Origin of the sequence: Corallococcus sp. CA054B (assembly GCF_003611625.1) — a bacterium.
Taxonomy (GTDB): Bacteria; Myxococcota; Myxococcia; order Myxococcales; family Myxococcaceae; genus Corallococcus; species Corallococcus coralloides.
Genome location: NZ_RAVY01000072.1, coordinates 1 through 40,634 on the forward strand (window position 1 = coordinate 1; position 40,634 = coordinate 40,634).

Here is a 40,634-nt window from a genome sequence, read left to right on the forward strand (position 1 = left end):
GGCCTAACCTACCCGCGCGCCTTCCGCGGAGACCGTCGACGCGGAGCTGGAAGGGCAGAGGCGCGAAGCCGCCCTGGCTCCGTCCACCGAACCGGCCGCCCCCGCCACGACGCCCACGGCGGACCCCGCCACGGAGCCGCCCGCCGCGGACTCGGCGAAGGCCATGGGCACGCTCCACGTGAAGGCCACTCCCTACGCCACCGTCTACCTGGGCGCGAAGCGGCTCGGGGACGTGCAGGGCCGCGCGACCTACAAGGTGCCGGCCGGCACGTACACCGTGACCTTCCAGCACCCGACCAGCAAGAAGGCGTTCACCGTCGTCGTCCCCGCCGACGGCAGCGTGCTGCAGGAGTTCCGCGCGTCCCGCGGCCGCTGAGTTGAGCTGAAGCAGCTCCCTTCCGTTCCCTCCATCCCCTGAAGCCCCCGGCAGCCGGCGCGCAGCGTCGGCCGGACGACGTCCGTCCGCCCGCCTGCTCGTCCTCCTTGACGAATGACGCGCGAATCTGGCACCTATGGCGTCCATTCAGTAGCCTCTATTCAATGGAATCGATGGACCTGCTCGCGCCCGATGAACTCGAGCGCATCGAGCGCGAAAACGCGGGCGGTCTTCCCGCGAACGCGATCCTGGAAATCTTCCGGCCCCGGGGCGTGAGGCTCTCGGAGGCGACGTTCCGGAAGTACGTCCAGGCCGGTTTGCTCCCCCGCAGCCGCCGTGTGGGCCGCAAGGGGAAGCACCAGGGCAGCCTGGGCCTCTACCCGGTGGAAGCGGTGCGGCGCATCAACGTCATCAAGAGGATGATGGCCGAAGGACACACCCTGGAGGACATCCGTCGCTCCTTCGTGTTCCACCGCAACCACATCGACCAGCTCCAGAGGGACCTGTCCGAAGTGCTGGACGGGTTCCAGGAGGAGCTGGGAGGACGGCCCCTGGGAGGAGAACGCAGGAGGTCACTCGAAGCCCAGTTGGCAACGCTCAGGCAACGGGCGCAGGATCTGGTCCGCGATGTCGCCCGGTTGGGCAGCGCCGTCACGGCGCGTGAAGACGAAACGCTCCGGCCACAATAGGATGCCCCCCAGGGTCCTGTTGAACCGGGTAGACTCCACGCATCTGGAGGACGACACATGTCGGAAGTGAAGCAGCTGCAGGAGGGCGAGGGGGGGAACGAGGAGGAGCAGCCCGCGGAACGCCGGCGCTCCAAGACGATGTCGCGCAAGGAGATGGCGCGCGACCTGCGCCGGCGCAGGCTCGCCGGTCAGCTGGACCCGGAAGAGGCGGAGACCCTCAAGCTCGTGGACGAGCAGCGGCCGCGCACCCGCGCGGACTGCATCAACGGCCCGCGCCCGTGCCTCTTCGTGTCCTGCAAGCACAACCTCTACCTGGACGTGAACCCGGAGACGGGCTCCATCAAGCTCAACTTCCCGGACAAGGAAATCACGGAGCTGGAGCACACCTGCGCCCTGGACGTGGCGGAGAAGGGCGGCATCACGCTGGAAGAGGTGGGGGAAATCATGAACCTCACCCGCGAGCGCATCCGCCAGGTGGAGACGCGCGGCCTGATGAAGCTGCGCGAGGCCACGGAGGCCGAGCCTCCCGTGTCCGCTCGCAAGCCTTGAGGGCAGGGCACTGTTTCGCGCCGGGCCTGGGGTGACGTGTTGCGTTGACACCCCAGGGGGTGGTTGCTAGGACCCGCGCCACCCCCACCCATTGCGAGGCGCACACGTGCTGGCTCTCCTGAGCGTTTCCGACAAGCGCGGTCTGGTTCCCTTTGCCCAGGGCCTGGTGCGGCTGGGTTACCGGCTGCTCTCCACGGGCGGCACCCTGGAGGCCCTGAAGGCCGCTGGCATTCCCGCCACCCAGGTGTCCGAGCACACGCAGAGTCCCGAAATCCTCGGCGGCCGCGTGAAGACGCTCCACCCCCGCATCCACGGCGGCATCCTCGGCCGGCCCGACCTGGACAGCGACAAGGCGGAGATGGCGGCCAACCACATCGAGCCCATCTCGCTGGTGGTGGTGAACCTCTACCCGTTCCGCCAGACCGTGGCGTCCGGCGCGGGCGAGGACGACGTCATCGAGAACATCGACATTGGCGGGCCGGCGATGGTCCGCGCGTCCGCGAAGAACTTCAAGCACGTGGCCATCGTGGTGGACCCGGACGACTACGCTCCGGTGCTCGCGGAGATTGAAGGTCAGAAGGCCGTGGGCCTGGAGACGCGGCGCCGGCTGATGCGCAAGGCGTTCGCGCACACGGCGGCCTACGACGCGTCCATCTCCGGGTGGCTGTCCGGCGAGGCCCAGGAGCCCTTCCCCGAGGAGCTGTCGCTCGCGTTCCGCAAGGTGCAGGGCCTGCGCTACGGGGAGAACCCGCACCAGCGCGGCGCCTTCTACAAGGAGTACGCCGCGCCGAAGGAGCCGTCCGTCGCCTTCGCGAAGGTGCTCCAGGGCAAGGAGCTTTCGTACAACAACATCCTGGACCTGGACGCGGCCCTGGGGCTTGTCCTGGAGTTCCCGGAGAAGCCCTGCGCGGTGGTCATCAAGCACAACACCCCGTGCGGCGTGGCGGTGGATGACGTGCTGGAGAAGGCCTACCGCACCGCCCGCGCGGTGGACGAGGTGAGCGCCTTCGGCGGCATCGTCGCCTTCAACCGCGAAGTGGACGAGGCCACGGCGAAGGCCATGGCGGAGACGTTCCTGGAGGCGGTCATCGCGCCGTCGTACTCGGCGGTGGCGCTCCAGGTGCTGGCCGGGAAGAAGAACCTGCGCCTCCTGGAGGCGGGCCCCGCGCTGGCGTCCCCCACGGCGGCGCCCCGGCCCCAGGTGGACGCACGCAGCGTGTCCGGCGGCATGCTCCTGATGGACCGGGACGCGGTGGAGCCGCCCCTGGAGTGGAAGGTGGTGTCCAAGCGCGCCCCCACGCCGGAGGAGGAGCGGGCCCTGCGCTTCGCCTGGAAGGTGTGCAAGCACGTGAAGAGCAACGCCATCGTCTTCGCGGCGCCGGCGCAGCTCCTGGCCCAGGGCGGCGGGCAGACGAACCGGGTGGACTCCGTGCGCATCGCGATGACGCGGGGTGGCGAGGCCCTCAAGGGGAGCGCCGTGGCCTCGGACGCCTTCTTCCCCTTCCGGGACGGGCTGGACGAGGCGGCCCGGGCGGGGGCGACGGCGGTCATCCAACCGGGTGGGTCCGTCCGGGACGCGGAGGTGATTGCCGCCGCGGACGAACATGGGATGGCCATGGTGGTGACGGGAGTGCGACACTTCCGTCACTAACTTCATGCGCATCGTCTGCCAGAAATGCGCGGCGGCCTACGCGATCGACGATCGGTTGATCACGCCCAAGGGCGTCCGCGCTCAGTGTCCCCGCTGCCGTCACCTCCAGCTCGTGAAGCGGGAGGCCTCGGCCGCGTCCGTGACGGCTCCCGCTGAAGGGGCCGTGCCTCCCGCCGCCGAGCCGAAGCCGCCCTCGGCCGCACCGGCGCCTCCGGTCGCGCGCGAACCCCGGAGCAATCCGGCCGCCGCGCCCGTCGCGGCGAAACCTCCGGCGCCGCTGGCCGCACCGAAGGCGGCGCCGAAGTCGGACCTCTTCGGGGACTTCGGCGAGATGCCAGAACTGGGACCGCCAGGCAGCGTGGACCCGTTCGCGGACCTGGGGCCGCCCGCGTCGCAGGTCCCCGGGGGCCTTCCCTCGGACCCGTTCGCCAGCCTGGGCCCGTCGGTTCCGCCGTCCGCTTCGAAGGCGGCGCCGGCCGCGAAGCCCGGTCCTCCCGTGCCCGCCGCGCCCGCGGTGGCGGCTCCCGCGAAGTCAGCGGCTCCGGTCGTTCCGGAAGATCCGCTGCTCGACTTCCTTGGCCCGGCGCCCGGAGGCCTGGAGCCGGAAGCCTCTCCGGCGCCCGGACGGGCCTCCTCGCCTCCCGGGGCGGTTTCGCTGGGCCGCATGTCCGCCCGCGCGCCCGCGCCGGTCGTCCCGAAGCCGGAGACACACACGAACTGCCGCTCGTGCGGCAAGGACCTGACGGACCCCTTCGACCAGGCCCTGGGCACCTGCGAGGCCTGCAAGCAGCGGGAGTCCGCGTTCCCCCGGGAGTCCACCGTGGTGGTGGCGCCCGAGGTGGCGCCGCCTCCGGCCGACGGCGGCGCCCTGGTGGAGCTGCCCATGATGAGCGGCCTGGACGGCGCCGCGTCCGGGGACGAACCCCGGTCCGAGGGCGCCACCGCGCTGGCGCCGGACTCGCGCGTGAGCTCGGTGAAGCCCGCTCGCACGTCGCACATCACGGCCGCGCCGGTCCGCAGCGCGCAGCGTGGCGGCAGCGGCGGCAGCCGTGCGGGAGTCTTCAGCCTGCTGGCGCTGGCGGTCCTCGGGGCCGGTGGCGCGGGCTACTACTTCCTCGTGCACAAGCCCCAGCAGGAGCAGCGGGTCCGGGACGCGCAGCCCGCCGCCCCGGCCGCGGTGCCCCCGGAGGTGCTGGCCACGATGGGCCGGTGGAAGCTCCAGTTCCTGGAGCTGGAGGGCACCAGCGAGCAGCACCTGGCCGCCGGCCAGAAGCAGCTCGCCCTGGACCAGCGCAGCGCCTACGCGGAAGCCGAGGAGTCCTTCCAGCAGGCGCTGCTGCTCGACCCCCGCAGCACGGACGCCATCGCCGGGTACGTGCAGGCGCTGGCGCTCGGGCGCGGTCGGGGCATGGATGACAACTCCTTCCAGGAGGCGCGCGAGCTCATCCAGGCCGCGACGCGCATGGCCGGAGAGACGCCCGCGCTGCTCGTCGCGCACGCGAACCTGCTGCTGGCGCGCTCGCGTCAGGCCGGCAACCTGGAGGAGGCGGCGCGGCTGGCGACGGAGGTGCTGTCCCAGTCGAACGCCGCTGACGCCTACAAGGCGGAGGCGCACCTGGTGCTGGGCCGCTCGCACGTGGCCACGTCGCGAGAGCTGGCGAACCAGGAGTTCGAGGCCGCGCGGAAGCTGGCGCCGAACCTCCAGCGCGTGGACTACTACAGCGCGCTCGCGCACGAGCAGGCCGGCCAGTACGGCATGGCGCTCAAGCAGCTGCGCCAGCGGATGGAGCTGGATCCGCAGGACTGGAACAGCGTGGAGGCCGCCGCCCGCATCTACGTGGAGGTGGGGGAGACCGCTCGCGCGCGCAAGCTGTACGAGGACCGGCTGAAGGCGAAGGCGGGCGACGTGCGCGCCTCCCTCGCGCTGGCGGTGCTGCGCTACCAGGCGGAGGGCAACGCGCGCGAAGCCGTGCGCGTCCTGAAGGAGCTGTCGAAGAACGCGTCCCGCCATGGCCCGCGCGACGCGTCCGAAATCTTCAGCCACCTGGCTGCGGCGGAGCGCACGGCGGGCAATGACGCCGCCGCAGCGACCGCTGCCGCGGCCGCCCTGAAGGCGGTGCCGGCGATGCCGGAGGCCCACCTGCAGTGGTTCATGGTGGCGCTGACGCAGAAGGACGCGGCCCTGGCCCGCGAGCACCTGAAGGGCTTCCAGGGTCGGCTGGAGGACGCGGCGCTGGAGAAGGTGCTGGAAGGGCGCGTGCACCTGCTGGAAGGCGACGTGGCCGGAGCCCAGGCGCGCTTCCAGCAGGCGGTGCGGCTGGACGACCGCCGCATGGACGCGAAGCTGCTGGAGGGCGTGGCGGCGGCGAGCGCGAAGAAGCGCGACGAGGCCTTCCGCCTGTTCTACCCGGTGCTGGAGGCGCGCGTGTGGGATCCGCTGCGGCTGGCGCCCCGGCCCGCGCTGTCGCGCTTCTGGCTGCGGCCGGGCGACACGCTGGTGGGCGTGGAGAACGTGGTGAAGTCCCTGGGCGACCGCGCGGAGGACGTGCAGCCCCTGCTCTACGAGGCCCTGGTGCGCTTCCATCAGGGGGACCGGCAGACCGCGGAGCGGCTCTTGCAATCCGTGGTGGACGTGAACGCGAACAGCGGCGGTGCGCTGGCGTACCGGGCGCTCATCGCGCTGGACACGAAGGGGCCGCAGGCCCGGAGCCTGGCGGACCGCGCGGTGGGCGTCGAGCGCGGGCTGCCGGTGGCGCGTCTGTCGCTGGGGCTCGCGCAGGCGGCGGCCGGGGACGTGGCGGGCGCGATGCGCGCGTTGCGGTCCACGTTGGATGTCGCACCGAAGATGTTGTCCGCGCAGACGAAGCTGGCGGAGCTGCTGGTGACGTCGAAGCCGCAGGAGGCGCGCGCGGTGCTGGAGAAGGTGGTGGGGTTGGATCCGTCCTACTTCCCGGCGAAGAAGCTGCTCTTCAAACTGGACGAGCGAGGTTGACGTGAAGGTCCTGTTGCTGGGGTCGGGCGGCCGCGAGCACGCGCTCGCGTGGAAGCTGGCCCAGAGTCCTCGTCTCTCGCGGCTCCTTGTCGGCCCGGGCAACCCGGGCACGGCGCGGTGGGGCACCAACGTGCCCCTGCAGGCGGACTCGCCGGAGGCGGTGGTGTCGCTGGCGCGCCGCGAGCGCGTGGACCTGGTGGTGGTGGGCCCGGAGGCGCCGCTCGTCGCGGGCGTCGCGGACGCGCTGGCGCAGGTGGACATCCCGTGCTTCGGCCCCGTCGCGGCCGCCGCGCGCATCGAGGGCTCCAAGGCCTTCGCCAAGGAAATCATGGCGGAGGCGGGCGTGCCCACCGCGGCCTTCCGCGTCTTCACGGACGCGGCGGAGGCGGAGGCGTACGCCGTGGCGCAGGGCCGCATCGTGGTGAAGGCGGACGGCCTGGCCGCGGGCAAGGGCGTCATCGTCGCGCCGGACGCGAAGGCCGCGCGCGAGGCCGTGCGCGCCGTGGCGGAGATGGGGCAGGCGGGCCAGCGGATGGTGCTGGAGGAGCTGCTGGAGGGCGAGGAGGTGTCGCTCATGGCCCTGTGCGACGGCGAGCGCTACGTGCTGCTGCCGCTGTCGCAGGACCACAAGCGCGTGGGCGAGGGCGACACGGGCCCCAACACCGGCGGCATGGGCGCGTACTGCCCGGCGCCGTTCCTCACGCCGGCGCAGCTGGCCCAGGTGGGCGAGCAGGTCATCGCGCCCACGCTGGCGGTGCTCAAGAAGCGCGGCACGCCGCTTCGCGGGGTGCTGTACGCGGGGCTGATGCTCACGGCGTCTGGCCCGAAGGTGCTGGAGTTCAACGCGCGCTTCGGCGACCCGGAGACGCAGGTCCTGATGATGCAGGTGGACGAGGACCTGCTGCCGCTGATGGAGGCGTGCGCGAAGGGCACGCTGGAGCCCCGGCCGCTGAAGCAGTTCCCGGGCGCGTCGGTGGGCGTGGTGCTGGCGGCGGAGGGCTACCCGGAGGCGCCGAAGAAGGGTGCGCGGATTGAAGGCCTGGACGCGGTGGCGTCGAACGCGCCCGTGTTCCTGGCGGGCGTGGCGAAGCAGGACGGCGCGCTGGTGACGGCGGGTGGCCGGGTGCTGACGGTGTGCGCTCGGGGTGACAGCCTGGCGACGGCGCGCGCGCGGGCCCTGGAGTCGGCGGACGCCGTGCGCTTCGAAGGCAAGCACTTCCGCCGGGACATTGGCGCGCGGGGGCTGCGGGCGCGGCCGTGAAGCTGCTGGCGCGATATCTGCTCAAGGAGCTGCTCGTCCCCCTGGGTGTGTGGGTGGCGTTCATGTTCCTGCTGCTGTTCGTGATGCAGTTCCTGCGCGGCACGGACGTGCTGCTGGGCTCCGCGGTGACGCTGGTCGACCTGGGCCGGCTCATCGCGTACCTGGCGCCGCACTTCCTGGTGATGGCGCTGCCCATCGCGTTCCTGCTGGCCATCCTGCTGGGCCTGGGGCGGCTGGGCGAGGACCGGGAGCTCACGTCGCTGCAGGCCCTGGGCATCAGCCCGCTCCAGCTGCTGGCGGCGCCGCTGGGCGTGGGTATCGCGCTGAGCGCGTTCATGGTGCTGCTGACGTCCACGGTGGAGCCGTGGGGCCTCACGGGCGTGAAGGACCTGGTGGGCGAGGTCATCCAGAAGAACGTCGCGGGCGACGTGAAGTCCGGCGTCTTCTACGAGGACCTGAGCGACCTGACGCTGTACGCGCAGAAGGTGGCGCCCAAGGGCGGCGGGTGGACGAACGTGCTCTTGCACGACGACCGCGACCCCAGCTCGCCGCTGCTGGTGCTGGCGCACAAGGGCAGCGTGGGCACGTCCGAGCGGGGCGAGGCGCTGCGGATTGAATTGAAGGAAGGCGAGGTGCACCGCGCCAACCGCTCCTCGGTGGACGCGAGCGTCGTCGCCTTCGAGAAGGCGGAGATCAACGTGGGGCTGGGCGGGTCGCTGTCGCGGCGCAACCGGTTCCGCTCGCCGAAGGAGGAGCTGACGCCGGCGGAGCTGCTGGCGGCGGCCAAGGACGCGGAGGAGCGGCGCGAGGACTCACGGCCCTTCCTGATGGCGCTGCACAGCCGGATGGGCAACGCGGTGGCGCCGGTGGCGTTCGCGCTCCTGGGCACGCCGCTGGCGATTGGCCGCAGGCAGTCGGGCCGCGCGTGGGGCTACCTGCTGACGCTGGGCGGCTACGTCCTCTACTACCTCCTGAGCCGCGCCTTCGAGCAGATGGGGCAGAAGGGCCAGATGCCGGTGTTCGTCGCGGGGCAGCTGGCGAACGTGCTCTTCATGGCGGTGGGGGCGTTCGCGCTGTACCGCGTGACGCGTTCGGGGACGGTGCGATGAGGGGCACCCTCTTCCGGTACGTGGTGGGCGCGTACGTGCGCTACACGCTGGGCATCCTGGCGGGCGTGGTGGCGGTGTTCTTGGTGGTGGACTTCGTGGACCGCGCGAAGGCCTACGGTGGCGAGGGCTGGGTGCTGGATGTGCTCAAGCTCTATGGCTACAAGGCGCTGGTGACGGTGCAGCAGCTGGGGCCGGCGGCGCTGCTGCTGGCGGCGGGCACCACGGTGTCGGCGCTGCGCAAGAAGGGTGAGGTCACGGCGCTGCGCTCGCTCACCTTCGGACCGGCGGCGCTGTACCTGCCGGTGGGCATCTGCGCGCTGGTGGCGTGCGTGGGGCTGGTGGCGTTCGACGAGACGGTGGCCGCGCGAGCGGGCCGGCGCGTGGATGAAATCACCACGCAGCGCTTCAACCGCTGGGGCGACTGGCGGATGTACTACACGCCGAAGCAGTGGTTCCGGCGGGGGGACTCCATCTTCTTCCTGCGAGGCGGCAACCCGCAGGAGGGCTTCGAGAACGTCTCCATCTTCACGCTGACGCCGGAGTTCAAGCTGCGGCGCCGCGTGGACGCGGGGCGGATGCGCTCGGTGGAGGGCACGCGCTGGGAGCTGACGGACGTGGTGGAGCGCACGTTCACGGAGGACGGGCGCACGTCCGTGACGCAGCAGCCCGCCGCGGAGTACGAGCTGGGCGTGGGCGCGACGACGTTCCGCATCCGGCCGGGCCGTCCGGAGCAGATGCGCCTGGGAGAGCTGGGCGAGCAGATCATCGCGCGAGCGGAGGTGGGGCTCGCGACGAAGGCCTTCCAGCTCGCGTGGCACAACCGCTTCGCGTATCCGCTGGCGGGGCTGCCCGCGGCGTTGCTCGCGGTGGGGCTGGCGCTGAGGACGAACCGGCGAGGGCACCTGACGGCGGCGGTGGTGGAGGGGCTGCTCATCGCCGTGGCGATGTGGGGCCTGATGGTGGTGTCCCGCACGCTGGTGCTCACCGAGCGACTGGCGCCCGCTGTGGCCGCATGGATGCCCACGACGCTGCTGACCGTGGTGGCGGCGGCCCTGTGGCTGCGCCGCGAAGGCCTGTTGCATTTCCCGCGCCGAAGCGTGACGCGGCAGGCCTGAGCCACCGGGGACACCCGCCCGGGCCCGGAGCGGTCAAAACCTGTCCGACAGTCGGACAGGTTTCCGCGGGCCGCCTGTCACGGAGCCCCCAGCCGAAGACCTCCAAAACCTGTCCGACAGTAGGACCGGTTTCCAGGACCCAGCCATCGTGGCGCCCCTCCGGGTGCGGACATTCAAAACCTGTCCGACAGTCGGACCGGTCTCCAGACCTGTCCGACTGTCGGACAGGCGTTGGGGTCGGATGCCATGGAGGCTCCCGGCCGAGGACGTCCAAAACCTGTCGGACAGTCGGACAGGTTTCCGCGGCCCGGGCGTCGCGCAGACGCCGGGGCGGCCGCGGAGTTCCAAAACCTGTCCGACTGTCGGACAGGTTCGAGCGGGTCGCCGCCCGCCCGCGGAGGGGCAGGCGGGATTCTCACTTCCCGGCAGTGTGGGTGGAACTTGGGCCCGGAGGGGTAGGGGCTTCAACCGCCGAGGAGCCGGCGCGTGTGACGGGCGAGCTGAACCTCCTCATCGCTTGGCAGCACGCGCACTGGACAGGGTGACGCATTGGTCGTGATGACCTCCGCACTCGCTTCGTTCCGCTGCGCATCGAGCTGGATGCCCAGGTGGCCCAGCCTCGCACACACGCTCTCGCGAACCCGTGCGCTGTTCTCCCCGATGCCCCCCGTGAACACGAGCAGGTCCAGTCCTCCGAGCACCGCCGCGTAGGCGCCCACCGTCTTCGCGATGCTTCGGGTGAAGACGTCCACCGCCAGCGCGGCCGCCGTGTTGCCCGCCGCCGCGTCGCGCGTGAGGGACTGCATGTCGCTGGTCCCCTCCGACAAGCCCCGAAGCCCGGCGTCGTGGTTCACCAGCGTCTCCAACGCATCCGCATCCATGCCACCCGTGCGCATCAGGAACAGCAGCACGCCTGGATCCAGGTCGCCCGTGCGGGTGCCGCTGGGAATCCCTCCCGTGGGCGTGAAGCCCATGGATGTATCCACGGAGCGTCCGCGCTCCAGCGCCACGAGGCTCGCGCCATTGCCCAGGTGGGCCACCACCGTGCGCGCTGGCACCTGGGGCTCGAGCCTGGCCACGATGGACTCATACGACAGGCCATGGAAGCCGTACCGCTGCACGCCCTGGTCCCTCACGGAGCGGGGCAGGGGGAACGTCGACGCGACCTCGGGCAGCGTCGCGTGAAAGGCTGTGTCGAAGCAGATGAACTGTGGCACGCCGGGGTACTGCCGCTCGGTGGCTCGGATGAGCCGCAGCGCCGCAGGGATGTGCAGCGGCGCGAAGTGCTTCGCCTCCTCCAGCGCCTTCATCACCTCCGGCGTCAGCGCCTGGTTCGCGCGCAGGTGGGGACCGCCATGCACCACGCGGTGCCCGATGGCGTGGGGCCGCTCTCCGCCCAGCTCCTCCAGGTGCCGCACGGCCTCGCGGAACGCGTCCTCCTGCGACGGATGCCGCACATCCACCGCGCGCACCTGCTTCCCCGTGCCGTCCTTCACGACCAGCCGGCCCTGCTCCGCGCCGATGTGGGTCGCGCTGCCCTTGAACCGCACTGACTCCTGGCCGCCCTGTTCGACGTAGAGGCCGAACTTCAGCGACGACGAGCCGCTGTTGATGACCAGCACCGCGCCTGGGTCGCTCATCGCACGCTCCACTTCCAGTGGGCCACCTCGGGCATGTCCTCGCCGTGCTCCGACACGTAGAGCTTGTGTCGCTGGCGCACCTCGGAGAAGCGCTGCTCCGCGTCATCCAACCGGTGCCGCGCGGCCTTCGAGTGCCGGATGGCATCCAGCGCCAGGGTGAAGCGGTCCATGTCGTTGAGCACCGTCATGTCGAACGGCGTCGTCGTGGTGCCCTCTTCCTTGAATCCGTGCACGTGGATGTTGCCGTGGTTGGCCCGGTTGTACGTGAGCTTGTGCACGAGCGTGGGGTAGCCGTGGAACGCGAACACCACGGGCTTGTCCGTGGTGAACAGGCGGTTGAAGTCCTCCTCGTTGAGCCCGTGCGGATGGACGTGCACGGGCGCGAGCGTGAAGACATCCACCACGTTGACCACGCGCACCTTGAGCTCCGGGGCCCACTCGCGCAGCAGCGTCACCGCGGCCAGCGTCTCCAGGGTGGGCACGTCGCCCGCGCAGGCCATCACCACGTCCGGGTCGCCGTCGTCATTGCCCGCCCAGTCCCACGCGCCAATGCCCGCCGAGCAGTGGCGCACCGCGCTCGCCATGTCCAGCCACACCGGCGAGAGCTGCTTCCCCGCGATGATGAGGTTCACGTAGTTCTTCGAGCGCAGGCAGTGGTCCGTCACCGACAGCAACGTGTTCGCGTCCGGCGGCAGGTAGATGCGCACCGTGTCCGCCTTCTTGTTGGCCACGTGGTCGATGAAGCCCGGGTCCTGGTGGGAGAACCCGTTGTGGTCCTGCCGCCACACGTGCGAGCTGAGCAGGTAGTTCAGCGAGGCGATGGGCTTGCGCCACGGGAGCTCCTTGGCGCTCTTTATCCACTTGGCGTGCTGGTTGAACATCGAGTCGATGATGTGGATGAACGCCTCGTAGCAGGAGAAGAAGCCGTGGCGTCCGGTGAGCAGGTAGCCCTCCAGCCAGCCCTGGCAGAGGTGCTCGCTCAGGACCTCCATCACGCGGCCATCGACGGAGAGGTTCTCGTCCGTGGACTCCAGCCTCGCGTCCCAGCTCTTGCCGCTGACGGCGTACACGTCCTGGAGCCGGTTGGACGCGTTCTCGTCCGGGGCGAACATGCGGAAGTTCTTCGTCGCCAGGTTGTGGCGCATCACGTCCCGCAGGTAGCCGCCCAGCACCTTGGTGGCGCTGACCTGCCGGGAGCCGGGCACGCCCGGATCGACCGCGTAGTCGCGGAAGCTCGGCAGCACGAGCGGCACCAGCAGCTGGCCGCCGTTCGAGTGCACGTTGACGCCCATGCGCAGCCGGCCCTTGGGCGCGATGTCCGCCAGCTCCTCGCGGAAGGTGCCGTTCGCGTCGAACAGCTCGCGGGGCCGGTAGCTGTGGAGCCACGCTTCGAGGATCTTCAGGTGCTCGGGGTTGTCGCGCACCTCCTCCAGCGGGACCTGGTGCGCGCGCCACGTGCCTTCCACGGGCTTGCCGTCCACGACCTTCGGGCCGGTCCACCCTTTAGGCGTGCGCAGCACGAGCATGGGCCAGCGCGGGCGGGTGGGGTCGTTCTTCTCCCGGGCGTGGCGCTGGATGCGCGTGATTTCGGCGTAGAGCGTGTCCAGCACCTGCGCCATCCGCTGGTGCATGTCCTTCGGGTCGTCGCCTTCCAGGACGTAGGGCGTGTAGCCGTAGCCCTTGAAGAGGGCCTCCAGCTCGTCGGCGTCGATGCGGGCGAGCACCGTGGGATTGGCGATCTTGTACCCGTTGAGGTGCAGGATGGGCAGCACCGCGCCGTCGGTGATGGGGTTGATGAACTTGTTGGAGTGCCAGCTCGCGGCGAGCGCGCCCGTCTCCGCCTCGCCGTCGCCGACGACGCAGGGGACGATGAGGTCCGGGTTGTCCAGCACGGCGCCGTACGCGTGGAGGAGTGCGTAGCCCAGCTCGCCGCCCTCGCTGATGGAGCCGGGGACCTCGGGCGCGTCGTGGCTGGGGACGCCGTAGGGCCAGGAGAACTGGCGGAACAGGCGCTTCATGCCGTCGCGGTTGCGCTCGATGTTGGGATACAGCTCCGTGTAGGAGCCTTCGAGGAACGTGTTGGCGATGATTCCGGGCGCACCGTGCCCGGGGCCAATGAGATACATCATGTTGGCCCGGTGGTTCCGGATGATGCGGTTCAGGTGGACGTAGATGAAGTTGAGGCCGGGCGTGGTGCCGAAGTGCCCGAGCAGCCGGGGCTTGATGTCCTCTCGGGTGAGGGGCCGCTCCAGCAGCGGATTGTCCTTGAGGTAGATCTGCCCGACGGACAGGTAGTTCGCCGCGCGCCAGTAGGCGTCAATCTTTCCAAGCTCCTCGTCACTCAGCGGACCCGCCATCTTTCATCTCCCGAGGTGTAGGCCGTGCACATCCCCCGGATGGATGGGACTCCAGCTGGCCCACGCCATGCAATGTCTGCGATGGGAAAAGTCGGGCGCGTCGGTTTCCAGACAGCTTGGCGCCCTTCCCGCGACCGTCGTGTTTACCGCAAGCCCTGGCACTTCCGGGCCGCATTGGCAGTCATCGGCACGCATCCCACCGTCCCTTGCTTTCGTCTGACAAGGAGTTGGGAAATGCGTATGCGATTCGGGTGGATTCTTGCGGGCTTGTCGTTCGTGGGCTGTGGTGGTGCGCAGGAGATGGCGCCGCCCGCGGCCCAGGAGCAGCAGGTCCAGGCTCAGGCGTGCACACCCGCCATGGCGGCCACCAAGGTGAAGGACTTCCTTGCGCCGGGGGATCCATTGCCGTCGCCGTACCGGCCCATTCCCGAGTGGCTGACGAACGTCGCGGGCACGCTGTACTTCACCTCGGATCCCTACCAGGGGACGGCGGGGCTGTGGCGCAGTGACGGCACCGGGGTGGGCACCGTGCCGGTGAAGGAGTTTCCCTCCGCGGGCTTGAACTACCGGGACTTCGCGTCCCTCACGGCCGTGGGCTCGCGGGTCTTCTTCATGATGAACGACGCGGCGGTGGGCTCCGAGCTGTGGGTGAGTGATGGCACCGCGGCGGGGACCCTGCTCGTCAAGGACATCACGCCGGGCGCTCCGGGCTCCGCCCTGTCGAACCTCACCGCGCTGGGAGGCGCGTTGACCTTCTTCCGGAACGCGGGGGGCGCGGTGGAGCTGTGGCGCTCGGACGGTACTGCGGCGGGGACGTACCGGGTGGTGGACTTCGGCGCGGGGTCTTCCCGGGCCTATCCCGCGCTGCACGCGGGTGGGGCGCTGCTGTTCTTCCTCCAGGACGCGACCCAGGGCACGCGCCTGTGGCGGACGGACGGAACGGCGGCGGGCACCTGGCTCGTCAAGCGCGTGGACGCGGGCGCTCCGTTCGTGACGGCGGCGCGCGGCCTCGGGAGCGGCACCGGGTTGTTCACGCTGGAGGACTCCTCCGGGACGGAGGTGTGGCGGACGGATGGGACGGCGGCGGGCACGGTGCGCCTGGACACCTTCGGCAAGCAGGCGCGGCTGCTGGGCTCGCTGGGCTCCTACGTCTACCTGTCCACGCTCGCCGACGAGGGCGAGCGGTTGAAGCTGAACCGCCTGTCGCTCTCCGGAGGCGGGAAGAGCACGGTGACGACGCTGCCCAATCCCTATCCGGGCCAGTTGGACAACACGCCCTACGTGCAGGACTCGCAGGAGTCGGGGGGCAAGCTCTACCTGTCCGTGGCGATCAGCTCGCCGGGCCCCGCGCCTCGCCAGGTCGGGCTGTGGGTGACGGACGGCACGGCGGGAGGGACACGGCAGCTCAGCCAGGAACTCACCACGGCCGACGAGTACAGCTCGCCCCTCTTCGACACGGGCTCCGGCACGCTGCTCTTCAGCTCCTTTGAGGGTGACATGGGGCTCATGCCGCAGGTGACGAATGGCACGCCAGCGGGCACGGGGCGCGTCACCACCTCCAGCCCGGGAGGCGAAAGGCCCGAGGAGTTCACTGGCGTGGGCAACACCATCTACTTCAGGGCGTACTCCGGCGTGTGGGGTAGCGCGTTGTGGGCCGTGCCCGCCACCGTGACCTGCACGCCGCTGAGCGCCAGCGCCCGGTGACAAGGCCGGTGCGCGTCCGCGCATGACCTGCCGCCGGCTTCCAGCGAGCGCCGGCTCCTGGAACCCGGCGGCTTCGAAGGACTCGGGCGTCAGTGGGACGCGGTGACGTCGGACATGTTCACCGGCGTGGTGACTCGCTTCACCTTGGGGAAGAACAGGCCCGCGGCGAACGCGGCGATCATCGCCGAGCACATGATCCAGAAGTTGATGGACAGGCCGGTGTTCAGCGCGCTGCCAAGCGTCTCCAGGATGGCGGGAGCCAGTCCGCGCCCGTGCTCGGGGCCGAGCAGCTCCGTGGCCGCGCTGACGGGGACGTTGGGGTCCTTCATGAGCTGATTCACCAGCACGCCGCCCATCACTCCCACGCCCAGCGAGCCGCCGATGGTGCGGAAGAACATGCTGCTCGCGGTGGCCACGCCGCGCAGCTCCCAGCCCACGGTGGTCTGGACGGCGACCATCGTGGCCATGGCCGCGAAGCCCAGGCCAATGCCGAACAGCCCCATGGCGATCTGCGGCACCAGCAGCGAAGCCCCGGGCTTGAGCAGCAGCGCCATCAGCACGGTGCCAATGGAGGCCAGCCCCAGCCCGCCGACGATGAGCGGCCGGAATCCGGTGCGAACCATGAGCCTGCCGCCGATGAGGCTCGCCAGCGGCCAGCCGACGATCATGGGGGTGATCATCCCGCCCGCCATCGTGGCCGAACCGCCGAGCACGCCCTGCACGTACAGGGGCACGTAGGTGGTCGCGCCGAACTGGGCGGCGGAGAACAGGGCGCCGGCCAGGTTGGAGATGGCGATGGTGGGGATCTTGAAGATGCTCATCGGGATGATGGGCTCGGCGGCGCGAAGCTCCACGAACACGAACGCGGTGAGGAGCACTGCGGCGACGGGAAGCGCGAGCAGTGTCGCCCCGGAGCCCTGCACGCCGAACAGCAGCGCCACGACGCCCGAGGACAGCAGCGCCGCGCCCGCGTAGTCGAGCCGGGCACGCACCTTGGGCTTGAGCTGCTCGTGGAAGAACGCGACGAGCAGCACCATGGATGCGATGCCGATGGGGATGTTGATGAAGAAGATCCAGTGCCACGTGAGGTACTTCACGATGAGGCCGCCGGTGAGGGGGCCCGCGAGTCCGGCGATGCCCCACACGGCGCTGAACGCGCCCTGGACCTTCCCGCGCTGCTCCAGCGTGTAGATGTCCCCGATGATGGTGATCGCGATGGGCTGCATGGCACCGGCGCCCAGGCCCTGGAGGACGCGGAACGCGATGAGCATGTTCATCGACGTGGAGAACCCACACGCTACGGACGCCAGCAGGAACAGGGCGGAGCCGAAGAGGAGGATGGGCTTGCGGCCGTAGAGGTCCGCGAGCTTCCCGTAGATGGGGACGGTGATGGTGGAGGACAGCATGTACGCGGTGAAGACCCACGCGTAGTGCTGGATGCCGCCCAGGTCGCTGACCACCGTGGGCATGGCGGTGGAGACGACGGTCATCTCCAGCGCGGCCACGAAGAGGGACAGCGCCAGAGCCAGGGTGGTGAACGGTCGATGGGTGGTGCGCATGTCGGAAGGGGGACCTGGGAAAGGACCCTGGGTAACGCGTGCCCGTCTGGAGCGCCAACGTCAAGCGCGTGAAAAGGGATGACGGGGCCCCTCGCTGGGGATTCCGGGTCCAGTCCGGAAGGGCAGGGGAGCACGAGGTGGGATAGGGTCCACCGGCCTCGCGAGTTCGAGGCGCACGGCATGGGCACGGATACGAAGACGGTCGAGTCAGGGCGCTGGAAGACGGCGGTCGCCGCGGTCTTGGGGCTCTACGCGGTGGGGCTGGTGCTGGCGGAGGCGGTGCTCCAGGCCGGAGCCATCCTGGCCACGGCGCTGGCCCTGGCACTGGCGGTGACGAAGCGGCTGCGGCTGGAGAAGGACGTGAGGGCGTTCGTGCTGGCGAGCGTCGCCCTGTGCGCCTGGCAGCTGGTGTCCCCGGCTGTGGCGCTGATGACGGGAGCCGCGACGAAGTGGCCCCGAGGCGCGAGGTACGGCCAGGCGCTGGACACGGTGGCGGGAGCGGCGGTCGCGTGCATCGGGACGCTGGGAGTGCCGTGGCTGATGCTGGGGAGCCTCATCGCGGGAGGCTGGCTGGCGGCGGCGGCACTGGGCTTCTTCCAGCACCGGGTGCCGTGGCCCTGGGAGCCGCCGAAGTTCACGAAGCTGAGCCTGGCGCGCCTGCACGAGAACTTCGGAACGGAGGAGAACCCGAGGTACGCGGCGGGAGGCTTCTTCTTCCACCGGCTGAAGTTCGCGCACGGAGCGATTGCCGTGCTGGGGCCCGCGCTGGCGGTGATGGGACGGTCGAAGGTGACGCGGCGGCGGGTGCTGGCCGGCGTGATGGTGCTGGGGCTGCTGCTGTCCATCTACGGCGCGTTCGCGAGGGCAGCGCTGGGAGCGGCGCTGGGCGTGTGCGTGCTGGCGCTGCTGCTGTTGCTGCGAGGGACGGCGCGGAAGGCCGGGCTCGGAGTGGCGGTGGCACTGGTGGCCGTGGTGCTGCTGACGCCCGCGTGGCGGGAGCGGTTCGGCAAGGCGGTGGACAACCTCTTCGGCAGCGGGGAGCGGTCGCTGGCGATGTCGGTGGGCTGGAGGCTGGTGCGGGAGCACCCCTGGGCGGGCGTGGGCTTCGGCAATCATAAACCCGCGGCCCTGGCGACGCAGGCGGAGACAGGCATCACGGACCTGCTGGCCACGGACTCCCACAACCTCTGGCTGACGGCCTGGGCGGAGACGGGGCTCGTGGGGCTGGTGCTGCTGGCGACGATGCACGTCCTGCTGGCGAGGGCGCTGGTGCGAAGGCATCGGGCGGGTTCGATTCCGGCCACGGGAGCCCTGCTGTCCTTCGTGGGCTTCCACGTCCTGGCCCTGGTGCACTACCTGCCGTTCCACCCCAGCGTGCACCTGTCGTTCATGCTCATCTGGGGGCTGGGGCTGTGTGAGTCCGAGGCGCCGGCCCGCCATGGACCTGATTGAGTTTTCAAGCTGATTGGGGGCGTGTGATGGAGTCCGTTGCGGTCACCGAAATCAGGCAGGTCGATACCGGATTGCAGGAGCTGTTCTGTGACTACGTACCCCAGGTGTTCCGCCGCGCGGACTTCCGCCGTTGGCGCGCATGGGGAGAGTGGAACGACGACTACCGTGCGTTCGCGCTGATTGCGGACGGCCGCGTGGTGGCCAACAGCTCTGTGATGCGGATGCGCCTGCTGTTGGAAGGGCGCGAGGTGCTGGCCCATCAGCTGGGAGCCGTGGGGTGCTTGCCGTCGCATCGTGGCCGGGGACTTGCGCGCGCGGTCATGAACGCCGCGCTGGACGCGTGTGGGGACGCGCCCGTGCTGCTCTTCGCCAACCCCAAGGTGCGCCAGTTCTACCCGCGCTTCGGGTTCCAGCCTCAAATGCAGACGTTGTTCGCTTGCCCTTACGATGCCGTGCCGGCTGGCCCGCCCGCGCCCACGCTCAATCTGGATGACGCGGAAGTGCGCGCTGGACTCGCCACGCTCTCCAGCGAAGGGCGTCCCTCGACGGAACGCTTCGGCGCGCGAGGCTACGCGACGGTGGCGAGCTGGCCCGTAGCCAATGGCTTCGCGAGGCCCCTGCGTCAGCTGGGCTCGGAAGCATGGGTGTTCGCGGGTGTCGAGGGAGACACGCTCTACCTCGACGATGTCTTCGCCCGGGAACCCTTCGACCTGCGAGCCTGGATCCCCCGGTTGATTGACCAGCCCATCCGGACCATCCACTTCGGATTCACTCCGGAGCGGTACTGGCCCGGTGCCGTGGAGGCCGGTGAGGACACGGAGGCCGACCTGTTCGTGCGGAACCTCCGGTTCTCACCAGAGGCCCACCGGTTCCCGATCATGGCCCACACGTGATTCTGTCCCCATGCCAATCCATGGGGACAGAAGAGCGCCTCACTGGCAGAGCTTCTCGACCGACTTGATCCGCACAGCACCATCGACGTTCGGATCGTTGGTCTGATCTCCGATGGCGATGCTGCCGGTCGCCGCGAAGTTGTTCCGCGTGAGCTTGGTGACACCGTCGACGCTCACCGTCGCCACCTTGGTTGCATCCACCGCGAGTTCGTAGACGTGATACGCGCCATCGGCCACGGGGAACGCCGAGGCCTGGGTGTCATCCGCCCAGCCAATCGCCCCGCTGTCCAGGTAGATCATCTGCGATCGATCTGTTGTGTTGCCGGACGGGCTGGTGAAGCTCCCCAGGATGGCCGCGCCGCTGTCGAGCTGATTGTGGGTGTTCACCGATTCGACCTGCATCGTCACGCGGAGCTTGAACGGCTGCGTAGGGTCGAGCGCGTTCGTCTTCGCGATGAGCAACTGACCGCTCGTTCGGGCACCGCTGTTCGTCGACGTCGCGAGGCGGACATAGTCCTCGCCGTACGTGAGCGTGTTCGGCGCCTGTGAGAGCGTCGTCCAGCCCTGCGCCACGATGTCGGTGCCGCCGACCAGCAGCGGAATGCTCGCGCGGGGGGACCACGTCGTCGTCGCCGTCGCGGGCGTGCAGACTTCGCAGGCATTCGTCGGGTTCGGCGTCCCCTCGTCATAGAGCGCGCCGTCGATGAAGCACTTCGGGCTACACGCGCCAGCCGAGCAAATCTGTCCCGAGCCGCATGTCGCCCCGTCGGCGAGCGGCGTCCACGTGGTGGCGGACGTCGCGGGCGTGCACTGCTCGCATGCGTTCGCCGGGTTCACCGCTCCGGCTGCGACCTGCTGGCCGTCAATCCGACAGACGGGGATGCAGATACCAGACTCACAGGCCTCGGTGCTCGTGCAGACCTGGTCGCACCCTCCGCAGTGTGCCGGGTCGCTATCGGTGCTGACACAGGTGTCGCCGCACTGCGTGGTGCCTTCGGTGGTGCACATCTCCACGGAGGCGTCGGGTGTCCCGTCAGGTGGGTTGGGGGAATCGTCATTGCAAGCAGCGAAGACGCCGAGCACGACGAGGCAGGAGAGCGCGATGGACCGAATGGAGATCATGAATGTACGTGACTTTACGCCCGCGTCACGGATCTCAGGGAGTTCCCGTCCTGGTTATTCGCGAGGAGTTGTCAGAGCCCAAGCTCCAAGCCAATGCCTGGAGCCACTGACCAGAGCGTCTTGCGGGAGTTGGTTCCCGGGAACCACTCACCGACCACCTGGGCTCGGAGGAACTCCAGGAAGGTGATGCCCACGAGCGCCTGGACCACGGGCCGCGAGCACGCGGTCACATGGCTGGCGCCTCCCTCCGTGCAGACGTTCGTCCCGTAGTCGTCGTTCGCGCTGAACAACCATCCGGCGCGAAGTGCGAGGCGGCTTTGCGAGAGGAAGGTCTGCTCCGAGCGAGGTTGGAACTCCAGCCCTCCCGCGAGGACCACACCAAAGGGAGCGCTGCTGCTGCCGGAGGACAGGACGTCCTCGAGTCCCCGAAACCCAAGCGCACCCGCGAACCGGAGCCCGGACGACAGAGGCATCGCGGAAGCCCCGACGCTCAAGCCCAGCTCGCTCTCCGTGGGCCCCATCGTGATGTGCAGCGACAGGCGCTGGGGTTCGTAGCTGATGCTGTCCACCGCGAGCTTACTGGCGAAGCGAACTGTGGGCTCGTCGGCTGGAGGCTGCACTGCCGCGAGCCGGTGGGCGGCGGCCCCGAGCTCATGGCGGATACGCAGGACGGCCTGGTCTCCTTGTCCCTTCGGGACGCCAAGGTCTCGGAACCCGAAGCCATAGGCCCCCAATAGCCGCATCGAATACGCCAACTCTGATTCCTCTTTGCGCTGCTTCCAGTCCGGCCACTCGCTGGGATGGAGGCTCGGTACATGGGGCGGTGGTTGCCCCTCGATTGCGCGGTCACAGTGCGCGTTGCGCCAGGTGCCCGGCGGAACGGTGCCGGCGGACTTGCTGCATACGTCGTAGAGCTGGTCCAAGGACATCTGTAGCAGCGCCCGGAAGTCCTCCAGCGCTTCGCCCTGACACGCCTGCTCAGCGCTCGGCAAGGAGTCGTAGACGGCGCTCATGCAGGCGAAGGGCTGCCATCCGCCAATGCCATCCATTTCTGTCGCGCGAGGCCGCTCCGACGGCGTCCGACCTTCCCGGAACGCGTCATCCATCATCCGCCGGGCGTCATACATGCCCAGGTAGAAGTCGAAGACACGGAAGCTTCTTTCGAAGAAGCCCAGGAACGCGAACAGGGGTGCTCCGGCCGCGGGAAAGTGTCGGCGGGGCAGGGTGAGTCGCTTGGATATTTCCGGCTCTTCCTCCAGGAGCATGGCCAGTTCCTTGGACCGCGCCGTGTCCACGAAAGCCGCCAGGATCTCCGCGAGTGTTCCCGGCAGGGACGCAGGTCCTGCACCGGATTGTGCAGGCGGTGCGACCGGGTACTCCGTGGCGTCCGGGTCGATGAATGCGAACGCGATGCCGGGAGGCGTCGTGCGCACATCCGGATTGGGAACGGGACGCCACTCCAGCTTGCCGTCAGCAGTCTCTCGAAGACCATCACGGGCAAGCCCCACGGCCAGACGCAGTGGCGTGTTGTCGAAGACGCCGCCATCGATGAAGAGCTCACGCCTCGCCTCCGAAGGCAGGCAGACCCCAGTCTTCGAGAAGGCCTTCGGCGCGCAGGTCCGCAGGGGTTGGGGCGGGAACGCGATGGGGAAGGACATGGACGCGAGCAGCAACTCGCGCAGGTTCGCGAAGGGGATCTCCCCTTGCTCGTCAGTTTCGAGGAGCAGTTCCAGGCGTCGCCCTTCGCGAGTGGTGTAGTTGGTCGCGCGAGGAGGGCGTCCGGGCCCGCGTCCCTGGATGCGGATGGCGAACTTCTCTTCGAGCCGAGGCAGGTCGAGCCGTCCATTCGCCGCCTGAAGGGCACGAGGCGAAAGGCGCGTCGTCGAAACTCCGAGCACCACGTCGCAGGAGCGATCCAGGCCTCGGTTCCAGGCCTGTTCGATATGAGAGGCGCGCCGTTCCAGGGCCTCCCGAGAGAAGACACCGAGCGGAGTCGTCGATGTCGGGATGAAGAGGTCGTTGAACCCGATGGGAACCCAGATATCCCAGAACAACGACTGGCCCGGCGTGGACGCATCTACGCCACAAGTCGCCATGATCGCCAGCAAGGCATTGAGGCTTCCTGCGGAGGCGCCCGTCACGAGCCGCAGATCCACGGCGCGTTCGCCCTGTGAGGACGTCCCTGAGTAGTAGAGGAACCCGGCCTCATATGTACCCAGGGACACACCGCCACTCACGGTGAGCGACACGGCCTTCGGCGCTGCGGCTTGTGGCAAGTTGGACGACTGGGCACTCGCGCCCGCTGCAACCAGGAGCAGCACGCAGGCAACGGCGCGGGCCAGCAGGCCTGCATGGATGCGTGAAGTCACGGGGCTGAACATGGAACGCTTCGCACTCCGCTGTGCGCGATGGGACACCAGAGTCAATTGCGCCAGAGATTCAACTCGTCCCCTGAATGCTCAGGGGACAGCCTGCTTCGAGAGTGTGGAGGATGGCAGCCCGGACGAGGCCCGGAGCGACGACCGCTCCGGGCTCCACCCAGTTCACCATGCGCTGTTCGTGCCCTGACTCGTGCTCGACCGCGATGCTGAGTCCGGGCTCATCGTCCAGCGATAGTGTCCAAGTAGCTCATTGGACTTGGTTGTCTTAATTTTGTATTTAAGTCGCGCGAACGCAGTCGTTTGAGGTGAAGGATTTGGGATCCTTCACCACCTGAGGCAGTCCTGGGCCAACGATCTCATCGCCCTTAGCCTCAGATGCTGAAAGATCCAGATTGAGCTTCAGCAAGAACGTGAGCGGGTCCGCATTCGACTTCATACCGTAAGCAGCCTCGACTGCACGGTCCAACGCCATCTGCGCCCCGATCAGTGGATTGTTGCCCCCTTGCTCGGACGCCCGGTAGAGGTCGCGCAGGCTCCACTTGTGTTTTGTCATTACGTCGTTGCGAAGCTGGCGCAAAGCGATGGCTGTGTCTGCAACTGTCCGAGCCTGATTGAAGGTCGGCTTTTGAGGCCAGGGGAAGCTATCGAAAACAGTGTCCGAGGTGTAGCGAAAGTCGTTCCTCAGTGTCGAACAACGAGCCATGAACCACTGCCAGTGTAGAGACGATTGAAGTATTCCGAATGAGTAGTCATCCTCCAGAGCGAATACCTGAACCACATCGCTTGGATGAATGGCCGACGAAATGAAAGTAAAGATCGGTCGTTTCGTGACCCGAGAGCATGCAGCATAACGGCTTAGGCCAGATATGGCCTGAATCATCTCATCGCGACCTCGCCAATGACGCCACCACCGCTTCGCATGGCCCTGTCGAGGTCCAGTCGCTTTTCTTGTTTTTTCGCGCTCCTCACGGGCGGCCTTTGATATGTCGGGTTCGACTTCCCGCTTGAGATGCGTAAATGCAGCCTGATGCTCCATTGCAGTGAATGAATCTTCACAGTGATTTAGGTTGATGATCCATCTTGTGGGTTTGCTGTTCAGGTTGCCCAGAATTTCGTCGCCGGTGATGTATGGATGCAGAACCTTTCGTGAGGTTGAATCCGCCCGGATGCGTTCGAGGTCATCCTTCTTCGGCAGAAACCCCTCGTGCCCGTGCGTTTGCCCCTGGTAACAGACACCGGAGTTCGCGTTTACTAGCAGCGTTTGCGCGCTAGTCACGTCGATGGTTGCGGTCAAGCTTGCGTTAATCGTTTCTAGTTCGACCCTGCTCCAGTCTCCACTGGGCGATTGCGTGAATAGCGCCTTTTTTCCCTTGGTCTTGCCCTTTACCCAGTTGACGATGGAGACATGAACACCTGCATCACCAGACCATTCTTGGGTCGAAACTGCCTCGGTAATGGTTCCAGTAGTCTGGATAATGTGATCGAGTCCCCCCTCGCGAGATTCATTCTGACGAATTGTGTTTGTTCCGACGAGGCCTGCGCGGCCATTTCTTGGAAGGTGATCATGCGTCTTGCGGATGAAGTACACGCAATAGTCTGCACGGCCTGGAACTTCCGGGAATGCGTTCCGAAGACGATCCAAGTACTCCTGTCCGAACTCTGCGAGGGCCTTGTTCTTGGACTGGAATGGCGGGTTGCCAATGATAGCATCTATCTTGGGCCACTCCGTGAATAGGGCATCAGTGCAGCGGATGTTCTCGTCTAGATTGTCAAGTGGCAAAGGTTGCTCAAATTCCAGGCTTGCCTGCCCCTCTGCGGAGATTTTCTGGGCCTCTGCTAGGGCCAGTTCTTTTGCCAGGAGCAACGTAACCTTCGCCAATTCAACGGCGAATGGTAGTCGGTCGAAGCCATAAAACTGCTTTACGCTTAGATAGCCACGGGTAACCGCGCGAGCCTTCTTGCCCTTGAATTCTCTGATCGCGAGCATCAAATCAGTTTCGATGCGTTTCATCTCGCGAAAAGCAACGTAGAGAAAGTTGCCGCTTCCGCATGCTGGATCAAGTACGCGGAATTCCAGCAGGTCGCGCCGAAGGTCCAGCAGTTCTTCGAGCGTTCTTGCTGCCTCAATGCGCTCTTGCCACGGCTTCACAATTGTTGGCGTGACGACTTTTAGAATGTCGCTCTCGCTTGTAAAGTGAGCGCCGTAGGCATGGCGCGCGGCCTTGTCCATGCTTGCCTGGAAGATGGTTCCGAAGATCGCCGGATTTACCTTGCTCCAGTTTTGAATGGCTGCGCTGTATAGCGATTCCAACTCCGTCTTCGTCAGTGAAAGTGGGGTCGGGTCCCTAAAGAGTCCGCCATTGAAGTATTCGACCTCCTTGAACCGGCCTGACATTGCCGGTTGCTTGCAGTTCATCTGCCGGAATAGACCACCGATAAGGTCATACGCGGTGTCGCTCGGACGCTTGCTTTCAAGGCTCTCGTTGAGGATGCGCGTGAAAAGCTCGTTGGGCAGAAGTTCTAAGTCCTCAGCAAACTTCGCCATGACGCACTGTAGGACGAAGCGCTGCGCCGCCTCGCGATCATTCCTCCGCTCGACAAGGCTGTTGAAAACACCGGCAACAAGGTCAGCCGCTGCCTTGGTTACGTCAATGCGGTTCACATTGAAGACGGGCTTTTCTTCGGCAAGCCGCATGAACGCCAAGGCCCCAGAACGACTGGGCAATTCCTCCAGTCTGACCCTGTCGACAGGCTCTTCGACCTCAACGTCGAAGTCGTAAATCCAGAATTCGTCGAAGTTGCAGAGGACGACCCAGCGAGGGCGTTTCGGTACCAAGTGCATCCAATACTCGAACGCTTGGCGATAGTGGCGCTCCAACTGCGCGCCTCTCGCCTTCATTTCGAAGAGGACGCGGGGTTTCCATACGAGGTCCGCGAAGTTCGTCGTTGTCTTCACGCCCATCTTCTTGCGGACGCGATGCTCGAGAACTGCACCTGCCTCGACAATTCCCTTGTGACCGAAAGCTTGAAAAAGGTGCTCAAGAAAGAGCTGGGCTTCACCCTTTTCGTCGCCCCGAAGTTTTCCCGCCCACTCAACGAACTGCTGAAGCCGGTCGTCCTTGTCGCTTTCTCTGCTGCGCACGGAGAGCCCTCGAAATTGGAAGTTGTCGGAATCTAACGCGGAGAACCGTAGGGCTAAAGCACTGAGCTTTACCTAATTCTAGGGACTGACAGGCGAACAGCCCTCGCCTGCGTTCTCTGGGACGACCCCATCAATGGGACGTCATGGTCATTCGCGCCGGAAGCTCAACTCGGGTCCTGGCTGCTCGGCGTTCCATCCGGCTTCGAGAGCGTGGACGATGACATCCCGCACGAGGCCCGGGGCGATGATCGTTCCGTGCTCCACCCAGGTCAGCATGCGCTGGCCGCCTCCCGACTCGCGCTCGACGACGATGCCGAGTCCAGGCTCATCATTCGGAGCCACCGTCCAACGATAGTTCGTCCCATCGACGACGATGCGCCTCGTCCCTTTACGCCGCAGTGTCATGGCCGCACCGGCTGTCTTCCCTGAAGGGCTCGCTTGAAGACACCAAGGGTCTGTTGAGCGCACCGGTCCCAGGTGAACCGGGACGCTCGCTCCCGACCCAGCTCCATCAGACTCCGGCGCAGGTTCTCGTCTCTGAGAACTCGTAGCGTTGTTTCATGCCAGGACTTCACGTCGTCGGGAGGGACTCGCAGTGCTGCGTCCCCGACGACTTCCGGCAATGCCGTCGTGTCCGCTGCGATGACCGGGCACCCGGACGCCATGGCTTCAAGCGCAGGCAATCCAAATCCCTCGTACTTCGACGGCAGGAGCAGCGCCGTGGCGGCCCCGTAGAACAGCGGCATCTCCGACTCCGGCAGTTGCTCCAGGTCGATGACGTTCTCGTGCAAGCCCACTTCGTGCGCCACCGCGCCCTTGCCCGCGAGCAGCACCAGGGGCACTGGCAGATCCGGCGCGAACTTCCCCAGCATCGCCAGGTTCTTGAACGGCTTCGCGTTGCCCACCACCGCGATGTACCGCTCCGGCAGCTCATGCCGCTCCCGGAACGCCTTTGCCTCGCTCGCCGTCGGCGGCTGGAACCTTGAATCCACGCCGTTGTGGATCACCTGGAACCGGTACGGCGACATCTTCAGATACTTCCCCAGCTCCTCCCGGGAGAAGTCAGACACCGTGATCAGCGCAGTCGCCAGCCGCGCCCGCGGGCCCACCACGGCCTTGTAATAAATGGCCTGCACCGGCGTGTACTGGTCCGCCAGCGCCAGGTGGTTCGCGTCGTGCAACGTGGCCACCAACTTGCCCGGCCAGAACAGGGGCAACGAGAACGACGTCGCGTGGAACAGGTCCGGCTTCAGCTTCGTCAGCTCGTACGCCAGCAACGGTTGCTCGGTCGGGGACAGGTACCCGGCCCTGGAGCGGTGCAGCGGAATCGTCGGCGTCAAATCTCCCAGGTCGTCTGGCAGGCCCTTCGCCGGCACCAGCGCGGAGAACTCCAGGTCCGGGGCCAGGGCGGGCAGCCGGCGCGCCAGCTCCAGCGCGTACCTCGCGATGCCGTGGAGCTGACCGCGCACCATTCTCAAGTCGAGCAGGACAGAAGGCACGCTCCCTGGCCTACCACACGCCGCCTTCCCCCCGCACCGCCGCGCCAGTGCTAGAAGGCCCTCCCGTGAAGGTCGCCCTCGTCCACGACTGGCTCGTCACCCACCGCGGCGGAGAACGCGTCCTCGACGCCCTCTGCGAACTGTTCCCCCGCGCGGACCTCTACACCCTCATCCACCAGCCGGGCAGCCAGTCCCCGCGCATCGAGGACCGGCGCATCACCACGTCGTTCCTCCAGCACATCCCCGGCATCCACTCGCGCTACCGGCACTTCCTGCCGCTGTTCCCCCGCGCCATCGAAGCCCTGCGCATCACCGGCGACTACGACCTGGTCCTGTCCTCCAGCCACTGCGTCGCCAAGGGCATCCACGCGCCTCCCGGTGTGCCCCACCTGAGCTACGTCCACGCTCCCATGCGGTACATGTGGGACCTGTTCGACGAGTACTTCGGCCCCGGCCGCACCCGCCTCCCTGTTCGCGCCGCCGCCCTCGCCGTGCGCCCCTACCTCCAGCACTGGGACCGCACCTCCACCCAGCGCGTGGACCGCCTCGTCGCCAACTCCCGGCACATCGCCGGGAAGATCCGCCGCTTCTGGGACCGTGACGCCTCCGTCGTCCCGCCCCCCGTGGAGCTCGAGCGCTTCACCCAGGTGCCGCTCGAAGGGGGAGGGCAGGGCGGCTACTTCCTGTGGCTCGGCGCCTTCGCCCCCTACAAGCGCCTGGACGTCGCCCTGGAGGCCTTCCGCACCCTGGACACCCCGCTGTGGGTCGTGGGCACGGGGCAGGAGGCTTCCCGCCTCACGTCCGGCCCGCTTCCGCCCCACATCCGGTTCCTCGGCAACGTGCCCGACAGCGCGCTCCCCGCCCTCTACCGCGACGCCCGCGCGCTCCTCTTCACCCCCGAGGAGGACTTCGGCATCACCCCCCTGGAGGCCCAGGCCACCGGACGGCCCGTCATCGCCTTCGGCAAGGGCGGCGCGCTGGAGACCGTCACTCCCAGGACGGGTCTCTTCTTCCCGGAGCAGACCCCCGCGTCCCTCGCCGCCGCCGTGCGCCAGTTCGACGCCTGGGAGCAGACCTTCCGCCCCGAGGACGCCCGCGCCCAGGCCGAGCGCTTCAGCCGCGCCCGCTTCCAGCAGGCCATCCAGGCGGAGGTGGAGGCCCTGCTGGGCATGTCGCCGTCCTCCCCAGCGGTGTGACAGCGCTGTCCGCGCCCTCCCCAGTTTCCCGAGGCCTGCCTGCCCGGCGGGATGTCTTCTGTCCGCTGCCCTCCGGTGCAACCCCTTGGTTTCACGGAAAAGCCCGTGATAGGACGCCGCGCCGGGGGAGGGGCCTGGGCGCTTGAGGGCTCCCGGGGCTCAGGGTGCGTGTCTTGCATCCGACGGACGGTCCTCGTCCCCCGTCAGGAGTCATCGCGGTGTTCGGTCGCCTGCAGCGCTTCTACACGTCCATCAAGGTCGCCGCCGACGCGGGGATGCTCGCGGTGGCGTTCGTGCTTGCGTACTTCACCCGCTTCAGCGGCGTGTTCCCCATCACCGAGGGCATCCCGCCCCCGGCCGAGACCTTCGTCTCCCTGGTGATGGTGCTGATCATCTTCCCGGTGACGTTCCAGCGGGCGCGGCTGTACGCGACGAACCGCGCGCGCTCGCACATGGGGGAGCTGTTCGAGCTCTTCAAGGCCACCATCACCGCGACGCTCATCCTGGTGGCGGTGACGTACTTCATCCGCGAGCGCTACTCGCGCCTCACGCTGGCCATCTTCGTCGTCTACGCCTTCACGCTCATCGCGCTGTCGCGCATGGTCATGCGCCACCTGCTCAGCGAGGTGCGCCGGCGCGGCTACAACCTCAAGTCCATCCTCGTCATCGGCGAGGAGGAGCTGGGGCTGCGCACCATCGAGACGGTGGAGAGCCACCGCGAGCTGGGCTTCCGCGTGACGGGCGTGCTGTCGCTCAAAGAAGAGAAGGTCGGCCAGTGGGTGGGCGGCGTGCGCGTGGTGGGCCACGTGGGACAGGTGGAGGCCTACCTGGATGCCCACCCGGTGGATCAGGTCATCATCGCCGTGCCGCTGGAGGACCAGGCGCGCGTGAAGCCGCTGATGGAGCAGCTGGCGCTGCGCACCGTGGACGTCAAGGTGGTGCCGGACCTGTACCAGTACATCACCCTGTACGGCGGCCTGGAGGAGTTCGGCGGCCTGCCCATCATCAGCCTCCAGGGCGACCCCATGGACGGCTGGAGCCGCGTGGCCAAGCGCGTGTTCGACGTGCTCTTCTCACTGGTGGCCATCGCCGTCAGCGCGCCGATGATGGTGTTCACCGCCCTGCTGGTGCGCCTCACCAGCAAGGGCCCCATCCTCTACCGCCAGGAGCGGATGGGCATGGACGGGCGCACCTTCCACATCCTCAAGTTCCGCACCATGCGCGTGGACGCCGAAGCCCAGGGCGCCACCATGGCCAGCGCGGTGGACGCGCGCCGCACGCCGGTGGGCACGTTCCTGCGCAAGTACTCGCTGGATGAGCTGCCCCAGTTCTTCAACGTGCTCCGGGGCGACATGAGCCTCGTGGGCCCGCGCCCGGAGCGGCCCGTCTTCATCGAGGAGTTCAAGCGCCAGATTCCGCGCTACCACCTGCGCCACAAGGTGAAGGCCGGCATCACCGGCTGGGCGCAGATCAACGGCCTGCGCGGCCAGACGTCCATCCAGAAGCGCATCGAGTACGACCTCTATTACATCGAGAACTGGTCGCTCCTGATGGACCTGAAGATCCTCCTGCGCACCGCGCTGGGCGGCTTCCTGTCGAAGAACGCTTACTGACCCCAGGGGCATGGTGCCCGGCCGCCTGCTCGGCTAGCGTCCGGGCAATGCAAGACATCTGGAAGAGGCGGGGGCTCTTTCTGCTGCTGGGACTCTGGGCGGTGCTCGCGGGCTGCGGCTCGGAGCCGTCCACGGGCAGCGCGCAGCTGGTGGCGATGGTTCAAGGGGCGGTGGGCGCGGAGTCCATCACCCAGGTGACCGTCAACGTGACAGCGCCCGGCATGGCGGCCATTTCCGGCGCGCTGGTGAAGGGTGAGGACGGGAACTGGAGCGGCGCGCTCAGTGCGATTCCCGTGGGTTCCCAGCGCCTCTTCACCGCGCAGGCGTTCGACGCGGCGGGCGTGAAGCGCTTCGAGGGCCAGGCCCAGGACGTCACCATCACCGGAGCGCAGCCGGTCGCCGTGGCGTTGACCCTCCAGCCGGTGGAGACCCCGCCTCCCTTCGACAACGCGGTGCCGAGCATCAACTCCGTCACCGCGTCGGTCAGCACCGTGACACCGGGAGGCACCGTCCAGCTCACCGCCAGCGTCACCGACAACGCGGGCGACACGCTCACGTATGCCTGGAGCGCCCAGGCCGGCACCTTCTCCTCACTGGCGCAGCCCGTGACGTCCTGGACGGCTCCCGAGACGGAAGGGCCCGTCCTCCTCACGCTGACGGTGACGGACTCGCACGGGGCCTCGGCGTCGATCTCCTTCACGCTCACGGTGACGTCGGGTCAAGGAGGCGCCGTCCTCACCGCGAGCCTCAACACGTGGCCCCAGGTGACGAACGTCACCGCCTCGCGCACCCAGGTGGAGGTGAACGAGCCCACCGAATTGTCGGCCGCGGTCGTCGAGTCGGATGGAGACCCGCTCTCCTACCAATGGACCGCCAGCTGCCCGGGGGCGTGGACGAACGCCACGTCCGCCACCGCGACCTTCATCCCCCACGAGAAGCCCCGTCCCACCGAGACCTCCTGCGGCCGCTGCCCCATCACGGTCAGCGTCACCGACGGCCGGGGTGGGGTGGCCCAGGGCACCCTGCGCTTGTGCGTGGGGGCCCCGCGCGCCGTGCGCTTCCCCCCGGAAATCATCAGCACCTCGCCCGCGGGGGCCAGCGTGCCCGTGCTGCCCGCGATGACGTTTCGCGTGACGGTGCGAGACGGGCAGCCCCTCCCGCTGACCTTCCAGTGGTCGGCCAGTGCCGGCACGCTGGGCACGCCCGTCCACGCGGGCAACTCCAGCGAGGTCCCCTGGACGGCCCCGAGCTGCCTCCCGTGGGGCGCGCAGCCGCTCGTCACCGTCCTGGTGCGCAACGGCGACGGCCTGAGCGCGTCCAAGCAGTTCAGGCTCACGGGATTGGTGGAGTGCGGCCCCGTGGGCTGGAGCAGCACGGGGCCCATGGGGACCGCCCGGCTGAGGCACACCGCCACGCTGCTCCAGGACGGCCGGGTGCTCGTGGCGGGCGGATACAACACGGCCTCGTCCGCCCAGAGCGCCGTGGCCTCGGCGGAGATCTATGATCCGGCCACGGGCACGTGGCAGCCCACCGGCAGCATGTCCGTGCCTCGCACCCAGCACACCGCGACGCTGCTTCCGGATGGCCGCGTGCTCGTGACGGGTGGGCAAGTCGCCGCCAACTCCAACACCGACTCGCATGCCTCCGCCGAGCTGTACGACCCGCTGGCGGGTACCTGGACCGCCGCCCCGAACATGCTCTCGGCGCGCGACACCCACCACGCCGTGCTGCTGGGCACGGGCCGGGTGTTGGTGCTGGGCGGCGAGCAGTGGCTGGGCGGCACCCGGACGAAGCTCGCCAGCGCGGAGTTGTATGACGCCGTCACCCACCGGTGGATCGCGACGGGAAGCCTCACCGTGCCGCGCCACCTCGCCGGTGCGACGCTGCTGCCCTCGGGGCAGGTCCTGGTGGCGGGCGGTGAGGGGGCCACCGGGTCGCCCATCGCGACGGCGGAGCTGTACACGCCAGCCTCCGGCACCTGGAAGGCCACGGGTTCCATGGCGGTGCCCCGCCGCTACCACACGCAGACGGTGCTGCCCTCGGGCCAGGTGCTCGTCACCGGTGGGCGCACCGTGGCGGGGAGCTCGTCCTGGACGCGGACGGCGGAGGTGTTCAATCCGGCCTCGGGTCAGTGGAGCAGCGCCTTGAACATGGCCATCGCCCGCATGGACCACACCGCGACGGTGCTGCCCTCGGGCCGGGTGCTCATCGCCGGGGGGGCCGTCTTCATCAACGGCGGTTCCACCTTCACGCGCACCGCGGAGATCTTCGACCCGGAGCCGGAGGTCTGGACGAACACGGGCAGCATGCTCATCGAGCGGGAAGCCCAGACGGCGACCCTGCTCCCCTCGGGCAAGGTGCTGGTGACAGGGGGCTACTACGGCGTCGCGTACGCCTCCGCGGAGCTCTACACGGAGTAGGGGCCTTCCCTCCCAACCTGAGGCTCCGGGTGCACCGGCACCGGGTCCCAGGGCCCACGTCCGAGGCAGGCAGGCGTGCAGGACGGGCGCGCAGGTCGTATTCGTGCGCACCCTCTCATTGGCACCGCGAAGCCGTTTAGACTGCGGGCCGACATGGGCGACAAGCTGGGATTGACGCTGGTCCGCAAGGGCCTCCTGACGCAGGCGCAGCTCGACCAGGGCATGAGCGCGCAGCTCGTGCACGGAGGCCGGTTGGGCTCCCGGCTCGTGGAGCTGGGGTTCCTGGACATCGAGACGGTGGGCATGGTGCTGGGGGAGCTGACCCGGTTACCCGTCGCGATGGAGGCGGACTTCGACGCCGTCACCGATGCGACGCTGAAGCTGCTCACCGCGGATCAGGCGGAGAAGCACCAGGCGTTCCCACTCGCGGTGGAGGGCCGGCGGCTGAAGGTCGCGATGGCCAACCCGCTGGACCTGCAGACCACGGATGCGCTCGGGTTCATCACCGGCATGCGCATCGTCCCGTACGTGGTGCCGGAGCTGCGGCTGTTCCACTACCTGAGCCTGCGCTACGACATCGACCGGCCGACGCGCCCGCTGAAGCCGGCCATTCCGTTGCCCGCGCGCCGTTCGGTGTCCATGGCGGCGGTGTCGCCAGTCGGCATGGCGGCGCCGGTGGTCGTGCCGCCGCCGGCCATGCCGCCTCCGCCCGCGCCCGTGCGCGCGGAGCCCGAGGTCGCGGGGATGTTCGGCGGGCTCGCGCCGGGACAGTTCCTCAGTGATGACTCGGAGGAACTGGAGGCCGACGCGGACCTCGCCGAAGCGGCCATCGTCGGCGAGGAGCTTCCGGACATCGTGATGGGGGAGCCGGTGCGGGCTCCGCCGGTCATCGAGATGGCTCGGCCCGCTGGGAGTCCTCCGGCCGGGCCGCCCCGGCTGGTGGCTCAGCCTCCGGGCATGGTGGCCCGGCAGGGCGCGGTGGGCGGACTGCCGCCAGCGGCTCCGGGAATGCCGGCGCCTGGGCCGGTGGCTCCGGGAGTGCCTGTGGCCGCGCCGATGGGAGTCGCGCCTGGAGCGGTTTCGCCTGTGGCCGCGCCGTTGGGGGGCTCGCCCGGGGCAATTCCGCCGGGGGCCGCGCCTGGGGCGGTTCCGCCGGGGGCTGCGCCGATGGGAGTCGCGCCTGGGTCGGTTCCGCCGGGCGCCGCGCCGTTGGCTTCGGGAGGGCTTCCTCCTGGAGCCGGAATGCCTCCGCGTGCGGCGCCTCCACCGGGCGCGCAGCCTCCCGGGATGATCGGGCGAACGGGTCCCGTGCCTCCGGCGGTTCGACCTTCCGCGACGGGGATCCCTGCTGTACCGAAGACACCGCCTCCGGGCATGCGTCCCGCTGCGCCGGGTGCGCCAGGGCCGCGACCGGTGGGGCCTCCGGGTGCACCGATGCCCCCGGGCGCGCCGATGCCCCCGGGCATGGTCCGCGCAGGGCCTCCGCCGGGAGTTCCGGGCATGCCTCCGGGAGCGGCGCCTCGGCCTCCGCCGGGCGCGCCGGTGGTGATGACTCCTGGTGGCGCGGGGCCTGTTCCTCCGGGGCAGCGTCCTCCGACCGCGCCTGGGGGTCCCGGTGTCGGGGCTCCTCCGGGTGCGCGTCCGATGGGGCCTCCGGGCGCCGTGCCGCCGAATGCCATGCAGGGACGTCCTGTCGCCGCGGGGGGCCAGCCGCTTCCTCCGGGGGCGCCGCCGCGGCAAGGGCCTCCGTCTGGAGCCGTGCCTTCGGTTGCTGGCGCGCCGGGTGTCGCCGTCCCTCCGTCGTCTCGTCCTGGCGCTCCAGGTCCTGTCGCCGTGCCTCCACCGGGGACTCCGGCCGCGATGGCCCAGGGCTCGACGAGTGTGCCGCCCGGAAGCCTGTCGTCCGCGACGGCGGCTCAAGGGTCGTCTGTCCCGACGAATGGAGCCCAAGGCCTGTCTGGCGTAGCGATTGCCTCTCAAGGCGGCGCGCCTGTCATTGCGTCTCAGGGCCTGTCTGGGGACGTGAGTGGCGGCCTCGTTCCAGAAAGCGTGCAGACGGCACAGGCTGCGCCCGGTGCGCCTTCCCCAGAGGGGACTGCCCAGGACGTGGCGAGTGCCTCAATTCCTGTCATGGAGCTGTCTGCCGGTGGAGCCCAGCCCCCAGCGGCTCGACGTCCGTCCGGGGTGAACCGCGCCATTACGGCGGCTGTTGAGGACGCGGCTCCTGCGGTGGTCTCCGTCGAGGAAGTCCCGGCAGCTAGCGACCTGGTGCCGGACCTCGGAGGAGAGTGGGGGGATGCATTCGCGGACGCCTCTTCCGCGAAGCAAGTGGCCTCGGACGTCGCGGATGCACCGTTGAAGGCCAACGCCGCCAATCCCTCTCAGAGTTCTTCGTTGTCCGAGTTGGTGCTGGACGCTGAGCTTCTCGTCGACGCCGACGTCAGTCCGAGTTCCGAGTCGCTCGACGTCGCACCTATCGCAGCCGCCCCCGAGAAGGCGCCCGAGCCCGCGGCGGTCCTGACCGGGGATGATCTGTCCGACGACGACATCCTCGGAGACGTGGCCGCGGAGCCGCCAGCCGCGACCGCTGCGGATGTCGCGGACGTCCTCGACGTCGAGGACGTGATGTCCGCCGAGCCGCAAGCGGCCCCGGTCGCCGAAGCAGCGGACATCCTCGACGTTGAAGAGGTGATGTCCGCCGAGCCGCATGCGCCCAATGCCGCCGGAGCCGCGGACATCCTCGACGTTGAAGAGGTGATGTCCGCCAAGCCGCACGCGTCTCAGGCCGAGGCAGCCGCGGACATCCTCGACGTTGAAGAGGTGTTGGCAGCGGAGCAGCATGCGCCGAAGGCCGCCGAAGCCGCGGAGGTCCTCGACGTCGAGGATGTGGTGCCCGCCGAGCAGCATGCGCCGAAGGCCGTCGAAGCCGCGGAGGTCCTCGACGTCGAGGATGTGGTGCCCGCCGAGCCGCATGCGCCCAAGGCCGTCGAAGCCGCGGAGGTCCTCGACGTCGAAGAGGTGATGGCCTCCGAGCCGCAGAAGCCCCAGGCCGCCGAAGCCGCGGAGGTCCTCGACGTCGAGGAGATGGTGTCCGCCGCTCCGCACGAGCCCGAGGCCATTCCCGAGGCGGAACCCGTCTGGGACGCCGCGCCCGACGCACCCGCGCAGGAACCCATCGCCGCTGCTGACACTCCGAAGGATGGCGGGCTGTTGGAGGCGACGAATCTCAAGGCCGTCCCGGAAGCGCCCGTCGCCGTCGAAGCCTCGAAGCCGGAGCGCCTCCTCGCCACGGAGACGTCCGTCTCCACGGAGCCTTCACCAGAAGCTCCGGAAGCGTCTGTCATTGCCGCCCCCGCCACCCAGGACGCCGAAGCCGACGCGCTCGAGTTCAGCCTGGCGGGAGATTCGCAGAAGCCCGCCGCGTCCCCGGAAGCCGAACCCTGGCAGATCGCCGCCGCGCCGAAGTCCGACGCCGCGATCCCCGCTCCTCCGGCGGAGAGCCCCAGCCCCGCGCCCGCCGAAGAGCACCGAGCCGAAGTCCCGCCGGAGTTCGAGGTCGCCCTCGTCTCCGCCTCGGAAGCGGCAGCCCATCCCACGACCGAACCCGCTGCCTCGCAGGCGGAAGGCCCCAGCCCCACGGCCGCCGAAGAGGCCGTGGCCCTGCCGAAGCCGCGCCTCGTGGCCGCGCCCCCGGCACCGGTCCGCGACCGGACGCCCATCGCGCTCGACGACCTGCCCACCTCCTCCGAGGAACCCATGCAGCTCGCCTCCACGTGGGAGTTCGTGGGCTGGCAGGGCGGCGGGGAAGGGGAGGGCGCCGTGGGCCACAGCTCGGAGACCACCTGGGCGGACCGCGTCGTGGACCTGGACGTCCCCGCCGCAGCGCCCGCTGCCTCCGAGGACGGCGTGGCGCTGGCCTCCGCGTGGGAGTTCATGCAGCAGCCGTGGCAGCCGCAGGCCGCCGCGCAGGTCGATCCCGCCCAGGCCCTGCTCGCCGCCGCCAGCGCGTCCACCGACACGCCGACGGACGGTCCCGCCGTCACCGCCGAACAGGTCCTCTCCGCGCTCGACACGGCGGACTCGCAGGGCATGGTCGGCAAGGTGCTGCTGGCCTACAGCGCGGGCCGCTTCCGCCGGGCCTTCCTCCTGGGTGACAGCTTCGGGCTCGCGCGCGTGGGCCGCGCCTGGGGCCCGGGCAGCGACCGTCCGGAGGTCACCGCGCTCAAGGTGGACCTGGACACGCCGTCCCTCTTCACCTCCGCGATGAACGGCCCCAGCCCCAGCGTCTTCAGCGCCCCGCAGGTTCCGCAGGACGAGGCCATCTTCTCCGCGCTGTGCGGAGAGTCCGAGTCCCACCTGCTCGTCTTCCCGCTGCACTCGCGCGGCCAGCCCGTGGCCTTCTTCGTCGCCGAGCACGGCCCCGCGCCCCTGGAGGTCGCCATGCTGGAGGAGCTGGGCCGCATCGCGGACCGGGCCGTGGAGATCTGCACCCGCCTCCATCGCTTCCCCTGAACCACGAAGCGCCTCCTGAAACACGAAGGGCTCCGGAGCTTGAAGCCCCGGAGCCCTTTCTCACTTCAGCTCACGACCGACGCGGCGCTCAGCTGCAGCCCGTGGTCGTGCCGCAGTTCGTGCACTTGTAGCAGGCGCCGCTGCGCACGGTGATGGCGCCGCACTGGTGGCAGGGCGGGGCGTCCGCCTGGTTCAGGTACGTGCTGCGCGAGTTCATCGCGGACAGCTGCAGCGTCCCCACCTGCGCCGGCACCGCCGCCTGCGTCACCGGCTCCGGACGGGCCTCCTCCACCGGCGTCACCTCCACGTCGTCCGCGCAGGGCTCCGTGGGCAGGAACTTCAGCGACAGCCACCGGAAGATGTAGTCGGTGATGGACTTGGCGATGGGGATGGCCGGGTTGCCCGTGAAGCCGCTCGGCTCGTAGCGGGTGTGGCAGAACTTGTCCGCCAGCACCTGCAGCGGCACGCCGTACTGGAGCGCCAGCGACACGCTGGTGGCGAAGCTGTCCATCAGGCCGCTCACCACCGAGCCCTCCTTCGCCATGACGACGAAGAGCTCGCCCGGCTTGCCGTCCTCGTACATGCCCACCGTCAGGTAGCCCTCGTGGCCGCCGATGGAGAACTTGTGCGTGATGGACTGCCGCTCGTCCGGCAGCCGGCGGCGCAGCGCCTTGGGCTCCGGCGTCACGGCGGGGGCGGGCTCCGCCACCACACGCCTGGCCTCCGGGGCCTTGTCCTGCGACGTGTTGAGCGGCTGCGTGCGCTTGCACCCGTCGCGGTACACGGCGACGGCCTTCAGGCCGCTGCGCCACGCCTCGATGTACGCCTTCTCGATGTCCTCCACCGTGGCGTCATTCGGCAGGTTCACCGTCTTGGAGATGGCGCCGGAGAGGAACGGCTGCGCTGCGGCCATCATCTCGATGTGGCCCATCCAGTGGATGCTGCGCTGGCCCTTGGACGGCTTGAACGCGCAGTCGAACACCGCCAGGTGCTCCGGCTTCAGGTGCGGAGCGCCCTCGATGGTGTCGTGCTTGTCCAGGTACGCGATGATGTCCTGCGTCTGCGTCTGGGGGTAGCCCAGCTTCTCCAGCGCCAGCGGCACCGTCTGGTTGACGATCTTCAGCATGCCGCCGCCCACCAGCTTCTTGTACTTGATGAGCGCGATGTCCGGCTCGATGCCGGTGGTGTCGCAGTCCATCATGAAGCCGATGGTCCCCGTGGGCGCCAGCACCGTCACCTGGCTGTTGCGGTAGCCGTGCTCCATGCCGCGCGCCAGCGCGTCATCCCACGCCTCCTTCTGCGCCGCGTGCAGCTCCGCGCTCACGCCGTCCGCCGGCAGCTGGTACGCCGCCTTGCGGTGCTTGCGGATGACACCCAGCATGGGCTCCGCGTTGTTGCCGTAGCCCGCGAACGCGCCCTGCTTCTCCGCGATGCGCGCGCTCGTCGCGTACGCCTCGCCGCACATCAGCGAGGTAATCGCCCCCGCCAGGTTGCGGCCGGCAGGGGAGTCATACGGCAGACCGGACGCCATCAGCAGCGCGCCCAGGTTCGCGTAGCCCAGGCCCAGCGGGCGGTAGTCGTGGCTGTTCTTCGCGATGCGCTCGGTGGGGTAGCGGCTGAAGCCGACGATGATCTCCTGCGCCAGCAGCACCACGGACACCGCGTGCTTGAAGGCGGCCACGTCGAAGCCACCCTCCAGCGTGCGGAAGTGCATCAGGTTCAGCGACGCCAGGTTGCAGGCCGAGTCATCCAGGAACATGTACTCGGAGCAGGGGTTGGACGCGTTGATGCGCGCCGTGCCGGAGCACGTGTGCCACGCGTTCACCGTGGTGTCGTACTGGAGGCCCGGGTCGCCGCACAGGTGCGCCGCCTCCGCGATCTCACGGAACAGCTCACGGGCCTTGTAGGTCTCCATCACCTGGCCGTCGCGCACCGCGCGCGTCTGCCACGGGCCGTCGTTCACCACCGCCTTCATGAAGTCGTCGGTGACGCGCACGGAGTTGTTGGAGTTCTGGAAGAACACCGACCCGTAGGCCTCGCCGTTGAAGGACGGGTCGTAGCCCGCCTCAATCAGCGCCCAGGCCTTCTTCTCCTCGTTCGACTTGCAGCGGATGAACTCGAGGATGTCCGGGTGCTCGGCGTTGAGGATGACCATCTTCGCCGCGCGCCGCGTCTTGCCGCCGCTCTTGATGACGCCCGCGAACGCGTCGAAGCCGCGCATGAACGACACCGGGCCGGACGCGGTGCCGCCGCCCGCCAGGAGCTCCTTGCTGCCGCGGATGCTGGACAGGTTGGAGCCCGTGCCGCTGCCGTACTTGAAGAGCATGCCCTCCGTGCGCGCCAGCCCCAGGATGGACTCCATGTTGTCGTCCACGCTGTTGATGAAGCACGCCGAACACTGCGGGTGCTCCTCCACGCCCACGTTGAACCAGACGGGCGAATTGAACGCCGCCTTCTGACGGAGCAGGAGGTGCGTCAGCTCCGCGTGGAACGCCTCGCGGTCCACCGCCGACGCGAAGTAGTGCCCCTCTTCACCCCAGCGGGTGAGGGTGTCCACCACGCGCGCCACCAGCTTGCGCACGCTCGTCTCACGCTCGGGCGTGCCGGGCGTGCCCCGGAAGTACTTCGACGCCACGACGTTCGTCGCCAGCATCGACCAGGACTTGGGGACTTCAATGTCCTTCTGATCGAAGACGACCTTGCCGTCCTCGCCCTTGATGCTCGCGCTGCGGTACTCCCACGCCAGCTCGTCCGCCGGATCCACGCCGGGCGTCGTGAAGAAGCGCTCCACGGTCAGCCCCGTGGAGGCCGTCGCCGCCTTGCCCTTCGCACGTCCGCCGCGCCGCGACTCCCTGCCCCCCGCCACCGGCTTCCCACTCAGTTCCTTCTCCATGACGCCCGCCTCCGGATTCACTGAGAGTGCTGATGCAAAGTTTGCAAAATAGCCAACGCCGCGAGATCCCAGGGGATCCGATGATCACTTCCAGGCACGGGGACAGCCGCGTTGGGATGGTCCGGGATGGGCAGAAGCCAGCGGGCCCACCGCTGGAATCCGGGCCCGGGCCTGACTGCCCACCCGCCGGGCGGGCGGATCCATATGATCGCTGGTGGGGTCCGTCAACATCCCCTGTTCCCCTATATCTAGTGTCAGGGCGCCTCTTACACACTTCATTTGGTGGGCATTCTGAGGTGCTCTGATCTGCGTCCAAGGTGGATCTAATAACCCTCGCCCGGGTGGCAATGGCTGCTGTGGCTGGCAATGTATGGCCATGACCCTGCAAAATCGGACACGAGCGGAAGGCCGCCGCTCCAAGCGCTTGTGATCACTGGCGGATGTTTGCTGCCAGTCCGTGTGCCGAGCGTAGGGGCGCTCCGGAGTCCCCGCGACAAACGGGCCGGGCG

The 40,634-nt window shown here is 68.6% G+C and carries 25 protein-coding genes; 15 read left to right on the forward strand and 10 right to left on the reverse strand.

Annotated features, from left to right (window positions below; genetic code table 11):
* Positions 1 to 3: 3 nt before the first annotated feature.
* Positions 4 to 165 (reverse strand): hypothetical protein, encoded by a 162-nt coding sequence (locus D7V80_RS41840; protein WP_158616664.1) that lies wholly within the window; start codon positions 163 to 165, stop codon positions 4 to 6.
* Between D7V80_RS41840 and D7V80_RS18885 the strand changes: the two genes are divergently transcribed.
* The 8 genes from D7V80_RS18885 (at position 164) to D7V80_RS18920 (ending at position 9,742) form a co-directional block, all read left to right on the forward strand.
* Positions 164 to 376, forward strand: coding sequence for a hypothetical protein (locus D7V80_RS18885; protein WP_120589478.1), 213 nt, complete (start codon positions 164 to 166; stop codon positions 374 to 376). The two genes, D7V80_RS41840 and D7V80_RS18885, sit on opposite strands and share 2 nt — an antisense overlap.
* A gap of 164 nt (positions 377 to 540) precedes the next feature.
* Positions 541 to 1,065, forward strand: coding sequence for a MerR family transcriptional regulator (locus D7V80_RS18890; RefSeq protein ID WP_120589479.1), 525 nt, complete (start codon positions 541 to 543; stop codon positions 1,063 to 1,065).
* 57 nt (positions 1,066 to 1,122) lie between these two features.
* Complete coding sequence (locus tag D7V80_RS18895) at positions 1,123 to 1,614, forward strand: sigma factor-like helix-turn-helix DNA-binding protein (protein ID WP_014397952.1); 492 nt, start codon at positions 1,123 to 1,125, stop codon at positions 1,612 to 1,614.
* A gap of 106 nt (positions 1,615 to 1,720) precedes the next feature.
* Positions 1,721 to 3,265 (forward strand): bifunctional phosphoribosylaminoimidazolecarboxamide formyltransferase/IMP cyclohydrolase, encoded by a 1,545-nt coding sequence (gene purH, locus D7V80_RS18900; protein WP_120589480.1) that lies wholly within the window; start codon positions 1,721 to 1,723, stop codon positions 3,263 to 3,265.
* A gap of 4 nt (positions 3,266 to 3,269) precedes the next feature.
* Positions 3,270 to 6,257 carry a zinc-ribbon domain-containing protein gene (locus D7V80_RS18905; RefSeq protein ID WP_120589481.1) on the forward strand — a complete coding sequence of 996 codons (2,988 nt, stop codon included), beginning with the start codon at positions 3,270 to 3,272 and terminating at the stop codon, positions 6,255 to 6,257.
* Position 6,258: 1 nt separating this feature from the next.
* On the forward strand, positions 6,259 to 7,518 hold the full coding sequence (purD, locus tag D7V80_RS18910; protein ID WP_120589482.1) for a phosphoribosylamine--glycine ligase: 1,260 nt from the start codon (positions 6,259 to 6,261) through the stop codon (positions 7,516 to 7,518).
* Positions 7,515 to 8,627 carry an LptF/LptG family permease gene (locus tag D7V80_RS18915; RefSeq protein WP_120589483.1) on the forward strand — a complete coding sequence of 371 codons (1,113 nt, stop codon included), beginning with the start codon at positions 7,515 to 7,517 and terminating at the stop codon, positions 8,625 to 8,627. Before purD ends, D7V80_RS18915 begins: the two co-directional genes overlap by 4 nt.
* Complete coding sequence (locus tag D7V80_RS18920; RefSeq protein WP_120589484.1) at positions 8,624 to 9,742, forward strand: LptF/LptG family permease; 1,119 nt, start codon at positions 8,624 to 8,626, stop codon at positions 9,740 to 9,742. Before D7V80_RS18915 ends, D7V80_RS18920 begins: the two co-directional genes overlap by 4 nt.
* 464 nt (positions 9,743 to 10,206) lie before the next feature.
* Here D7V80_RS18920 and D7V80_RS18925 read toward each other — a convergent pair whose 3' ends face one another.
* The gene (locus D7V80_RS18925) at positions 10,207 to 11,382 is read right to left on the reverse strand and encodes an acetate/propionate family kinase (RefSeq protein ID WP_120589485.1); all 1,176 of its coding nucleotides are present in this window, start codon (positions 11,380 to 11,382) and stop codon (positions 10,207 to 10,209) included.
* Positions 11,379 to 13,739: a phosphoketolase gene (locus D7V80_RS18930; protein ID WP_120589486.1), complete on the reverse strand. Its 2,361-nt coding sequence runs from the start codon at positions 13,737 to 13,739 to the stop codon at positions 11,379 to 11,381. Before D7V80_RS18930 ends, D7V80_RS18925 begins: the two co-directional genes overlap by 4 nt.
* Before the next feature lie 234 nt (positions 13,740 to 13,973).
* Between D7V80_RS18930 and D7V80_RS18935 the strand changes: the two genes are divergently transcribed.
* On the forward strand, positions 13,974 to 15,443 hold the full coding sequence (locus D7V80_RS18935) for an ELWxxDGT repeat protein (protein ID WP_120589487.1): 1,470 nt from the start codon (positions 13,974 to 13,976) through the stop codon (positions 15,441 to 15,443).
* Positions 15,444 to 15,532: 89 nt separating this feature from the next.
* Here D7V80_RS18935 and D7V80_RS18940 read toward each other — a convergent pair whose 3' ends face one another.
* Positions 15,533 to 17,002: an MDR family MFS transporter gene (locus D7V80_RS18940; RefSeq protein WP_120589488.1), complete on the reverse strand. Its 1,470-nt coding sequence runs from the start codon at positions 17,000 to 17,002 to the stop codon at positions 15,533 to 15,535.
* Positions 17,003 to 17,182: 180 nt separating this feature from the next.
* On the opposite strand from D7V80_RS18940, the gene D7V80_RS18945 reads away from it, so the two are divergent.
* A complete protein-coding gene (locus D7V80_RS18945) occupies positions 17,183 to 18,454 on the forward strand; it encodes an O-antigen ligase (RefSeq protein ID WP_120589489.1) in 1,272 nt (423 codons plus the stop codon).
* Positions 18,455 to 18,480: 26 nt separating this feature from the next.
* Complete coding sequence (locus D7V80_RS18950) at positions 18,481 to 19,347, forward strand: GNAT family N-acetyltransferase (protein WP_120589490.1); 867 nt, start codon at positions 18,481 to 18,483, stop codon at positions 19,345 to 19,347.
* Between the two features lie 39 nt (positions 19,348 to 19,386).
* Here the strand turns inward: D7V80_RS18950 and D7V80_RS18955 are convergent, their stop codons facing one another.
* The 5 genes from D7V80_RS18955 to D7V80_RS18975 all read right to left on the reverse strand — a co-directional run bounded on the left by D7V80_RS18955 (position 19,387) and on the right by D7V80_RS18975 (position 27,464).
* Positions 19,387 to 20,469: a hypothetical protein gene (locus tag D7V80_RS18955; protein WP_120589491.1), complete on the reverse strand. Its 1,083-nt coding sequence runs from the start codon at positions 20,467 to 20,469 to the stop codon at positions 19,387 to 19,389.
* A gap of 71 nt (positions 20,470 to 20,540) precedes the next feature.
* A complete protein-coding gene (locus D7V80_RS18960; RefSeq protein ID WP_120589492.1) occupies positions 20,541 to 22,850 on the reverse strand; it encodes a patatin-like phospholipase family protein in 2,310 nt (769 codons plus the stop codon).
* 277 nt (positions 22,851 to 23,127) lie between these two features.
* The gene (locus D7V80_RS18965; protein WP_120589493.1) at positions 23,128 to 25,992 is read right to left on the reverse strand and encodes a DNA methyltransferase; all 2,865 of its coding nucleotides are present in this window, start codon (positions 25,990 to 25,992) and stop codon (positions 23,128 to 23,130) included.
* Positions 25,993 to 26,139: 147 nt separating this feature from the next.
* Positions 26,140 to 26,397 (reverse strand): hypothetical protein, encoded by a 258-nt coding sequence (locus tag D7V80_RS18970; protein ID WP_147447140.1) that lies wholly within the window; start codon positions 26,395 to 26,397, stop codon positions 26,140 to 26,142.
* Positions 26,394 to 27,464: a glycosyltransferase family 1 protein gene (locus D7V80_RS18975; protein WP_233585499.1), complete on the reverse strand. Its 1,071-nt coding sequence runs from the start codon at positions 27,462 to 27,464 to the stop codon at positions 26,394 to 26,396. Before D7V80_RS18975 ends, D7V80_RS18970 begins: the two co-directional genes overlap by 4 nt.
* Positions 27,465 to 27,556: 92 nt before the next feature.
* On the opposite strand from D7V80_RS18975, the gene D7V80_RS18980 reads away from it, so the two are divergent.
* The 4 genes from D7V80_RS18980 (at position 27,557) to D7V80_RS43660 (ending at position 37,232) form a co-directional block, all read left to right on the forward strand.
* Positions 27,557 to 28,687, forward strand: a complete 1,131-nt coding sequence (locus tag D7V80_RS18980; RefSeq protein ID WP_120589496.1) for a glycosyltransferase — start codon at positions 27,557 to 27,559, stop codon at positions 28,685 to 28,687.
* A gap of 218 nt (positions 28,688 to 28,905) precedes the next feature.
* A complete protein-coding gene (locus D7V80_RS18985) occupies positions 28,906 to 30,300 on the forward strand; it encodes an undecaprenyl-phosphate glucose phosphotransferase (protein WP_120589497.1) in 1,395 nt (464 codons plus the stop codon).
* A 47-nt stretch (positions 30,301 to 30,347) separates the two neighbouring features.
* Positions 30,348 to 32,720, forward strand: coding sequence for a kelch repeat-containing protein (locus tag D7V80_RS18990; RefSeq protein ID WP_120589498.1), 2,373 nt, complete (start codon positions 30,348 to 30,350; stop codon positions 32,718 to 32,720).
* Positions 32,721 to 32,873: 153 nt separating this feature from the next.
* On the forward strand, positions 32,874 to 37,232 hold the full coding sequence (locus D7V80_RS43660) for a hypothetical protein (protein WP_120589499.1): 4,359 nt from the start codon (positions 32,874 to 32,876) through the stop codon (positions 37,230 to 37,232).
* An 88-nt stretch (positions 37,233 to 37,320) separates the two neighbouring features.
* Here the strand turns inward: D7V80_RS43660 and D7V80_RS19000 are convergent, their stop codons facing one another.
* Positions 37,321 to 40,125, reverse strand: coding sequence for a vitamin B12-dependent ribonucleotide reductase (locus tag D7V80_RS19000; protein WP_120589500.1), 2,805 nt, complete (start codon positions 40,123 to 40,125; stop codon positions 37,321 to 37,323).
* Between the last annotated feature and the right edge of the window lie 509 nt (positions 40,126 to 40,634).

Coding starts and splice junctions, on each gene's coding strand:
- D7V80_RS43660 (WP_120589499.1), top strand. CDS start 32,874: ATGGGCGACAAGCTGGGATTGACGCTGGTCCGCAAGGGCCTCCTGACG.
- D7V80_RS18975 (WP_233585499.1), bottom strand. CDS start 27,464: ATGGTGCGCGGTCAGCTCCACGGCATCGCGAGGTACGCGCTGGAGCTG.
- D7V80_RS18945 (WP_120589489.1), top strand. CDS start 17,183: ATGGGCACGGATACGAAGACGGTCGAGTCAGGGCGCTGGAAGACGGCG.
- D7V80_RS18905 (WP_120589481.1), top strand. CDS start 3,270: ATGCGCATCGTCTGCCAGAAATGCGCGGCGGCCTACGCGATCGACGAT.
- D7V80_RS18970 (WP_147447140.1), bottom strand. CDS start 26,397: ATGACACTGCGGCGTAAAGGGACGAGGCGCATCGTCGTCGATGGGACG.
- D7V80_RS18960 (WP_120589492.1), bottom strand. CDS start 22,850: ATGTTCAGCCCCGTGACTTCACGCATCCATGCAGGCCTGCTGGCCCGC.
- D7V80_RS18925 (WP_120589485.1), bottom strand. CDS start 11,382: ATGAGCGACCCAGGCGCGGTGCTGGTCATCAACAGCGGCTCGTCGTCG.
- D7V80_RS18930 (WP_120589486.1), bottom strand. CDS start 13,739: ATGGCGGGTCCGCTGAGTGACGAGGAGCTTGGAAAGATTGACGCCTAC.
- D7V80_RS18990 (WP_120589498.1), top strand. CDS start 30,348: ATGCAAGACATCTGGAAGAGGCGGGGGCTCTTTCTGCTGCTGGGACTC.
- D7V80_RS19000 (WP_120589500.1), bottom strand. CDS start 40,125: ATGGAGAAGGAACTGAGTGGGAAGCCGGTGGCGGGGGGCAGGGAGTCG.
- D7V80_RS18950 (WP_120589490.1), top strand. CDS start 18,481: ATGGAGTCCGTTGCGGTCACCGAAATCAGGCAGGTCGATACCGGATTG.
- D7V80_RS18920 (WP_120589484.1), top strand. CDS start 8,624: ATGAGGGGCACCCTCTTCCGGTACGTGGTGGGCGCGTACGTGCGCTAC.
- D7V80_RS18895 (WP_014397952.1), top strand. CDS start 1,123: ATGTCGGAAGTGAAGCAGCTGCAGGAGGGCGAGGGGGGGAACGAGGAG.
- D7V80_RS18885 (WP_120589478.1), top strand. CDS start 164: ATGGGCACGCTCCACGTGAAGGCCACTCCCTACGCCACCGTCTACCTG.
- D7V80_RS18940 (WP_120589488.1), bottom strand. CDS start 17,002: ATGCGCACCACCCATCGACCGTTCACCACCCTGGCTCTGGCGCTGTCC.
- D7V80_RS41840 (WP_158616664.1), bottom strand. CDS start 165: ATGGCCTTCGCCGAGTCCGCGGCGGGCGGCTCCGTGGCGGGGTCCGCC.
- D7V80_RS18890 (WP_120589479.1), top strand. CDS start 541: ATGGAATCGATGGACCTGCTCGCGCCCGATGAACTCGAGCGCATCGAG.
- D7V80_RS18955 (WP_120589491.1), bottom strand. CDS start 20,469: ATGATCTCCATTCGGTCCATCGCGCTCTCCTGCCTCGTCGTGCTCGGC.
- D7V80_RS18935 (WP_120589487.1), top strand. CDS start 13,974: ATGCGTATGCGATTCGGGTGGATTCTTGCGGGCTTGTCGTTCGTGGGC.